At 68.3% G+C, this 57,385-nt stretch carries 52 protein-coding genes (2 of these 52 running past the window's edge); 22 read left to right on the top strand and 30 right to left on the bottom strand.

Translation table 11 applies throughout. From position 1 onward, the window contains the following. Positions 1 to 509, top strand: partial view of a TetR/AcrR family transcriptional regulator gene (locus ACWGCN_RS08945; protein WP_378988079.1) — the 3' portion only. Its footprint begins 127 nt before the window's first position; 509 of the gene's 636 nt are visible here — the last part of the coding sequence; its start codon lies beyond the left edge, outside the window; it ends in the stop codon at positions 507 to 509. Between the two features lie 93 nt (positions 510 to 602). On the opposite strand, the gene pafA is transcribed toward ACWGCN_RS08945, so the two are convergent. The 5 genes from pafA to dop form a co-directional block, all read right to left on the bottom strand. Beyond that, on the bottom strand, positions 603 to 1,961 hold the full coding sequence (pafA, locus tag ACWGCN_RS08940) for a Pup--protein ligase (protein WP_194824832.1): 1,359 nt from the start codon (positions 1,959 to 1,961) through the stop codon (positions 603 to 605). 165 nt (positions 1,962 to 2,126) lie between these two features. Next, complete coding sequence (gene prcA / locus ACWGCN_RS08935) at positions 2,127 to 2,900, bottom strand: proteasome subunit alpha (protein ID WP_301901013.1); 774 nt, start codon at positions 2,898 to 2,900, stop codon at positions 2,127 to 2,129. After that, positions 2,897 to 3,742, bottom strand: a complete 846-nt coding sequence (gene prcB, locus ACWGCN_RS08930) for a proteasome subunit beta (RefSeq protein WP_378988084.1) — start codon at positions 3,740 to 3,742, stop codon at positions 2,897 to 2,899. Before prcB ends, prcA begins: the two co-directional genes overlap by 4 nt. Beyond that, positions 3,739 to 3,933: a ubiquitin-like protein Pup gene (locus tag ACWGCN_RS08925; RefSeq protein ID WP_019047503.1), complete on the bottom strand. Its 195-nt coding sequence runs from the start codon at positions 3,931 to 3,933 to the stop codon at positions 3,739 to 3,741. The genes prcB and ACWGCN_RS08925 overlap by 4 nt, the downstream gene beginning before the upstream one ends. Before the next feature lie 119 nt (positions 3,934 to 4,052). Continuing rightward, complete coding sequence (gene dop, locus ACWGCN_RS08920; protein ID WP_378988087.1) at positions 4,053 to 5,552, bottom strand: depupylase/deamidase Dop; 1,500 nt, start codon at positions 5,550 to 5,552, stop codon at positions 4,053 to 4,055. A 148-nt stretch (positions 5,553 to 5,700) separates the two neighbouring features. Here dop and ACWGCN_RS08915 point away from each other — a divergent pair, with 148 nt between their 5' ends. Beyond that, positions 5,701 to 6,882 carry a DUF418 domain-containing protein gene (locus ACWGCN_RS08915; protein ID WP_452457577.1) on the top strand — a complete coding sequence of 394 codons (1,182 nt, stop codon included), beginning with the start codon at positions 5,701 to 5,703 and terminating at the stop codon, positions 6,880 to 6,882. Between the two features lies 1 nt (position 6,883). Here ACWGCN_RS08915 and ACWGCN_RS08910 read toward each other — a convergent pair whose 3' ends face one another. Then, positions 6,884 to 7,609, bottom strand: a complete 726-nt coding sequence (locus ACWGCN_RS08910) for a TetR/AcrR family transcriptional regulator (RefSeq protein ID WP_378988093.1) — start codon at positions 7,607 to 7,609, stop codon at positions 6,884 to 6,886. Positions 7,610 to 7,719: 110 nt separating this feature from the next. Between ACWGCN_RS08910 and ACWGCN_RS08905 the strand changes: the two genes are divergently transcribed. From ACWGCN_RS08905 to ACWGCN_RS08885, 5 genes are all read left to right on the top strand, one after another. Continuing rightward, positions 7,720 to 8,613, top strand: coding sequence for an AurF N-oxygenase family protein (locus tag ACWGCN_RS08905; RefSeq protein WP_452457576.1), 894 nt, complete (start codon positions 7,720 to 7,722; stop codon positions 8,611 to 8,613). Continuing rightward, on the top strand, positions 8,610 to 9,623 hold the full coding sequence (locus ACWGCN_RS08900) for a DUF4873 domain-containing protein (RefSeq protein ID WP_452457575.1): 1,014 nt from the start codon (positions 8,610 to 8,612) through the stop codon (positions 9,621 to 9,623). Before ACWGCN_RS08905 ends, ACWGCN_RS08900 begins: the two co-directional genes overlap by 4 nt. Before the next feature lie 121 nt (positions 9,624 to 9,744). Further along, positions 9,745 to 10,044, top strand: a complete 300-nt coding sequence (locus ACWGCN_RS08895; RefSeq protein WP_379315386.1) for a DUF6412 domain-containing protein — start codon at positions 9,745 to 9,747, stop codon at positions 10,042 to 10,044. A 94-nt stretch (positions 10,045 to 10,138) separates the two neighbouring features. Then, positions 10,139 to 11,023 (top strand): membrane protein insertase YidC, encoded by an 885-nt coding sequence (gene yidC, locus ACWGCN_RS08890; RefSeq protein ID WP_449965488.1) that lies wholly within the window; start codon positions 10,139 to 10,141, stop codon positions 11,021 to 11,023. Between the two features lie 91 nt (positions 11,024 to 11,114). After that, a complete protein-coding gene (locus ACWGCN_RS08885; RefSeq protein ID WP_378988108.1) occupies positions 11,115 to 11,666 on the top strand; it encodes an NUDIX hydrolase in 552 nt (183 codons plus the stop codon). 1 nt (position 11,667) lies between these two features. On the opposite strand, the gene ACWGCN_RS08880 is transcribed toward ACWGCN_RS08885, so the two are convergent. Then, the gene (locus tag ACWGCN_RS08880) at positions 11,668 to 12,036 is read right to left on the bottom strand and encodes an arsenate reductase family protein (RefSeq protein ID WP_387443295.1); all 369 of its coding nucleotides are present in this window, start codon (positions 12,034 to 12,036) and stop codon (positions 11,668 to 11,670) included. Between the two features lie 58 nt (positions 12,037 to 12,094). Here ACWGCN_RS08880 and ACWGCN_RS08875 point away from each other — a divergent pair, with 58 nt between their 5' ends. After that, on the top strand, positions 12,095 to 12,598 hold the full coding sequence (locus tag ACWGCN_RS08875) for a nitroreductase/quinone reductase family protein (RefSeq protein WP_378988114.1): 504 nt from the start codon (positions 12,095 to 12,097) through the stop codon (positions 12,596 to 12,598). 52 nt (positions 12,599 to 12,650) lie between these two features. Here ACWGCN_RS08875 and ACWGCN_RS08870 read toward each other — a convergent pair whose 3' ends face one another. Genes ACWGCN_RS08870 through ACWGCN_RS08840 form a run of 7 tightly spaced genes read right to left on the bottom strand, consistent with a single transcriptional unit; the run spans position 12,651 to position 19,760 of the window. After that, the gene (locus tag ACWGCN_RS08870; RefSeq protein ID WP_452457573.1) at positions 12,651 to 13,793 is read right to left on the bottom strand and encodes an ABC transporter substrate-binding protein; all 1,143 of its coding nucleotides are present in this window, start codon (positions 13,791 to 13,793) and stop codon (positions 12,651 to 12,653) included. A 13-nt stretch (positions 13,794 to 13,806) separates the two neighbouring features. Continuing rightward, the gene (locus tag ACWGCN_RS08865) at positions 13,807 to 14,571 is read right to left on the bottom strand and encodes an ABC transporter permease (protein ID WP_378988120.1); all 765 of its coding nucleotides are present in this window, start codon (positions 14,569 to 14,571) and stop codon (positions 13,807 to 13,809) included. Continuing rightward, complete coding sequence (locus tag ACWGCN_RS08860; protein WP_452457572.1) at positions 14,568 to 15,407, bottom strand: ABC transporter ATP-binding protein; 840 nt, start codon at positions 15,405 to 15,407, stop codon at positions 14,568 to 14,570. The genes ACWGCN_RS08865 and ACWGCN_RS08860 overlap by 4 nt, the downstream gene beginning before the upstream one ends. A 50-nt stretch (positions 15,408 to 15,457) precedes the next feature. Beyond that, on the bottom strand, positions 15,458 to 16,399 hold the full coding sequence (locus ACWGCN_RS08855; RefSeq protein WP_452457571.1) for an ABC transporter permease: 942 nt from the start codon (positions 16,397 to 16,399) through the stop codon (positions 15,458 to 15,460). Between the two features lie 31 nt (positions 16,400 to 16,430). Further along, on the bottom strand, positions 16,431 to 17,474 hold the full coding sequence (locus tag ACWGCN_RS08850; protein ID WP_452457570.1) for a TIGR03842 family LLM class F420-dependent oxidoreductase: 1,044 nt from the start codon (positions 17,472 to 17,474) through the stop codon (positions 16,431 to 16,433). 28 nt (positions 17,475 to 17,502) lie between these two features. Then, positions 17,503 to 18,921: a dihydropyrimidinase gene (gene hydA, locus ACWGCN_RS08845; protein ID WP_387443285.1), complete on the bottom strand. Its 1,419-nt coding sequence runs from the start codon at positions 18,919 to 18,921 to the stop codon at positions 17,503 to 17,505. Beyond that, positions 18,921 to 19,760 (bottom strand): nitrilase-related carbon-nitrogen hydrolase, encoded by an 840-nt coding sequence (locus ACWGCN_RS08840; protein ID WP_378988135.1) that lies wholly within the window; start codon positions 19,758 to 19,760, stop codon positions 18,921 to 18,923. Before ACWGCN_RS08840 ends, hydA begins: the two co-directional genes overlap by 1 nt. 122 nt (positions 19,761 to 19,882) lie before the next feature. Between ACWGCN_RS08840 and ACWGCN_RS08835 the strand changes: the two genes are divergently transcribed. Further along, positions 19,883 to 21,277 carry an aminotransferase-like domain-containing protein gene (locus ACWGCN_RS08835; RefSeq protein WP_449965513.1) on the top strand — a complete coding sequence of 465 codons (1,395 nt, stop codon included), beginning with the start codon at positions 19,883 to 19,885 and terminating at the stop codon, positions 21,275 to 21,277. A gap of 123 nt (positions 21,278 to 21,400) precedes the next feature. Here the strand turns inward: ACWGCN_RS08835 and ACWGCN_RS08830 are convergent, their stop codons facing one another. Beyond that, the gene (locus tag ACWGCN_RS08830; RefSeq protein ID WP_452457569.1) at positions 21,401 to 22,906 is read right to left on the bottom strand and encodes an ArnT family glycosyltransferase; all 1,506 of its coding nucleotides are present in this window, start codon (positions 22,904 to 22,906) and stop codon (positions 21,401 to 21,403) included. Next, entirely contained in the window at positions 22,903 to 23,538 is a 636-nt protein-coding gene (locus ACWGCN_RS08825) for a TetR/AcrR family transcriptional regulator (RefSeq protein ID WP_452457568.1), read from the bottom strand. Before ACWGCN_RS08825 ends, ACWGCN_RS08830 begins: the two co-directional genes overlap by 4 nt. 228 nt (positions 23,539 to 23,766) lie before the next feature. Between ACWGCN_RS08825 and ACWGCN_RS08820 the strand changes: the two genes are divergently transcribed. Then, positions 23,767 to 24,888, top strand: a complete 1,122-nt coding sequence (locus tag ACWGCN_RS08820) for a methyltransferase (RefSeq protein WP_452457567.1) — start codon at positions 23,767 to 23,769, stop codon at positions 24,886 to 24,888. Between the two features lie 136 nt (positions 24,889 to 25,024). After that, a complete protein-coding gene (locus ACWGCN_RS08815) occupies positions 25,025 to 25,705 on the top strand; it encodes a peptidylprolyl isomerase (RefSeq protein WP_387443273.1) in 681 nt (226 codons plus the stop codon). 297 nt (positions 25,706 to 26,002) lie between these two features. Here ACWGCN_RS08815 and arc read toward each other — a convergent pair whose 3' ends face one another. Continuing rightward, complete coding sequence (gene arc, locus ACWGCN_RS08810) at positions 26,003 to 27,763, bottom strand: proteasome ATPase (RefSeq protein WP_056809924.1); 1,761 nt, start codon at positions 27,761 to 27,763, stop codon at positions 26,003 to 26,005. Positions 27,764 to 27,950: 187 nt separating this feature from the next. Here arc and ACWGCN_RS08805 point away from each other — a divergent pair, with 187 nt between their 5' ends. Both ACWGCN_RS08805 and ACWGCN_RS08800 read left to right on the top strand, forming a co-directional pair. Next, positions 27,951 to 28,481, top strand: a complete 531-nt coding sequence (locus ACWGCN_RS08805) for a hypothetical protein (protein WP_378627413.1) — start codon at positions 27,951 to 27,953, stop codon at positions 28,479 to 28,481. A 194-nt stretch (positions 28,482 to 28,675) separates the two neighbouring features. Continuing rightward, a complete protein-coding gene (locus tag ACWGCN_RS08800; protein ID WP_452457566.1) occupies positions 28,676 to 29,956 on the top strand; it encodes an acyltransferase family protein in 1,281 nt (426 codons plus the stop codon). Here ACWGCN_RS08800 and ACWGCN_RS08795 read toward each other — a convergent pair whose 3' ends face one another. Continuing rightward, positions 29,957 to 30,790, bottom strand: a complete 834-nt coding sequence (locus ACWGCN_RS08795) for a tRNA (adenine-N1)-methyltransferase (RefSeq protein WP_358121145.1) — start codon at positions 30,788 to 30,790, stop codon at positions 29,957 to 29,959. A gap of 123 nt (positions 30,791 to 30,913) precedes the next feature. Here ACWGCN_RS08795 and ACWGCN_RS08790 point away from each other — a divergent pair, with 123 nt between their 5' ends. Beyond that, a complete protein-coding gene (locus tag ACWGCN_RS08790) occupies positions 30,914 to 31,813 on the top strand; it encodes a RecB family exonuclease (protein WP_452457565.1) in 900 nt (299 codons plus the stop codon). 69 nt (positions 31,814 to 31,882) lie between these two features. Then, positions 31,883 to 32,284: a nuclear transport factor 2 family protein gene (locus ACWGCN_RS08785; RefSeq protein WP_452457564.1), complete on the top strand. Its 402-nt coding sequence runs from the start codon at positions 31,883 to 31,885 to the stop codon at positions 32,282 to 32,284. A 19-nt stretch (positions 32,285 to 32,303) separates the two neighbouring features. On the opposite strand, the gene ACWGCN_RS08780 is transcribed toward ACWGCN_RS08785, so the two are convergent. The 3 genes from ACWGCN_RS08780 to ACWGCN_RS08770 form a co-directional block, all read right to left on the bottom strand. Beyond that, the gene (locus tag ACWGCN_RS08780; RefSeq protein WP_452457563.1) at positions 32,304 to 33,431 is read right to left on the bottom strand and encodes a YeiH family protein; all 1,128 of its coding nucleotides are present in this window, start codon (positions 33,429 to 33,431) and stop codon (positions 32,304 to 32,306) included. Continuing rightward, positions 33,431 to 33,565: a hypothetical protein gene (locus ACWGCN_RS08775; protein WP_266290015.1), complete on the bottom strand. Its 135-nt coding sequence runs from the start codon at positions 33,563 to 33,565 to the stop codon at positions 33,431 to 33,433. The genes ACWGCN_RS08780 and ACWGCN_RS08775 overlap by 1 nt, the downstream gene beginning before the upstream one ends. 134 nt (positions 33,566 to 33,699) lie before the next feature. Further along, on the bottom strand, positions 33,700 to 33,834 hold the full coding sequence (locus ACWGCN_RS08770; RefSeq protein WP_378988163.1) for a hypothetical protein: 135 nt from the start codon (positions 33,832 to 33,834) through the stop codon (positions 33,700 to 33,702). Positions 33,835 to 33,982: 148 nt separating this feature from the next. On the opposite strand from ACWGCN_RS08770, the gene ACWGCN_RS08765 reads away from it, so the two are divergent. Further along, positions 33,983 to 34,186, top strand: coding sequence for a hypothetical protein (locus tag ACWGCN_RS08765; protein ID WP_452457562.1), 204 nt, complete (start codon positions 33,983 to 33,985; stop codon positions 34,184 to 34,186). A gap of 76 nt (positions 34,187 to 34,262) precedes the next feature. On the opposite strand, the gene hisG is transcribed toward ACWGCN_RS08765, so the two are convergent. The 8 genes from hisG to metH form a co-directional block, all read right to left on the bottom strand. Further along, complete coding sequence (gene hisG, locus ACWGCN_RS08760) at positions 34,263 to 35,114, bottom strand: ATP phosphoribosyltransferase (RefSeq protein WP_378627402.1); 852 nt, start codon at positions 35,112 to 35,114, stop codon at positions 34,263 to 34,265. Between the two features lie 56 nt (positions 35,115 to 35,170). After that, the gene (locus ACWGCN_RS08755; RefSeq protein WP_266290031.1) at positions 35,171 to 35,452 is read right to left on the bottom strand and encodes a phosphoribosyl-ATP diphosphatase; all 282 of its coding nucleotides are present in this window, start codon (positions 35,450 to 35,452) and stop codon (positions 35,171 to 35,173) included. A 55-nt stretch (positions 35,453 to 35,507) separates the two neighbouring features. Next, entirely contained in the window at positions 35,508 to 37,328 is a 1,821-nt protein-coding gene (locus ACWGCN_RS08750; RefSeq protein WP_378988170.1) for a choline/carnitine O-acyltransferase, read from the bottom strand. 9 nt (positions 37,329 to 37,337) lie between these two features. After that, positions 37,338 to 38,153 (bottom strand): class I SAM-dependent methyltransferase, encoded by an 816-nt coding sequence (locus ACWGCN_RS08745; RefSeq protein WP_378988173.1) that lies wholly within the window; start codon positions 38,151 to 38,153, stop codon positions 37,338 to 37,340. A 12-nt stretch (positions 38,154 to 38,165) separates the two neighbouring features. Beyond that, positions 38,166 to 39,029 (bottom strand): HalD/BesD family halogenase, encoded by an 864-nt coding sequence (locus ACWGCN_RS08740; RefSeq protein WP_387443262.1) that lies wholly within the window; start codon positions 39,027 to 39,029, stop codon positions 38,166 to 38,168. 180 nt (positions 39,030 to 39,209) lie between these two features. Further along, complete coding sequence (locus ACWGCN_RS08735) at positions 39,210 to 39,881, bottom strand: HAD family hydrolase (RefSeq protein WP_387443260.1); 672 nt, start codon at positions 39,879 to 39,881, stop codon at positions 39,210 to 39,212. A gap of 80 nt (positions 39,882 to 39,961) precedes the next feature. Then, positions 39,962 to 41,920, bottom strand: coding sequence for a serine/threonine-protein kinase (locus ACWGCN_RS08730; RefSeq protein WP_452457561.1), 1,959 nt, complete (start codon positions 41,918 to 41,920; stop codon positions 39,962 to 39,964). 231 nt (positions 41,921 to 42,151) lie between these two features. Next, positions 42,152 to 45,748: a methionine synthase gene (gene metH / locus ACWGCN_RS08725; RefSeq protein WP_378988185.1), complete on the bottom strand. Its 3,597-nt coding sequence runs from the start codon at positions 45,746 to 45,748 to the stop codon at positions 42,152 to 42,154. Between the two features lie 192 nt (positions 45,749 to 45,940). On the opposite strand from metH, the gene ACWGCN_RS08720 reads away from it, so the two are divergent. Both ACWGCN_RS08720 and ACWGCN_RS08715 read left to right on the top strand, forming a co-directional pair. Continuing rightward, the gene (locus ACWGCN_RS08720) at positions 45,941 to 46,771 is read left to right on the top strand and encodes a PAC2 family protein (protein ID WP_235569430.1); all 831 of its coding nucleotides are present in this window, start codon (positions 45,941 to 45,943) and stop codon (positions 46,769 to 46,771) included. 72 nt (positions 46,772 to 46,843) lie between these two features. After that, complete coding sequence (locus tag ACWGCN_RS08715; protein ID WP_452457560.1) at positions 46,844 to 49,417, top strand: AMP-binding protein; 2,574 nt, start codon at positions 46,844 to 46,846, stop codon at positions 49,415 to 49,417. Here ACWGCN_RS08715 and ACWGCN_RS08710 read toward each other — a convergent pair. After that, the gene (locus ACWGCN_RS08710; protein WP_301901081.1) at positions 49,319 to 49,624 is read right to left on the bottom strand and encodes a hypothetical protein; all 306 of its coding nucleotides are present in this window, start codon (positions 49,622 to 49,624) and stop codon (positions 49,319 to 49,321) included. The genes ACWGCN_RS08715 and ACWGCN_RS08710 overlap by 99 nt on opposite strands. 348 nt (positions 49,625 to 49,972) lie before the next feature. On the opposite strand from ACWGCN_RS08710, the gene ACWGCN_RS08705 reads away from it, so the two are divergent. From ACWGCN_RS08705 to ACWGCN_RS08690, 4 genes are all read left to right on the top strand, one after another. Then, entirely contained in the window at positions 49,973 to 51,112 is a 1,140-nt protein-coding gene (locus ACWGCN_RS08705; RefSeq protein ID WP_378988192.1) for an XRE family transcriptional regulator, read from the top strand. Positions 51,113 to 51,187: 75 nt separating this feature from the next. Next, positions 51,188 to 52,747 carry a TIGR02677 family protein gene (locus ACWGCN_RS08700; RefSeq protein ID WP_449965553.1) on the top strand — a complete coding sequence of 520 codons (1,560 nt, stop codon included), beginning with the start codon at positions 51,188 to 51,190 and terminating at the stop codon, positions 52,745 to 52,747. Positions 52,748 to 52,820: 73 nt separating this feature from the next. Continuing rightward, complete coding sequence (locus ACWGCN_RS08695; protein ID WP_452457559.1) at positions 52,821 to 54,191, top strand: TIGR02678 family protein; 1,371 nt, start codon at positions 52,821 to 52,823, stop codon at positions 54,189 to 54,191. Positions 54,192 to 54,193: 2 nt separating this feature from the next. Next, positions 54,194 to 57,385, top strand: the 5' portion of a protein-coding gene (locus ACWGCN_RS08690) for an SbcC/MukB-like Walker B domain-containing protein (protein ID WP_452457558.1). Its footprint extends 1,215 nt past the window's final position; only the first 3,192 of its 4,407 coding nucleotides appear in the window; the start codon lies at positions 54,194 to 54,196; its stop codon lies beyond the right edge, outside the window.

Here is a 57,385-nt window from a genome sequence, read left to right as displayed (position 1 = left end):
CCGCCTCGCTCTACGGCCACTACCCGAACAAGGACGACCTGTTCGACGACATCGCCACCGGCATCATGAGCCACGTCGACACCTCGGCCTTCGACTCCATGAGCTGGGATCGCGCACTCGCGGACTGGGCGCGCAGCTATCGCGGCGCGCTGGCCACCCACCCGAACTTCGTGCCGTACCTGGCCACCGGCCCGGGCCGCCGAGCCGAGAACCTGCGCGCCGCCGACGCCGTACACGGCGGTCTGGTCGGTGCGGGCTGGCCACCGCGCTACGCCACCATGATCGGCGCGGCCACCCGCTACCTGGTCATGGGTTCGACGGTGGGCTCGTTCGCCGGCGGCTTCGCCGACGACGTGCAGGTCTACCGCGACCGCTACCCGCACCTGAATCAGGCACACCTGCTGCGGGCGATCGCCGACGAAATCGATGACGACAGCTTCGAATTGGCGCTCACCGCGTTCATCGCCGGCCTCACCGCCACCTACGCGACCGTCGTCACCGCGGACTGAGCCTGCCCACACACAACAAAACCGGTGGCGCCTACGCGATCGCTCCCATGCGCCACCGGTTCTGTTGTCGGTCCCCCCGTCTGAGGGGTTCGCCTACATCGAGGCGATCAGCCGGTCGACGCGTTCGTCGACCGATCGGAACGGATCCTTGCACAGCACCGTGCGCTGCGCCTGATCGTTCAGCTTGAGGTGCACCCAGTCGACGGTGAAGTCGCGGCCGGCTTCCTGCGCGGCGGTGATGAAGTCACCACGCAGCTTGGCTCGCGTCGTCTGCGGCGGGGTGTCCACGGCGGCATCGACGGCGTCGTCCTCGGTGATCCGCTTGGCCAGACCCTTGCGCTGGAGCAGGTCGAAGACCCCGCGACCACGCTTGATGTCGTGGTAGGCCAGATCCAGCTGGGCGATCTTGGGATCCGACATCTCCATGCTGTAGCGGTCCTGGTAGCGCTGGAACAGCTTGCGCTTGATCACCCAGTCGATCTCGGTGTCGACCTTGGCGAAGTCCTGCGCCTCGACCGCGTCGAGCGTGCGACCCCACAGATCCACCACCGCGTCGACCTGCGGATCGCGATCGCGGTTGCGCAGGTGCTCGACGGCGCGGGCGTAGTACTCGCGCTGGATCTCCAGGGCACTGGCCTGGCGCCCGCCGGCCAGGCGCACGGGACGGCGACCGGTGAGATCGTGGCTGACCTCGCGAATGGCCCGTATCGGGTTGTCGAGCGCGAAATCGCGGAACGACACCCCTGCCTCGATCATCTCCAGCACCAGCGAGGCGGTACCGACCTTGAGCATGGTGGTCGGTTCGGCCATGTTGGAGTCACCGACGATCACGTGCAGGCGCCGGTACTTCTCGGCGTCGGCGTGCGGCTCGTCGCGGGTGTTGATGATCGGGCGCGAGCGAGTGGTCGCCGAGGAGACGCCCTCCCAGATGTGCTCGGCGCGCTGTGACAGGCAGAACGTGGCCGCCTTCGGCGTCTGCAGCACCTTGCCCGCGCCACAGATGAGCTGGCGGGTGACCAGGAACGGGAGCAGCACATCCGAGATCCGGGAGAACTCGCCCGCCCGGACCACGAGGAAGTTCTCGTGGCAGCCGTAGGAGTTGCCCGCGGAGTCGGTGTTGTTCTTGAACAGGTAGATGTCGCCGCCGATGCCTTCTTCGGCGAGGCGCTGTTCGGCGTCTATGAGCAGGTCCTCCAGCACCCGCTCGCCGGCCCGGTCGTGGGTGACCAACTGGACCAGGCTGTCGCATTCGGCGGTGGCGTACTCGGGATGCGATCCGACGTCGAGGTACAACCTGGCACCGTTGCGAAGGAAGACATTGGAGCTACGGCCCCAGGACACCACCCGGCGGAACAAGTACCGGGCTACCTCGTCGGGGGACAGCCGACGGTGACCGTGGAAGGTGCATGTCACACCGAACTCGGTCTCGATCCCCATGATTCGTCGCTGCACACTATCGACAGTACAGCCATGACCAGTGCCCGCGCGGCGCTCCTGACATCCCATTCGCATACGTGTTCACAACGATTCGGACAGCGAACGACCTCCGCGCACACGACGAGATCGGGCCTGCGAACCGGTGCGATTCGCAGGCCCGATCATGATCGTGACGGTGGGTTATTTCCCCGCGTCGTCGTCGGGTTCTGGCAGCTTCGCCTCTTTGACCGGCTTGGGCTTGGACTTCGACGCGGCCAGCGCCGACTCCAGGGCGGGGCCCTGCAGCCTGCGGAACGCCCGGCGCGGCCGCTGCTGCTCGAGCGTGGCCACCTCGAGGGAGGCCTCACCGAGCGAACGCTTGTCCTTGTCGGCTTCGGGCTGACCGGCCAGCAGTGCGCCGATCGCCACCTTCAACGCGTCGTCCAGGGACAGACCCGGCTTGTAGGTGGCTTTGAGCTGGGTCAGGATCGGCTCGGTGGTGCCGCCCATGACGACGTACTCGCGTTCGTCGACGATGGACCCGTCGAAGGTGATCCGGTACAGCACCGAGGTCGGTGACTGTTCGGGATAACCCACCTCGGCGACGCAGATCTCCACCTCGTAGGGCTTGAGCTGATCGGTGAAGATCGACCCGAGGGTCTGCGCGTACAGGTTGGCCAGTCCACGCCCGGTGACATCGCGCCGGTCGTACTGGTAACCCTTGAGGTCGGCCTGCAAGATGCCGCCGCGGCGCAGTGCCTCGAACTCGTTGTACTTGCCGACCGCGGAGAATCCGACGCGGTCGTAGAGCTCGCTGACCTTGTGCAACGTCGCCGAGGGGTTCTCGGCGACGAACAGCACGCCGTCGGCGTAGACCAGCACGATCACGCTGCGACCGCGACCGATGCCCTTACGGGCGAGCTCGGTCTTGTCGCGCATGATCTGCTCGGCCGAGGCGTAATACGGCAGCGTCATAGGACGGCGCCCCCTTCTTCCGCGGCTTCCCGATCGGCGATCACACCGCGGGCGATCTCGGCGAGACGATCCTCACCGATCTCGTCCGCACCGTCGGCGTCGATCACCACCGCTGTCGGGTAGATCCCGCGCAGCATGTCGGGACCACCGGTGGCGGTGTCGTCGTCGGCGGCGTCGAACAGTGATTCCACCGCGATCCGCAGCGCCCGGTCCTGGTCGATGCCGCGCTGGTAGAGCTTCTTCAGCGACGACTTCGCGAACGTCGAACCGGAGCCGACGGCGGTGTAGCCGAACCGCTCCTCGCTACGCCCGCCGACCACGTCGTAGGACACGATGCGGCCGGACCGGTCGGGGTCGAGGATCTGGTCGTCGAAACCGACCAGCAGCGGGATCGCTGCCAGGCCCTGCATGGCGGCAGGCAGGTTGTCGCGAACCATTTTCGACAGCTTGTTGGCTTTACCGTCGAAGGTGAGCGGCACGCCTTCGATCTTCTCGTAGTACTCCAGCTCCACGGCGAACAGCCGCACCATCTCGATCGCGATGCCCGCGGTACCGGCGATACCCGCGGCCGAGAAGGTGTCGGTGATGTACACCTTCTCGGTGTCGCGGCTGGCGAGCAGGTTGCCCATGGTGGCCCTGCGGTCGCCCGCGATCAGCACGCCGCCACGGTAGGTGACCGCGACGATGGTGGTGCCGTGCGGCGCCAGATCCTTCGTCGCGGTCAGATCCGAGATCGGGAACCTGTTGGCGGGCAACAGGTCCGGAGCGTGCATGCGGAGATGTTCGGTGAACGAGGAGAGAGCCCGCCCCGCGTGGAGGCGCAAGGGGTCACCTGGGGTCACTGGCCGCCCTTCTGCACATATGCCCGCACGAAGTCTTCGGCGTTCTCTTCGAGCACGTCATCGATCTCATCGAGCAAGTCGTCGGTTTCCTCCGCCAGCTTCTCGCGGCGTTCCTGCCCTGCCGCGTCTACGCCCTCGGGGCCCTCGTCCTCGTCGCCACCCCCGGCGCGCTTGGTCTGCTCTTGTGCCATGGCAGCCGACCTCCTCTTCCTCATCACGATGATCGTGTGTGTCCCACAACCCTACCGAGCGGATCCGACAAGGTGGTCGATAGCGATCGGATTGTCGCGCAGTCGACCCCTCGATCGCGTCAGTGGGTGAGCTGCTCGACCAGCTCCGCGGCCGTGCGCGAGGCATCGAGCAGCCTGCCGACGTGCGCTTTCGTGCCCCGGCGCGGTTCCAGCGTCGGAATCCGGACCAGCGAATCACCACCGAGATCGAAGATCACCGAATCCCAACTGGCGGCGGCGATATCGGCGCCGAAGCGTCGCAGGCACTCACCGCGGAAGTAGGCGCGGGTGTCGGTGGGCGGGTTGGTCATCGCGTCGAGCACCTGCTGTTCGCTGACGAGCCGCTGCATCGACCCGCGGGCGACCAGGCGGTTGTAGAGCCCCTTGTCCAGGCGAACGTCGGAGTACTGCAGGTCCATCAGGTGCAGTTTGGGCGCGGCCCAGCCCAGGCCTTCCCTGGTGCGCATGCCCTCGAGCAGTCGCAGTTTGGCCGGCCAGTCGAGCAGGTGCGCGGCGTCCATCGGATCGCGCTCGAGCAGGTCAAGGACCATCGCCCACTTGTCGATGATGTCGAGCACGCGCGGGTCTTCGTTGGCTTCGCGCTGGACGAACTTGGCCACGCGCTCGTGGTAGAGCCGTTGCAGCGCAAGGCCGGTCAGCTCGCGCCCGTCGGCCAGCGCGACGGTGGCGCGCAGCGTCGGGTCGTGGCTGATCTGGTGCACGGCGGTGACCGGGCGGGCCAGCTGGAACTCCGAGAGGTCCTCGCCCGCCTCGATCATGTCGAGCACCAGCGCGGTGGTGCCGACCTTGAGGTAGGTCGACATCTCGGCGAGGTTGGCGTCACCGATGATCACGTGCAGCCGCCGGTACTTGTCGGCGTCGGCGTGTGGCTCGTCGCGGGTGTTGATGATGCCGCGCTTGAGCGTGGTCTCCAGGCCGACCTCGACCTCGATGTAGTCGGCACGCTGGGACAGCTGGAAACCGGCGTGGTCACCCGATTGCCCGATGCCGACCCGGCCCGCGCCACAGATCACCTGACGGGAGACGAAGAACGGGGTCAGTCCGGCGATGATGTGGCTGAAGGGGGTGTCGCGGCTCATCAGGTAGTTCTCGTGGGTGCCGTAGGACGCGCCCTTGCCGTCGACATTGTTCTTGTACAGCTGCAGCCGGGGCGCCCCCGGCACGCTGGAGGCGTGCCGGGCGGCCGCCTCCATCACCCGCTCGCCCGCTTTGTCCCAGATCACCGCGTCGAGCGGGTCGACGACCTCGGGGGCGGAGTACTCCGGGTGCGCGTGGTCGACGTAGAGCCGGGCGCCGTTGGTGAGGATCATGTTGGCCGCGCCGACCTCGTCGGCGTCAATGACCGGGGCGGGCCCGCTCATCCGGCTGAGGTCGAAACCACGCGCGTCACGCAGCGGGGATTCGACCTCGTAGTCCCAGCGGGTGCGCTTGGCTCGCGGCACTCCCGCGGCGGCGGCATAGGCGAGAACGGCCTGCGTGGAGGTGAGGATCGGGTTGGCCGTCGGCTCCGTAGGGGTCGAGATGCCGTATTCGACCTCGATTCCGATGATGCGCTGCATACCGTCGAGCCTAGGCGACGTGCTGTACCCGCACCCGCATCTCGGCCCAGCGGGGCTGCTGGAGGCCGGCAACCTCCCCCAAGAGGGGGACCCCGGAATCGTTCTCGTGAGCGATCCGCCGGGCCGCTCACGCGCCGATACTCGGTGCATGACCGATGCCGTCGCACCCCCCACCGAAGCGCCCGTCGCGCCCCGGCCCGCTCGCCTGATCGCGCTGGATGTGCTGCGCGGCATCGCGATCCTGGGCACCCTCGGCACCAATATCTGGATCTTCACCAATTCGGCAGGCATGGTCGGCTACTTGGACGAGCTCGCCGCGGCCCCCGAGAACGCCTGGATGTGGTCCGAGCGGGTGCTGCAGCAACTCGCCCAGGGCAAGTTCCTGGGCCTGCTGACGGTGATGTTCGGGATCGGCCTGGCCATCCAGCAGGGTTCGGCCCAGCGGGCGGGTCGGCCGTGGCCCGGCAGATATCCCTACCGCGCGGGGCTGCTGTTCCTCGACGGCCTGCTGAACTTTCTGCTCGTCGCGGAGTTCGACGTCCTGATGGGTTACGCGATGACCGGCCTCGTCGTCGCCTACATCCTCGCGACAACCGAACGAGCGCAACGCCGTTGGCTGATCATCGCCGCCTCGGTCCACGTGACGATGTTGACGTCGATAGCCGCCGCGTTGGCCTTCGCGCCACAGCAGGACAGCACCGAGTCGGCACCGCTGGATCCCAATCCCTACGCGGACGGCTCCTTCTGGGATCTGGTGCTGTTCCGCCTCGACCACGCGCTGATCTTCCGGCTCGAGGCGATCTTCGTGTTCCCGATGTCGATCGCACTGTTCCTGCTCGGCGCGCGACTGTTCCGGGCGGGCGTCTTCCGGCCCGAGGGCGCACGCATTCGACGGCGGCTCATGGTGGTCGGGTTCGCGATCGCCGCCCCGCTGGATCTGACACTCGGCCTCGCGGGCGGCGGCGACTTCATCTTCGTCGCGCGGTACGCGACGGCACCGTTCGTCGCCCTCGGAATCTTGGCCGCGGTCGCCGAGTTCTACCTGCGCAAACCACGCCTCGGGTTCGCGGGCACCCGGCTGAGCGAAGTCGGCCGCACCGCGCTCAGCTGCTACATCCTGCAGAACCTGATCGCCGGTTTCCTCTGCTACGGCTGGGGTCTCGGGCTGGCGGCGCGGGTACCGGATTCGGCCAAGGTGCCGTTCACGGTGGCGATCTACCTGGTCGTGGCCGTCGCGATCATCCTCTTCGCGCACCTGTGGTTGCGTCGTTTCGAGCGCGGTCCCGTGGAGTGGCTGTGGAATCGAACCTATCGCGCGCTGGCCGGTTGAGTCAGCGCAGCCGCTCGTCGGGCGGCGGGGCCGCGTCCGGCGCGATGAGCAGGTCGGCGATCAGCGAATCCCGTTGCAGCGGAACTCCGAGACTGCGGGCATTGCCCTCGAACAGCGACAGCACCGACTCGGTCAGAATGCCCTGCACCTGCTCGGTGGTGAGCACCGGCTCCGGGTCCGCACGCCAACTCGCCACCACACCGTCGACGAGGCCGACCATGCCGAACGCCATCGGCCGCCCGCGCGCCGGGTCGATGCCGAAGCGGGCCAGGGTGGCCGCGAAGATGTCGGCGAGCTGTCCACCCACCGCACGGCCCGCGCCGCTGAGACTCGGCGCGCCCTGCGGTGCCGCATCGCCGAGAAAGCGATGCAGATTCGGATGGCGCTCGATCCAGCCGAGATAGGTGCCGATGGCGCCGCGCACGGCGTCTTTGAGTGCGCCGTCGGACTGCAGCGCGGGTAGCAACTCCGCGAGCAGCAACTCCAGGATCCGCTGCCGCGCGAGTGCGTCGAGTTCGGCCCGGCCACCGACATGGCGGTAGACCACCGGTCGTGGCAGCGCCAGATGCTCGGCGATCAGCTGCACCGAGATCTCGAGACCGTGTTGCTCGATCACCTCGATGGCGGCGTCGATCATCTCCGCGCGACGGCGCTCTTTGTGCCCGTGCCAGCGGGTGGCGCGACCGTCGGCGGCGGTCTGATCGGCGTGCGCGGATGGGGCAGTCACAGTGCTAACGATACCCGTGCCGACGTTGACCGTGACACCGCGTTCCACTAACCTTGGTGATACACGCTGTAACACCAAGCGTGGCACGTTCCGCCGAGAGTGAGCCCGCGATGCGCAACGTTACCGCCTCCCCGCGCGATTCCTTCGCCCAGCGCCTGCTGATCGGCTCGCTGCGAAGAACCTACGACCCGGTGGTGGACATCGCCTGGGAGCAACCCCTCGACCCGGCGAAGCTGTTCCTGCCACCGCGCGTCATCTCGCTCTACGGGACCGACCTGTGGGCGGCGATGACGTTCGACCAGCAGCGGGAACTCTCGCGCCAGGAACTGGCCAATGTGCTCTCGGTCGGCATCTGGTTCGAGAACCTGCTCAACCGGCTGCTGCTGCGTGAGCTGCTGCGCGGCGATCCCACGTCCGCGACCTCGCACTACACGCTCACCGAGATGGCCGACGAGTGCAGGCACATGATGATGTTCGGCAAACTCATCGAGCGCATCGAGGCCCGCCCCTACTGGCCGCGTCCGGCGGCGCGGCTCGCGATCACCGCGCTACCCGCCGTGCTGCGCGGCCCGATGGTGTGGGTGGCGGCGCTGGTCGGTGAGGAGATCTTCGACGCCCTGCAGCGACGAATGCTCGACGATCCGCAGTTGCAGCCGATCGTCGCGCGCGCCATGCGCATCCACGTCACCGAGGAGGCACGCCACATCGGCTTCGCCAGGGACGCGCTGGCCCGGCGCGTGCCCGCGATGTCGGCGGGCGAGCGGGCCTATATCCGCCTGTGTGTGGCAGTGGCCGGACCGCTGTTCGTGTCACTGATCACCAACCGGCACATCTACATTCGCGCCGGACTCGACGGTCGACAGGCACGTGGTGCGGCACTTCGCAATCCGGTCGCGCGGGAATCCAGGGCGACCGGAGCGGCGGAACTGGTGACGTTCCTGGGTCAGCACGGACTGATCGGATCGGCCGGACGCAGGCGGTGGCGGGCGGCGGGCCTGCTGTGAGCGTCGCTGTCATCGGGACCGGATCCCGGACGATCGTGCGGCGGCTGCGAGCGGCCGGAATCGTCGAAGTAAGTGTCTACGAACCGGTTTCAGCAGGCGAGGCGTCCCGATCTCCGGTCGGCAGACAGCGCCGGACACCATGGACGGCATCGCGCAGATGGCTGTCTCGCGATGATCGGCCGGTCCCCCGGCGGCTGGTCGATATCAGCGAACTCGTTTTCGACGAGAAGGGGGACCACTGGCTGATCCACTCGGCCGGGAACGAGCCCGCCCAGGCGAGGGTGGTGATTCTGGCCGCCGACACCACCCGGCGCCTCCGGGCCGGCGCCGCATCGGAATCCGCACACCGTCCCGTCGGCGCCCTGCCCGAGACACCGTCCGGCGTCCGACTACCGGTCACGGGACGTGCGGCCCGCACGCTCGACGCGGCATGGTCGCACGCTCCGGTCACCTTTCGCGGGATCGCGACCCATGGCTTCCCGAACCTGTTCTTCGTCGGCAGTACCGAACCCGCCGTCGAGGAACCGCGGGTCGCCCAGTCGGCCCGAGTCGATCTGATCGCCACCTGGGTCCGCGCTCTGCAGCGGCAATCAGGCACCCGGATCGAAGTGCGCGCCAGCACCCAGCACGAATACCACCGTCGGCTCGATCCGACCCCGAGCCCGCGTCGCCCGGGCCGCCCGAAACCCCACCATTTCGACATCACCGTCGCCGCCGACCGGCACTCGGATCACGACTACGCCGGGCCTGCCGTCCTGGATCTACCCGGCGCCGAATATCCCGTCATCGCCACCCTCACCGGCCACATCGACCCGATCGACGGCCGCTACCACTGGTACGGCCGCCTCGACCCCGCCGAGTCCACCGCGCTCCCCGAACCGACGCGAGCCTCCGCCCTGCTCGTCGTGCCCGGTCGCGCACCCGCGGCAGCGAACCTCACCGAACGCGACCCGTGGGGCAATCTCCGCGTTACCGGCATCGGCACCCCGCCCTTCGCGCTCGAGGCATAGCCGCGACCCTCATCCGTCGAGACAGCCACCGACCTCGACCCGGTGTGCATTGCCGGGCGGTGAACGGCCCCCACTCGGCGTGCGGGCACCGCCGCCCTACACCGTCGGTATGCTCGGTGACATGCAGGCACGGGCGATGGTGATGGCGTACGCGGTTCTCGCGTGCGTGCTGCCCGCCTTCGTGCTCATCTCCACACCGGGCGGCGAGGCCACCCGCATGCTCGCGTTCGGTGCGGTCGCCGCCGCGATGGTGTGTGCGCTGGTCGCGGTCACCGGTCGCAGTCATCTGCCGGTCCGGGTCGCGAGTGTGGGTCCGCCGCGGTCGGCACAGCGCCGCCTGCGCGGTTCCTTTCTGCGACAGAGCAATCCGGATTCCGCCGGTCGTCCACGTCCACGAGCTCCGGGGATCGATCACCTCTGACAGGTGCCGCGCCATCGGCGCCGCCTGTCGGATCTCGTGATCCCACTCCCCCTTTCGTGCGTTCGCGCACGCTGCACGGACAGGTCGTCCCGTCATGCTCGATTTCGTCTATTTCCCCGTGTCCGCGGTCCTGTGGTGCTGGCACCAGCTCTTCGCCATCCCGCTCGGCGCGGCCAGTGGTCTCGCCTGGCTTCTCGCCGTCGTCGCGCTGGTCGTCACCGTCCGCGCGTTGCTCGTGCGCACCGCGCTCCGGCAAGCCCGCTCCCAGCAAGTTCTGCGTTCGCTGCAACCGCAGATGGACGCCATTCGCCGCACCCACCGCGACGATCCGCGCGCCCAGGCCGAGAAGATCCGGCTGCTCCAGCGCGAGCACAACGTCAGCATGTTCGCCGGGTTCGTACCGCTGATCGCGCAGGGGCTGGTCTTCCTCGGCCTGTTCCACGTGTTGCGCTCGTTCGACCGGACCGGCGCCTACGCGGTCGGCCCGTTCACCTCGACCGACAGCCCGCTGTCGGTCGAGGTGAACAACGCCACCGCCAACTACCTGTTCGGCGCGCCCGAGGTCCGTGCGTTCCTCGACGCCAGATTGTTCGGCGCACCGCTGTCGGCGACCCTGTCCGGCGCGGGTGAGGTTGTCGTCGCGGTCGCGGCGCTCGCCATCCCGCTGGTGCTGATCGCCGCTCTCGCCACGCACTTCACGGCCCGGCTCACCCCGGCGGTCGCGGACAACAGCACGGCCGCGATCATGCGCACCTTGTCGCTGTGGGTGTTCCCGGCGGGTGCGCTCATCAGCGGCGCCGTCCTGCCTGTCGTCGTGCTCACCTATTTCGCCACCAACGCGCTGTGGACCTGCGGCCAGCAGTATCTGATCCGGCGCACTCTCGCCGCCGAGGAATCCGCGAAGAAGGCGCTGGTCGCCACGGCGGCCCGAGCCGCTGCTCCGCGACCGGGGGTGAAGCCCCAGCGCCGGAAACGATGAATCACGGGCCGAGATGCGGGGATGTAACTCCCCGCACTCGCGGCCGATCGACCGCGCGCCGGTCAGCGCTTCCGGCGGTTACCCTCGGGCGGTGTCAGCGAATCCGGAAGACGAACTGCTCGCCGTCTACGACGCCGAGGGGCTGGTGATCGGCGAGGCCGATCGAGGCACCGTCTACCGCGACGGCCTGTGGCACGCGAGCGCGGGCGTTCTCGTGCGATCGTCCGACGGAACCCGCGTGTACGTCCACCGGCGCACCGACACCAAACTCGTCTTCGCGGGCATGCACGACTGCCTCGCGGGCGGGGTGGTCGACGCCGGTGAGAACCCGTCCGACACCGCGATCCGCGAACTTCGCGAGGAGCTGGGCATCGCCGTCCCCGCCGGCACGGTACTTCCGTTGCGCGCCACCGCGTCCTGGGACGGCGACTGGGCGGGTCGCGCGCTGCGTTGCCACCTGTTCGGTTACGAGTACCGCTGCGACGGTCCGTTCGTCCACCAGCCGTCCGAGATCGCGGACGGCTGGTGGTGGACCGATGCCGAACTGCGTGCGCACCTGCGTGATCCGGCGTGGCCGTTCGTTCCCGACACGCGAGCGGTCCTGGACGGTCTGCTCATCGGAGACGACGGCGCGCGGCCCTGACTCAGTCGAGCGCGCGCAGCGATTCCTCGTCGCGCGCCACCACCGCGCCGCCGTCGGCGGTGAGCACGATGGGCCGCTGGATCAGTTTCGGATGCTGTGCCAACGCGTTCAGCCACCGGTCCCGGTCGGCCTCGGTGCGCCCCCATTCCGCCATTCCGAGATCCTTGGCGATCTGCTCGCCGGTGCGGGTGATATCCCAGGGCTGCGCACCCAGCCGCGTGAGCACCGCCCGCAGTTCCTCGACGGTCGGGGGATCATCGAGGTAGCGGCGCACGGTGTATTCCACGCCGGCCGCGTCGAGGTGCGCGGTGGCGTTGCGGCTCTTCGTGCAGCGCGGGTTGTGCCAGATCTCGGTCTGCCCAGATGTCATCTTCGCAGCGTAGGTCACCTGTACTGCGGGCACGCTCGCACGTGGCGATACTGGGACCATGAGCGATTCCGCGTCTCCCGAAAACCCTTACGGCACACCGACGACCACCGGCCCCGAGCCGATCCGCTCCTTTCAGTCCCAGCTCAATACCCTCATCCGCGGCCTGCTGAAGGTGCCGGTGCTGTCCGGCATCGTCGGCAAACGGCTGGCCACCCTGCATGTGGTCGGCCGCAGATCCGGCACTGTCTACGACGTCCCGGTGGCCTACACCGTGCACGGCGGCGACTTGCTGATCGGCACGGCTCTGCGGCCGTGGGTGAAGAATCTCCAGGGCGGCGCGCAGGTGCGCCTGTCGCGTGGCGGGGCACCCGAAACCTTCACCGCCACCGTGTACACCGACGAACAGCACGTTCTGGAGCTGTTCGCGGTGATCGCGCGCGACAACGAGCAGAACGCGAAGTTCAACGGCATCGGCTACCTCCCCGACGGCGAACCGTCCAAGGCCGACATCTACCAGACCTGGCAGCAGGGCGGTGTGGTCATCGGCCTGACTCCGCGCTGAACGCACGGCGACGGTCCATCGGCCGTGCGATGGACCGTCGCGCGCGGGTGAACTACTTACCGCCCTCGGTCGGGGTGACCTGCGCGGGCTGGTAGCTCGCGCCCGTCACGTCCACCCCCGCGGCCTTCAATCGGTCCAGCGCCTTGGTGACGTACTCGGTGGTGTAGGCGTCGGCATCGGGGTTCTTGGTGAGAACCGTTGCGCCCTCGGCGTTCTTGGTGTTCCTGGCGATCGAGACCGTGCGATCCCATGCGGTCTTGTCGAGGGTGCCGATGCCCGCGGGTGAGGGCCAGATCAGCTTGTTCACCTCGTTGATCTGCCACTGCTGGTGCCCGGCGCCGAGCGTGGCGCCCGCGGCGACGGTGATGTCGCGGCACTTGTCGAGGTTGTCGCGGCAGAACGCCCAGCCCTGGAGCGAGGCGGTCAGGAACTTCACTGTCTGATCCTGGTACTTGCTGTCCTTCAGCTTCTCGGTGTTGGCCCACAGCGCGTCCTGCAGCATGGCCACACCTTCGTCGTTCCAGTCGATGGTGGTGAAATCGTCTGCGGTGTAGAGCTTTCCGGTGGCCGGATTCTTGGTTTCGAGCAGCTGGGCGTACTCGTTGTAGGACATGGCCTGAGCGGCGGCGATGTCCTTGGCGAGAAAGGCGTTCATGTCGAACTGCTGCTGGACCAGTTTCACGTCCTTGGCCGGGTCGATGCCCGCCTTGGTCATCCCGGCGAAGAGCTCGAATTCGTTGCCGTAGCCCCAGTTTCCGACGGTCTTGCCCCGCAGTGCGGCGGGCCCGGCGATGTTCTCGGACTTGAACGAGACCTGCTTGGTGCCCGATTTCTGGAAGATCTGAGCGATCTCGGTGATCCCGGCGCCCGCCTCCCGCGACGCGAGGGCCTTGGGTACCCAGGCCACCGCGTAGTCGGCCTGGCCCTGGGCGAGCACCGTCTGGGGGACGATGTCGGTGCCGCCGTCGAGGATCTCCACCGACAGGCCCTGTTCCCTGTAGAAGCCCTGGTCCACCGCGGCCAGGTAGCCCGCGAACTGCCCCTGTTTGAACCATTGCAGCTGCAGGGTCACCTTGGTGAGGCCGTCGGCGGTGGTCTCGGAGCCACTGTCGGTGGTACTACAGCCGGTCAGCGCGGCGGCGGCCACGGCGACCAGCGCCAGCGCGGTGCGCAACCGGAGTGCGGTCTCGGTCATGGATTGATCTCCCTCATCGGATCGTGGACAGCAGTGGGGTTCGGGGTCGACGGGTGAGTTGTTCGAGCAGCAGGACGGCGGCCAGGAACACCAGGCCCACGCACATCGCACCGACGACGTAGGCCCAGGCCCGCGGATAGGCGGTGTTGGCCGCGGCGGAGGTGATCCGGCTGCCGAGTCCGTTCTGCAGGCCGCCGAAGTATTCGGCGATGATGGCCGCGATGACCGCGCCGGGGGCCGCGATCCGCAGTCCGGTGAACAGGTGCGGCAGCGCGGCGGGCAGGCGCACGGTGCGGGTGATCTGCCATCCCGACGCGGCGTAGGAGGTCATCAGGTCGGCTTGCACCTTCGGCACCTGCCGCAGTCCGCGAGCGGTGCTGACGAACACCGGGAAGAACACGACGATGGTGACCACGAGCCGTCGCGGCGTCTCGGTGGTGGTGGAGTACATCGAGTTCAGCAGTGGTGCCAGCGCCACGATCGGCACCGTGGCAGCGGCGGCGGCCAGCGGCGTCAGCAGCCCGTCGATCACGCCGAATCGCACCGCGAGAACGGCGGCGGCCAGGCCGAGCACCGTCCCGGCGACGAACCCGATCAGCGCGTTCGTGCCGGTGGCGAGCGAGGCGTCCAGGATCCGGCCCGCGTTCTCGACGAACTGAGCGGCGATAGCGCTGGGCGCGGGAAGCAGGAACGAGGGCACGCCCGCCACCACGGTGAGCACCTGCCACAGCGCGAGGACGACGATGCCGACCAGGACCGGCGGCAACCAAGTCCTCATCGCAGATCCCGTCCGGCCACGGCGGTGTCGTCGTGCTCGCCGCGCAGGGCCGCGCGCACCGCGGCGACGGCGGCGAAGAACTGCGCGGACGCCCGGACATCGGTGCCCGCCTCGCGATCCCAGCCGCCGGTCGCCACGATGTCACTGATCCGGCCCGGTCGTGCGGACAGCACCACCACCCGGTCCGACAGGTACACCGCCTCGGGAATCGAGTGGGTGACGAACACGACGGCGGCGCCGGTCTCCCCCGCGATGCGCAGCAACTCGCCCTGCATGCGTTCCCTGGTCATCTCGTCGAGCGCACCGAACGGTTCGTCCATCAGCAGCAGCGACGGTGTGCGGGCCAGCGCGCGGGCGATCGCGACGCGCTGTTGCATGCCGCCGGACAGTTCGGCCGGATACCGGTCGGCGAACTCGCTGAGCCCGGCCATGGCGAGCAGTTCGGCACTGCGCGCCTTGCGCTGCGCCTTCGGCACCTTGTGCAATTCCAGCGGCAGTTCGACATTGGCCGCGACCGTGCGCCAGTCGAGCAGACCGGCCTGCTGGAACGCGATGCCGTAGTCCTGATCGATCCGTGCCTGCCGCGCCGGCTTGCCGTGCACGGTGACACTGCCGCTGCTGGGCGTCTCGAGATCGGCGACGATCCGCAGCAGGGTGGACTTGCCGCAGCCGGAAGGTCCGATGAGCGAGACGAATTCGCCCGCCGCGACGGTGAGCGAGACATCGGACAGTGCCGTCACCGCACCGGCGGCGAAGGTCTTGCCGAGATGGCTCAGCTCGACCGCGGCCGAGACCGGTGACCCCGGGCTGCCGGGTTCGGCGACTGAGGTGGTCATGGGTACTTCTTCCTGAAACGTTGTCGTGGAGAGTGTTTCGGCGGCGCTCATCAGCCCTCGCTCACCGTGTCGGTGCCCGGCGGGTGGCTGTAGCGGCGTAGCGCCAGCTCCACCAGACCGACCAGCGCGGTGAGGACGACGCCGAGCAACGCGGCGGCGAGCACGGCGGCGTACAGCCGGGCCGCATCGCCGGTGGCCTGTTGGGAGAACACGATGATCTGGCGCCCGATCCCGCCCGCGGTGCCGGTGGAGATCTCGGCGACGACCGCGCCGATCACCGCGGCCGCCGCGGCCAGGCGCAGCGCCGGAATCAACGAGGGAACAGCGGCGGGAAACCGCAAGCGCGTCAACGTCGCCCACCACCCGGCCGAACAGCTCCGCATCAATTCGACCGAGGCCGCCGACGGCGCCTGCAGCCCGCGCAGCATCCCGATGGCGATCGGGAAGAAGGCGAGATAGGCCGCGATCACCACGATGCTCATCCACGGCCGCCACGGCTCACCACCGATGGACAGTTTGCCGCCCCAGGCCGCCACCAGCGGCGCGAGCGCGATCAGCGGAACCGTCTGTGACAGCACCACATACGGCAGCAGGCCGCGTTCGAGCCAGCCGAACCGTTGCATCGCGACCGCCAGCGCCACGCCGACCACCGCGCCCAGCAACAACGCGAGCAACGACAGACCCAACGTGAACATCGCCGTGCGCAGCAGTGTCGCGCCGACGGTGCCTTGACCGTCCGCGTCGCCGAGCACGGTGAACACCGCCCAGACGTGCGGGAGCGCGCCGTCGCTGGTGCGAGGGAGTACTCGGGTGCCCGCGATGCTCACGCCGTCGGCGGGCACCAGCACCTTCACCAGCTCCCAGATCACCGCCACGAGCACGAACGCGCTCACCCCGTAGACCGCGCGCAGCAACCGGGTCCGACCGGGCGTGGAGGCTCGGACCTTCTGCGGCACCACAGCTGTCGCCGGATCGATGGTCCCGGTGGTCACCGGCGCACTCCCACCGGCAATTGCCCGGCGATCATGACAGACCGGCCGCTCGGATCGCGGTGACCTGCCGATTCAGCCGCGGCAGCACCTGCTCGCCATAGGCCTCGAGCGTGGCCGTCTTGGCATCGTGCTGCAGATATACCGCGAACTGGCCGACGCCGAGCTGCTCGAGCTCCCACAGCCGGGCGAGCTGCTCGTCGGGGGTCCCGATCAGGCAGAACCGGTCCACGATCTCGTCGGGCACGAAATCGGCATGCGTGTTGCCCGCCCGCCCGTGCTGGTTGTAGTCGTAGCCCTGCCTGCCGGCGATGTAGTCGGTCAGCGCCGCTGGAACATCGCCGCCCGTACCGTATTTCGCGACGATGTCGGCGACGTGGTTGCCGACCATGCCGCCGAACCAGCGACACTGGTCACGGGCGTGTTCCAGGGCGGCCTGCGATCCGTCGGTGACGTAGGCGGGCGCGGCGACACAGATCTTCACCGACAGCGGATCTCGGCCTGCCGCCGCTGCCGCCGCACGCACCTTGCCGATGGTCCATGCGGTGATGTCGGGGTCGGCGAGTTGCAGGATGAACCCGTCGGCGACCTGCCCGGTGAGCTCGAGGGCCTTGGGCCCGTATCCGGCCACCCACACCTCGAGCCGCGAATCGGCGGCCCACGGGAATCGCACCTCGACGTCACCGACGCGGGCGCTGCGACCGTTGCCCAGTTCCCTGATCACCTCCACCGATTCGCGCAGGGTGGCCAACGTCGTCGGCTTGTTCCCGACGGTGCGGACCGCCGAGTCACCACGCCCGATGCCGCAGATCGTGCGGTTACCGAACATCTCGTTGAGCGTGGCGAACACGGACGCGGTCACCGTCTGGTCCCGGGTGGCCGGGTTGGTGACCATGGGCCCCACGGTCACCTTCCGGGTGGCGGCCAGGATCTGGCTGTAGATCACATAGGGCTCCTGCCAGAGCAGGTGCGAGTCGAAGGTCCACACGTGCGAGAACCCGTGGGTTTCGGCCACTCTGGCCAGTTCGATCACCCGCGACGAGGGTGGTGTGCACTGCAGGACGACTCCGATGTCCATCGGCACTCTCCGTTTCGGCAGTTGGTTTCTACAGCAGGTTCTGTGACAGGCCGCGCCGGAGGAACCGGCCGTGCCCGGCGCGGCCGTGGTAGGCGCCGCCGTCGACGATCACCCGGCCGCGCGACAGCACCGTGTCGACATGACCGTCGATCTCGAAGCCCTCCCACGCCGAGTGGTCCATGTTCATGTGGTGGGTCTTGCCGAGGCCGATGCTGGTGTGCCCGTTGGGGTCGTAGATCACGACATCGGCGTCGGCACCCGGGCTGATCACACCCTTGCGCGGGTACATGCCGAACATCCGGGCCGGGGTGGTGCAGCAGACCTCCACCCACCGTTCGAGCGAGATCCGCCCGTCCTTGACGCCCTGGAACAGCAGATCCATCCGGTGCTCGACCCCGCCGATCCCGTTCGGGATCTTGCTGAAATCGCCCACACCGAGCTCTTTCTGGTCCTTCATGCAGAACGGGCAGTGGTCGGTGCTCACCGCGGTGACGTCGCCGGTGCGGATGAACCGCCACAGCTCGTCCTGATGCCCCTCGGCGCGCGAGCGCAGCGGTGTCGAGCAGACCCACTTGGCACCCTCGAAACCCGGTGCGCCCAGCTGTTCTTCGAGTGAGAGGTACAGGTACTGCGGACAGGTCTCGGCGAACACGTTCTGCCCGTTGTCACGCGCGGTCACGATCTGCTGCATCGCCTGTTTCGCCGAGACGTGCACCACATACAGCGGGGCACCGGTCAACTGCGCCAGCATGATCGCGCGATGGGTTGCTTCTTCTTCCATCTGCCACGGACGGCTGGTGCCGTGGAAGTAGGGCGAGGTGTCGCCGCGCGCGAGGGCCTGTTCGACGAGAACGTCGATGGCGATGCCGTTCTCCGCGTGCATCATCATCAGCGCACCGAGGTCGCCCGCGGACTGCATGGCGCGCAGGATCTGGCCGTCGTCGGAGTAGAAGACCCCCGGATAGGCCATGAACAGCTTGAAGCTGGTGACGCCTTCGCTGACGAGTTCGCTCATCCCCTTGAGGGATTCGTCGTTGACGTCGCCGATGATCTGATGGAATCCGTAGTCGATCGCGCACTGCCCCGCGGCCTTGCCGTGCCATTCCGCGAGGGTGTCCTGCACCCGCTGGCCCGGTTTCTGCACCGCGAAGTCGACGATCGTGGTGGTGCCGCCCCAGGCCGCTGCCCTGGTCCCGGTTTCGAAGGTGTCGCTGGCCTCGGTGCCGCCGAACGGCAGCTGCATGTGCGTGTGCCCGTCGACACCGCCGGGGATCACGTACTTGCCGGTCGCGTCGATCACCGTGTCCGCGTCGGCCGCGAGATCAGCGCCGAGCGCGGTCGAACCCGGTTGCAGGACAGCGACAATCGTCTCGTCGTCGATCAGCACGTCGAGGAGCTGGGAACCGGTGGCGCTCACCACCGTCCCGCCGTGGATGAAGGTGCGCATCAGGGGTTCACCAACGGTCCGTAGGCCTCCGGGCGACGGTCGCGATAGAACGCCCATCTCTCGCGCACGATCTTGATCAGATCCATATCGAGATCACGGACAACCAATTCCGGCGAAGTATCGGAGGCGACCTCACCGACGAACTGCCCCTCGGGGTCGACGAAATAGCTCGTGCCGTAGAAGTCGTCATCGCCGTATTCGCTCTCGATGCCGACCCGGTTGATCGCACCGACGTAATACTCGTTGGCCACCGCCGAGGCCGGCTGCTCGAGTTTCCACAAATAGCTGGAAAGCCCCCTCGACGTCGCCGAGGGATTGAACACGATTTCGGCGCCAGCGAGGCCGAGCGCTCGCCAGCCCTCGGGGAAATGGCGGTCGTAACAGATATAGACACCTACTCTGCCGACCGCGGTATCGAATACCGGCCAGCCGAGATTGCCCGGCCGGAAGTAGAACTTCTCCCAGAATCCGGTCACCTGCGGGATGTGGTGCTTACGGTATTTGCCGAGGTAGGAGCCGTCGGCGTCGATCACAGCCGCCGTGTTGTAGAGCAGCCCGTCCATCTCGCGCTCGTACACCGGCAACACCATCACCATGTTCAGCTCGGCGGCCAGAGCCGCGAACCGTTCGGTCGTCGGGCCCGGTACCGATTCGGCGTACTCGTAGAACTTGGTGTCCTGCAGCTGGCAGAAATACGGGCCGTAGAACAACTCCTGGAAGCAGATCACCTGCGCACCCTGCGCCGCCGCCTCCCGTGCGTAGTCCTCGTGCGCCGTGGTCATTGATTCTTTGTCACCGGTCCAGGTGGTCTGGACGAGCGCCGCTCTGACGATTCCCATGCTTTGTTATACTGCACCTACAACTGATTCTGTTGTGTTACAAGAGCGCGGAAACAGTTTCGGTGCCGTAAACGTTGGCGTGCACCACGGATCGGCCGCGCACTACCCCGCAGAATGAGTCCATGACCGAAGCCTCGCCGACCGCACTGCCCGCGGACTTCGCCGGGGACCTCGACGAACGAACCGCCGCCGGGATCGCCGCCGCGATCGGTCGCCGCATCCGCTCGGGCGCACTCGCTCCCGGTACCCGGCTGCCCACCGTGCGCGAGGTGGCCCGCGAACTCCGGGTGTCCCCCGCCACCGTCAGCCAGGCCTGGCGCGCGCTGGCCGCGACCGGCGCGATCACCGCGCGCGGGCGGGCGGGCACGTTCGTCGGCGAGAGACTGCAGACGCCGATCGGACGGTATCAGCGCCTGCACTCGCACTCCGACAACGCCTTTCGCGTCGACCTGTCGCACGGCACCCCCGATCCGGCGCTGCTGCCCGACCTGGCCGCCGCCCTGCACGCGCTCTCGCGCGATACCGCGCCGGGCGATCTCTCGGCGCACTATCTCGGCGAGGCGGTGCTGCCCGCACTCGCCGAGGCGCTGCGTGCCGACTGGCCGTGGCCGTGCGAACGGCTGACCGTCCTCGACGGCGCCCTCGACGCGGTGGACCGGCTCCTCGCCGCGCACGTGCGCTTCGGTGACCCGGTGATCGTCGAGGATCCGTGCTTCCCGCCGTTTCTCGATTTGCTCGCCCGCCTCGGCGCGCGCCCGATCGCCGTCCGCCTCGACGAATCCGGCTTCCGGCCCGAGGAATTCGCGCGCGCGTTCGACGGACCGGCGCCGCGCGCGGTGATCCTGCAACCGCGCGCCCACAACCCGACCGGCGCCTCCCTCGGCGCCGCCAGAGTCCGCGAACTGGCGGCGATACTGCGCTCGTACCCCGCGCTGATCATCGAGGACGACCACTCCGCGGGCATCGCGACCACCCCGCTGCGCTCCCTGGCCGCGCGATTCCCCGATCGCGGGGTCTACATCCGCTCCTATTCCAAGTCCCACGGCGCCGATCTGCGGCTGGCCGTCGCGGGTGGTCCCGCGGCACTGCTGGATCCGGTGGTCGAACGCCGGATGCTCGGGCCCGGGTGGTCCAGCCGGCTACTACAGCGCGTGCTGTTGACGATGCTCCACGATGCCGGGGCGCGCGCTGCCGTCGCGGGCGCGCGCCTCGAATACCGCAGGCGCGCCACCGTTCTGCGCCGCGCGCTGGCCCGCCACGATGTCGTCGTGGCCGCGGGCGACGGCATCAATGTCTGGCTCCCGGTCTCCGACGAGAACGCCGCGATGATCAGCCTCGCCGCCGCGGGCATCAAGGCCGCGCCGGGCGGCCCGTTCGAAGCGGGCGAGCAGCCTGCCGGCGACCATCTGCGCCTGACGCTGGGCGCACTCGGCGACACCGACATCGCCTGGCTCGCCGCCGAGCTCGCCACCGCGGCGACCGCCACCCCGACCTACCGCCGCATCCGCAGATCCTGAACGCTGATCACGCCTGGCGCGGCGACGGCCTGGTGGGGCGGGGCTGGGCCCGCCGCACCCCGGCCGCCGGCCCACTCCGTCCACCGCTTCCGACGGGCGGCCGTGCGCGGTCACGTTGTGGCGCTACATCTCACGCAGGTCGGTCCACAGTTGCGACCACGGTCGCACCGGCAGTTCGCAGCGCCAGATCGTCACATCACGGGTGGCACCCGCGTAGCCGAGCCGGGCGTCGGCCCGGCCGATCGGCGTCACCGATCCGAAGTGCGCGCGCAACTCCTCGTGCTGCGCGCCGACATAGACCACCGTGGACGCCGAATCCGGTGGAGTGCCGAGATAGCCGTACCCACGACTCGGGCTGTACACCGCGGGCCAGCCGTACTGCTGCCGATAGGTCTCGAGTGCCCCTGCTTGCCAATAGGATTCGGCGACGATCACCGTGTGCGCGCGCTCGGCCGGTGACAATGTCCGGTACGCGAGGTCGGTGGACGCGGCCAGGTCGGACCAGCCGAACTTGCCGTGCAGCAGCAGGTCCGCGCCACCGGTGCTCGGCGGGATCGAGGACTCCGGCTGCCAGGGCAGCGACCACGCGGCGAGCGCGACCGAGAGCCCGATCACCGGAACCGCGGCGATCCGCTGCCACGTGGCCCTCGCCTCGACCAGCCCGACCGCCCCGGCCGCCATCGCGATCGGATAGATGCCGACGGCGTAGTAGGGCCGCCCGCCGGTCGCCACGAACGCGACCACGAGCAGCACGACCACCAGCCCGAAGAACCGGTAGGGGCGAAGCGATTCCGCACGGAACAACCGGATCGTGCCGTAGACCAGCAGGATCGCGCCGAGCAGTCCGGCCGCGAGCAGTGCGACCGGCACGAAGATCAACCGCCCGCCGATCATCTCCTGCTCGGCGCTGACCACGCCGCCCATGGCGAGCTGTGGCCATCCGTTCGCCGCCTGCCACAGCAGGCTGGGCACCATCGCGACCGCGGTGATCGCGGCGCCGATCCACAGCGCGGGCCTGCGCACCAGCTCACGGGGCCCGTAGACGAGCACGCTGACTCCGACGCAGATCCAGAAGAACGGGATGAGCCATTTGACCTGCATGTCGATCGCGGTGACGATGCCGGCCCAGATCAGCAACGCATCGGCGCGAGTCCGCACCCAGCGCACGAGCAGCCAGGTGATGAGCACCCACAGCGGCCCGTCGATCGCGTTGGTCGAGAGCTGGCTGCCCTGCACGAGCAGGAACGGTGACGTCGCGTAGGCGGCCGCGCTGATCAGCTGCGCGCCCCGCCCGCCCCCGAGCTCCCGTGCGATCGCCGCGGCGAGCACGATGCCCGCCACCGTGACCACCAGAGCCGGAAGTCGCAGTGCCACCAGCGAACCCGGTGCGAGCCAATCCATCGACCGGGCGATCAGCGGCAGCAGCGGGCCCTGGTCGGCGTAGCTGACCGCCAGGTGATGGCCGCCCGCCGCGAGGAAGTACAACTCGTCGCCGAAGAATCCGTACTGCCCGAGCACCGCGAACAAACCGATCGAGGCCACCAGTGCGATCGCACCGACGCCGAGCGTGGCGAACGACGGAACCTCCCGCGCCACACCGGGTTCCGTGGATACCGCAGTAGTCGTCATCGGTCGTCCTTCCTGGTCACCGCGTCGTATATCCGGATGAGGTGCGTGCGATACCGGCGCACATCGAAATCGGGATCTCGCACCGCCCGGACGGCGACGCCGTCGATCGAATCGCGGATCAGCCGCGCGAGCACGGTCGGATCGAAGTCACCGAACTCACCGGTGCGCTGCCCCTCGGCCAGCGCCGCGGCCAGCGGGGCGATGATCTCCCGCTCACCGTCGGCGGTGTCGAATCGCAGCGTGCCGTCCGGGCCGCGCACGTTGAGCACGATATCGCCGACGGCGGCCACGTAACTCTTGTTGTCGTCGATGAATTGCAGATTCGACGACAGGTAGGCGTGCAGGGCCGCCCGGTAGCCGTCGGCGATCGCCGCGGTGAGAATCGGCGCCATGAACTCCGATCCCGAGACGTAGAGCTGGGTGACGACTTGCGACATCAGCTCGTCTTTGCCGTCGAAATGGTAGGAGATCACCCCCTTCGAGATCCCGGCACGCTCGGCGATCCGGGCCAGAGAGGCGTTGGCGTACCCGAGTTCCGATACGACCTCGACGGTGGCGGCGATGATCTGCCGCCGTCGCGCCTCCTCGATGAACGAGCGCTGTTGCCCATCCGGCTTGTTTTCTGGCCGCATGGTCAGAATTTAGCACGAACGACCTGAAAATGCGCCCTAGATGACGTCAGCCTGGGCCGATGCGGCAGAATGAGGAATCCCTCCCGCGGAAAGGCAGCAGTGGTGACGCTCGACACGGCCCTCGACGACGCAATCGGTCGCATCCCGGCGCGCTAGTGACCGACCTCGGCGTCGGGCATCGCGTCGATGCATCCGAGTCACCAGCACCGTCGATCACCGGGAGAGCCCGTGTCCACCATCGCATGGACCGAAGAGCACAGTCAGCACACCGCCGTCTGGCATTCGGAGAACGGCGCGCCCGCGCCGCGCACCGTCACCACCGCCGACGACCGGCTCTCGGCCGATCACGCGTATCGCCGCATCAGGGCCGGTGAGGCACTGCTGTGGCAGGGCGATTACAACAATGGTCGCCAACTGTTACAAGCGCTGGGCCGGCGCGCCGATCGCAAGCCGGCGAGGAAGCCCGCAGGCGGTGATCTCGGCGCGCTCTACGAACACGAGCGAATCCGAAGGCGCACCCGGGCGGGCATTCTCGGCAGTCTCCTGATCCGGCTGGGCAAGGGCTACGAGCTCGATCTGCGCCGGGCTCCCGACGTGGCGGCGGCGTGCGAGGCGGCGTACGGTCCGGCGGACGCCGAACGCGTGGTCACCTTCACCGAACTCCTCGGTGTGGTGAGCGCCTACCGGTGGCAGCAGCAGGGTGTCGAAGTCCCCGCGCTCGGAGCGCGGGTGTACCCCGGATACGGCGTGTTCTCGCCCACCCGAAGCGAATACGTCGATCTCGTCGCCGACGCGCCACTGGATCCCGAAATCCGCACCGCGTTCGATCTCGGTACCGGCACGGGCGTACTGGCCGCGCTGCTCGCCACCCGCGGCGTCCCCGAGATCGTCGCCACCGACATCAACCCGCGGGCGTTGCGGTGCGCGAAGGACAACGCCGAACGGCTCGGCTTCGGCCGGACGATCGCCGTGACCGGACCCGCCCTGTACCCGCCCGGCCGCGCCGATCTCGTGGTGTGCAATCCGCCCTGGCTGCCCGGCGTACCGACGTCGGACCTGGAACGCGGTGTCTACGACCAGGATCAGTCGATGCTCACCGAATTCGCCCGCGACCTGCGCGTGCACCTCACCCCCCACGGCGAGGGCTGGCTGGTGCTGTCCGACCTCGCCGAACTGCTCGGCCTGCGCCCGCCCGACCACATCCCCCGCCTGCTCGACGACGCGGGCCTGTCCGTGCTCGGCAAGCTCACCACGCGGCCGCGCCATCCCCGCGCGACCGATCGCGACGACCCCCTCGCCGCGGCCCGCACCGCCGAGACGACCACACTGTGGCGGTTGCGGACTCGCTAGCGAAAACACAGGATTCTGTGTCGATCACACGACGAGCGGACCGGATCCGGTGGTCTGTCCCCACGCGAGCCGCTGCGACTGGCAGGATGCGCGGTACATCGTCCGGCAGCACCGCTCTCGAGGAGATCCCGCCAAGGTGACCAGCATTTCGCAGGACCGACCCTTCATTCGCGCGCTCGTCGGCGTCGGCATCGCCGCGGCCGCCCTGGTGGCACTCGCCCCCGCTGCGCAGACCGCACCGATGCGGCAGGCAGTGATCCCCGGCTGCGCACCCGCCGCGGCGGGTCAGCCCAACGGCAAGCAGTGGCCCACCGAACCGGCACTCACCATCGACACCGCGGCAAGCCACACCGCCACCCTCGACACCACCTGCGGCGCAGTCACGATCGCGCTCGATGCCGCCGCTGCCCCGCGCACGGTGAACTCGTTCGCCTTCCTCGCGAGCGAGGGCTACTTCGACCACACCCGCTGCCACCGGCTCACCACCCAGGGCATCTTCGTGCTCCAGTGCGGCGATCCCACTGCCACCGGCATGGGCGGCCCCGGCTACAAGTTCACCGACGAGAACCTCGCGGGCGCGGTCTACCCGGCGGGCACCGTCGCGATGGCCAACGCGGGCCCCGGTACCAACGGCAGCCAGTTCTTCCTGGTCTACCGCGACACCCAGCTGCCGCCGAACTACACCCCCTTCGGCACCATCACCGAGGGCCTGGACGCGCTGACCAACGTCGCCAACGCCGGTGTCGCGGGTGGCGGCGCCGACGGCACCCCGGTGGCCGATGTGGTCTTCAACGCCGTGACCACCACACAGGGCTGAGCAACGACTAGGGCCGCGCCTCCCGTTCGGGGAGACGCGGCCCTCGTCGCAGCAGGCTGGTTCGATCAGCCGGCGCTGATCGAACTGAACAGGTTCTGGATGGTCTGCAGGATGATCTCGGTCAGCAATTCAGCGGCGGAACCGGCCATGACAACGCTCCTCGTAAGTCCTCATCAGGTGAAACGAACAAGTGAAGCGTGCCCTATTCACTTGCCGCCGCGCAGCGTTTCGGTGAAAAAAAGTGCACAGAAACGCGAAGGCCGCGCCCCACCGGGACGCGGCCTTCGCGGTTCGTGACTACAGGTACTGACCGGTGTTGGACTCGGTGTCGATCGCCCGGCTGGCCGAGGCGTTCTTGCCCGTGACAAGCGTGCGGATGTAGACGATCCGCTCACCCTTCTTGCCCGAGATCCGGGCCCAGTCATCGGGATTGGTGGTGTTGGGCAGGTCCTCGTTCTCGGCGAACTCGTCGACGATCGAGTCGAACAGGTGCTGGATCCGCAGACCCGGGTTACCCGTGTCGAGCACCGACTTGATCGCGTACTTCTTCGCCCGGTCGACGATGTTCTGGATCATCGCGCCGGAGTTGAAGTCCTTGAAGTACAGGACCTCCTTGTCACCGTTGGCGTAGGTGACCTCCAGGAACCGGTTGTCGTCGCTCTCGGCGTACATCCGCTCGACGACCTTCTCGATCATCGCCTCGACGCACGCCTGCTTGTCGCCGTCGAACTCGCGCAGATCGCTCTCGTGCAGCGGCAGCGTCTCGGTGAGGTACTTCGAGAAGATGTCCTGCGCCGATTCCGCATCGGGGCGCTCGATCTTGATCTTCACATCGAGACGGCCCGGCCGCAGGATCGCGGGGTCGATCATGTCCTCGCGGTTGGACGCGCCGATCACGATGACGTTCTCGAGACCCTCCACACCGTCGATCTCCGAAAGCAGCTGCGGCACAACGGTGGTCTCCACATCGGAGGAGACACCGGAACCGCGGGTGCGGAAGATCGAGTCCATCTCGTCGAAGAACACGATCACCGGAGTGCCCTCGGAGGCCTTCTCGCGTGCTCGCTGGAAGATGATGCGGATGTGGCGCTCGGTCTCGCCGACGAACTTGTTGAGCAGCTCGGGGCCCTTGATGTTGAGGAAGAACGACTTGGCTTCCTTGGCATCCTGACCACGCGATTCGGCGATCTTCTTGGCGAGGGAGTTGGCCACCGCCTTGGCGATCAGCGTCTTACCGCAGCCGGGCGGACCGTAGAGCAGCACACCCTTGGGCGGGCGAAGCGCGTACTCGCGGAACAGATCCTTGTGCAGGAACGGCAGTTCCACCGCGTCGCGGATCTGCTCGATCTGACGGCCCAGGCCACCGATGTCGGTGTAGTCGACGTCGGGAACCTCTTCCAGCACAAGGTCTTCGACCTCGGCCTTGGGAACGCGCTCGAACGCGAAGCCCGCCTTGGTGTCGACCAGCAGCGAATCACCCGGGCGCAGTTTGCGAATCGGCGAATCGGGGTCTGCCATGTCGTCGTATTCGGCGATCTTGGACAGCGGACCCGACAGCCACACCACCCGCTCTTCGTCGGCGTGGCCGACCACGAGGGCGCGCCTGCCGTCGTCGAGAATCTCACGCAGCGTGCCGATTTCGCCGATGGCGTCGAAATTTCCGGCCTCGACGACGGTGAGTGCCTCGTTGAGGCGCACGGTCTGGCCGTATTCCAGTGCGTCGGCGTCGATGTTGGGCGAGCAGGTGAGGCGCATCTTGCGCCCGGAGGTGAAGACGTCGACCGTCTGATCCTCGTAGGCGTGGATGACGATGCCGTATCCGCTCGGCGGCTGGCCGAGACGATCGACTTCCTCGCGCAACGCGATCAGCTGCTGGCGCGCTTCTTTGAGCGTGTCCATCAACTTGCCGTTGCGGATGGTCAGCGAATCGATCCTGGCTTCCAATTCGCGTGCGCGATCCGGCGAATCGGCGAGTTGCCTGCGAAGAGCAGCCGACTCGGCGCGTACCGCCTCGAGCTCTCGCCAGGCCGCCGAATCCGAATTCTCGTTGGGGCTCATGATGCTGCTCCTCCCAGTCCCGGTCTATCAACGCTACCGGGCGCGGTCCGTTCTCGCTTTCCGACATGGTTTCGTCGTGATCACATCTTGTACGGTCGGTACGACATCAACCACACATTTGCACCTGTTAGGCTCCCCTAACACCCCGTACGGGGCACTCGCCCAACGAGTCGAAAGGTTGCTGTCCATGCTCCTTCCTCCCCGCACGATCCGTGTCACCGTCGCCGCCGCCGCTGCGGCGCTCGCCGTCACCGTCGGACTGACCGGTTGCGGCGATTCCGACGATTCCTCGACGAATGCCACCACGAGCAGTACCAGTATCGCGGCCGCTCCGTCCAGCGTTTCGGCAACTCCGGCACCTTCGGGTGACAACGCCGCGGCACCCACCGCCGATTCCCTGAAGGCGACGCTGATCAAGTTCGCCGATCCCGGAGTATCCACCGACGACAAGGCGAAACTGATCGTCAACGGCGACGCGCACAAGTCCAACATCGATCAGATGAACGGCATGCTCGCCGGCTACACCCTGACCTTCGCCGTCGACAACGTCGCGACCAGTGGTGACACTGCCACCGCCGATGTGACGATCACCTCTCCGCACGGCACGGCGCCCGCGTTCCCGGTCACCTGGCAGCAGGAGGGCGGCACGTGGAAGCTCTCCGACGCCAGCGGCTGCCTGCTGCTCGGCTTCGCCCAGGCTCCCTGCACGCCCGCCTGACCGATCGGCACGGCCCGGACGGCCCGCGGGTACCGTCCCGGCCGTACCGTCGCTGTGCACCGCACGCAGGCCGCAAGATCACCCGGGCTGGATCGATCGCCACCGACCAGCGGTCCACGCCCGCGTAGTTCCACTCAGCGACCGGGGTAGTTCCGCGCTGTGTCCGTGGCGCGAATTCTGCGATGGTCTCTGGCATGAGCGTTGTTCCCAGTGTCGCGGTGGTGGCCGCGAACACCCCGGCCGATCGGGACCGGTTCCTGGATCTGCTGCGGATCTCGTCGCTGGTGGTGGTCGTCGCCGGTCACTGCCTGATGCTGACCGTGACGGTGTCGGGCACCGAGGTGCGTTTCGGCAATGTGCTCGCCGATCTGCCGATGCTGCGCCCGCTCACCTGGGTTCTGCAGGTGCTTCCGCTGTTCTTCTTCGCGGGCGTGGCCGCGGGTGCGCGCGGCATCGGGCCGGGGACATCATGGGGCGCTTGGCTTTTCCGGCGCACCCAGCGGCTGGTCCGGCCGCTCGGCTACTTCGTGGCCGCCTCGGTGGCGCTGCTGGTGGTGGCCGATCTGGTGCTCACGCCGGGGTGGCATCGTCCGCTCGCGGTGACGAGCGTGCAGCTGCTGTGGTTTCTCGGCACGTACCTGGCGGTGCTGGCGTTCGTGCCGTTGCTCGCCGCGCGGATCACCAGCGGTGGCCGGATGTTCGCCGCGGTCGCGGTGATCGTGACAGGCACGGCGATCGTCGACGCGGTGCGGCTCACCGGCGGGCAGAGCGAGCTCGGCTACCTCAACATGGTCGTCTGGCTGGTGCCCGCGGTGCTCGGGATCGGGTATCTGCGTGGCCTGCTGCGCCGGCGGACCGCAGCGGTGCTGGCCGCGGCGGTTCTGGTCGTCGACGTGCTCTTGGTCCTGGTCGGCCCGTACGAGGTGAGCATGGTCACCGTGCCGGGCCAACGGCTGTCGAATCTGGCGCCGCCCTCGCTGCTGCTGGCCGGGCACGCGGTGATGCTGTGCTGCGCCGCCGTCGCCGTGGCGCCCTGGCTGCGCCGTCTCGCCGCCCGCCCGCGCGTCTGGTGGTCGACCGTCATCGGCAACACCGGGGCCATGACGCTGTACCTGTGGCACATGCCCGCCCTGCTCATCGTGCTCGTACTCAGCCACCTGGCGGGCGCCGACCGCGCCGCACCCACCGAATCCGGATTCTGGCTGCTCACGGCGGTGCAGCTCACCGCGACCGCCGCACTCACCGGCGCGCTGTTCCTCGGCCTGCGTGGCCTAGAGAACACACCGCTGCGCTGGTGGGACGGGCCGGTCGCGGCAGTGCGGGGCGTCCGCTCGGCCGCCACCGTGCTGACCGTGATCGCCGCCGGGATCGCGATCCTGCAAGCCACCCGATGGGGCCTCACCAGCGACGGTGGGCTCTGGTTCGCAGGCGCGGCGGCCGCGTTGCTCGCCGCCCGCCTGCTCACCCGCGCGTGATCAGCCCTTGGACGGGCGCCGCTGCGGCTTGGGCGTGACAGTGCCCTCGGCCAGCCGCCGCGCGCTCACCAGGAACGCGGTATGGCCCTGCATGCGATGCTCCGGGCGCACGGCCAGGCCGACGACGTGCCAGCCACGCACCATCGACTCCCACGAGCGAGGTTCGGTCCAGCATTCCTGCTCACGCAGCGCCTCGACCACCTTCGACAGCTGGGTGACGGTGGCGACGTACACCACCAGCACGCCACCGGGAACCAGCGCCTTCGACACCGCGGGCAACGCGTCCCACGGCGCCAGCATGTCGAGCACGACGCGATCGACCTGCGGGCCCTCGTACTGCGCCACGTCGGCGATCGTGATCGACCAGTTCGCCGGCCGCTCGCCGAAGAAGGTCTCCACGTTGCGGACGGCGTGCTCGGCGTGGTCGTCGCGGATCTCGTAGGAGATCACCTCACCCTCGGGACCGACCGCGCGCAGCAGCGAGCAGGTCAGCGCACCCGAACCGGCGCCGGCTTCCAGCACCCGCGCGCCCGGGAACACATCGCCCTCGTGCACGATCTGGGCCGCGTCCTTGGGGTAGATCACCGCGGCGCCACGCGGCATCGACAGCACGTAGTCGGTGAGCAGCGGGCGAAGGGCCAGATACGGGGTGCCGTTGACCGACTTCACCACGGTGCCCTCGTCGTTGCCGATGAGGTCGTCGTGCTTGATGCCGCCGCGATGGGTATGGAATTCCTTACCCTCCTCGAGCACCACGGTGAAGAGGCGTCCCTTACCGTCGGTCAGCTGCACGCGGTCCCCGATAGCGAATGGACCGGTTCGTCTGGCCGTCATTGATCTCCCGTTCTTCGAATGGACCTGTCAGCCTGCCAGGCGCCGCGGTTTGCGCGATCGACGGGTCAGCTATTTCGCGGCGGACGCGCGATCGTGTCGGTGTGTGCGGTTAACCTGCGAAACATGTCAGCGCCCTTGTCCGTGCCCCTGACCGACGACACCGCCGACGCGCCGGTGCATCGGTCGCGTCCGGCGTTGTCGCCTTCGCGGGCAAGCGATTTCAAGCAGTGTCCGCTGAAGTACCGGTTGCGGGCGATCGATCGGGTGCCGGAACCGCCGTCGCGAGCGGCAGTGCGCGGGACCGTGGTGCACGCGGTGCTGGAAGATCTGTTCGGGTTGCCCGCGGCCGAGCGTCAGCCGGCACGAGCCGCCGAGTTGGTGCCGGGGGCGTGGGAGCGTGTGCGCGCGGAGCGCGACGGGGTGGACGAGCTCGTCGCCGAGGGTGGTCCGCAGGCGCTGTTCGACGAAGTGCGCACACTGGTCGCGAGCTATTACGAGCTCGAGGACCCGCGCCGATTCGAGCCGCACGCGCTCGAGGAACGGGTCGAGGTCGACCTCGACGGTGATATTCCGCTGCGCGGTTTCGTCGACCGCATCGACGTGGCGCCCAACGGCCTGCTGCGCGTTGTCGACTACAAGACCGGTCGCTCCCCCGGCCCCCTGCACGAAGCGCGAGCGCTGTTCCAGCTCAAGTTCTACGCGCTGATGATCCTGCGCACCCGCGACATCGTCCCGGCCCAGCTGCGCCTGATCTATCTGGCCGACAAGAACATTCTCACCTACACACCCGAGCGCGAGGAACTGGACCGCTTCCAGCGCATCCTCACCGCGCTGTGGCAAGCCATCATCGACGCGGGCCGAACCGGGGACTTCCCGCCCACTCGCAACTCGATGTGCAAGTTCTGTGACTTCAAGCCCCTGTGCCCCGAGTACGGCGGCACGCCACCGCCCTACCCGGGCTGGCCGGTCCTGGCCCCGGCCCCTGCCGACCTGGTGACAGAACGTCTCCCCGAAGACGTATGACCGCACCCACTGTCCGGGTTAAGCTGCGCACACCCTATGCAACTCGTTGAATATGAGGTGAGCTGACAGATGCATCCTTTCCGCACGGCGGTCGAAGCACGAGACGAAGCGGCCATCGAGGCATTGCTGGCCGAGAACGTGGTCTTCACCAGCCCCGTCGCCTTCCAGCCCTATCCCGGCAAGGCCATCACCGCGGCCATCTTGCGCGCGGTGATCCGCGTCTTCGAAGACTTCCGCTACGTGCGTGAGATCGGCGAAGGGCGCGATCACGCCCTGGTGTTCGAGGCCACCGTGGACGGCAAGCACCTCACCGGGTGCGATTTCGTCCACCTCGACGAGGACGGCAAGATCGATGAGCTGATGGTGATGGTCCGTCCGTTGTCGGCCGCGACCGCACTGGCCGCGCGGATGGGCGCGCAGTTCGAACAGATCAAGGCCGAGGCGACCGCGAGCAGCCGGGCTGATTCCTGAGGCTGCCCGCGGCGGGCACTCAGACCGCGAAGTCGCGGAACAGCAGCACCGAAAGACCCAGGCCGACAGCGAGATTCACGACCGCCGCCGATCCGAAGACCACGATCGGCCGCCACCCGGCTTCGCGCAGCCCGCGCAGCGAGAACTCCAGACCGATGGAGACGAAGGCCAGGATCAGGAACCAGGTGCGCAGGTCGTTGATGACGGCGATGTGCGCGGCGCCGGTCTTCTTGTCGACCGACTGCAGATACAGCGTGCCGATGATCGAGGCGGCGATGAACCCGAGCACGAATTTCGGGAACCTGGCCCAGAATTCGCCGAGGCTCGGACGAGCGGCGCCCTCGGTACGATCCACGCGGAACGCGAACCAGGCGGTGAGCGCGATCGCCACGAGACCGATGAGTGCGTTCTGCGTGGTTTTGACGATCGTCGCGATCTGCAACGACTGCTCACCCGCCAGCGCACCCGCGGCAGCCACCGCGGCCGTGGTGTCGATATTGCCACCGATCCACGCGCCTGCCACCGCATCGGAAAGCCCGAAAACATCAGCGAGCCAAGGCAACAGGAAGATCGACGGCAGCGCGAAGATGATCACCAGCGACGCCGCGTAGGCGATCTGCTCGCGTCGTGCCTGCACCGCACCCGCCGCCGCGATGGCCGCGCTCACCCCGCAGATCGACACCGCCGACGACAGCAGCGCCCGCAACTTGTCGTCGAGACCGAGCACCCCGCCCAGCCACCAGGTGAACCCGAAGACAATGGTGATCAACGCCAGCGCCTGCACGATCGACGGAGCGGCCGCCGTCACCAGGATCTTCAGATTGATCGAAGCGCCGAGCAGGACCACCCCGGTCTTGATGAAGAACTCGGTCCGGAAACCGGCCGAAAGCCGGTCCCGCAGGCCGATCTTGCTCAGCACCACATTGCCGATCAACCCGATCGCGATCGCGTACACCGGATACTCGACCGTCTTCGCGACCCGCTTGAAGGGTGTATCCGCGGCCCACTGCGGAACATGGGTGTCGAAGAACCGCGTCAACGCGCCCAGCGCCAGCACCAGCACGATCCCGGCCACGATGTCGCGCACCACAGGCCGCGCATTCGCCTGCAACGCCGCGGTTTCCGACGTCGTCCCGGTCTCCCCCATCACGGCACCAGCCAGTCGGGGATCGCGCCGACCAGTACCAGACCGATCAGGACGAGCCCGACGACAGTAGCCAACCAGTCTTCGTTCCAGCTGAATGCGCTGCCCGGCCGAGGCTCGGGCTGTGTCTGCGACACGGTGACTCCTTGCTGTTCCTCATCGAGAAAACGCAAGGTAGCAACGGAATCGCGAGGGCACACCGATTGCGTTCAGCCTGAGCGGATCTCGCCGCTGACCGAATGATCGGTGACATGATGTACGAGGGGCAGGCCTACTGCAGGCGACGATCCTCTTCTTCTTGCAGGCGGCGGCGTTCCTCTTCGCGCTCGACCTGCTCCTTCTCGATCTTCTCTTCGTGCTCGTTCTTGTTCGACATGTTCGCCCCGATCACTGATTGTCCGGACAAATCTGCGATTCCAGCCTACTCGCGGCGAGGTATCCATCGCGGGGTCGAAGCGACCACGACTACCCTCGGTCCGTAGGGGAATCCCCTCGGTAGCGACCTGTCGGTGCACCGCCGTAGCGGGTTGTCATCCATCGAGCTGAGGAGACAGATGAATCGCACCATGTCCAGAACCATGGCCGTCGCGGCTGTCGCGGTGTCGATCGGGATCTACCCGACCGTGGCATCGGCCGAGACGTCAGCGGGGCCGCGGATTGCGCAACCGGTGATCGGCGGTTACCCGACGGCGCCGTTCGACCCGATCTGCCCGTTGTGCTTCATTCGTGAGGCGCTCGAGAGTCTGTCGGCGAAGTAGGAACGCCGAAAGCTCCACCTGCACGAAAGCCCCCCACCTGGATGAACACAGGTGAGGGGCCTCCGGTCGTCAGGGCTCAGAAAGCCCGGCAGGAGCGGATGTCGGTGGCGAGGATGGCCTTGGCGCCGAGGTCGGCGAGGCGGTCCATCAGTTCGTTGCCCTGCTTGCGGGGAACGAGGGCGCGCACGGCGACCCACTCGGGATCGGTCAGCGGCGAGACCGTCGGTGACTCCAGCCCGGGGGTGATCGCGACGGCCTGGTCGAACAGCGACTTGGGGCAGTCGTAGTCGAGCATCAGGTACTGCTGGGCGAAGACGACGCCCTGGATGCGGTTGATGAGCTGGTTGCGGGCGCGGTCGTCGCGGTCGGACCCGGTGCGTTCGATGAGGACGCCTTCGGAATCGCACAGGGACTCGCCGAACGCGACCAGGTTGTGCTGACGCAGGGTGCGCCCGGATCCGACGACGTCGGCGATGGCGTCGGCGACACCGAGCTGGATCGAGATCTCGACCGCGCCGTCGAGGCGGATCACCTCGGCGTCGATGCCGAAGCGGGCGAGGTCGGCGCGGACCAGGTTCGGGTAGGAGGTGGCGATGCGCTTGCCCGCCAGATCCTCGACCTTCCAGTCCTCGCCGGCGGGGGCCGCGTAGCGGAAGCTGGAGCGGCCGAAACCGAGCGAGAGCCGCTCGCTCACCGGGGACCCGGAGTCCAGCGCCAGATCGCGGCCGGTGATGCCGAGGTCGAGCTCACCGGAGCCGACGTAGATGGCGATGTCCTTGGGACGCAGGAAGAAGAATTCGACCTGGTTCGCGGGATCGAGAACGGTGAGATCGCGGGAATCGGTCCGCTTGCGGTATCCGGCCTCGCTCAGGATGGAGGTGGCGGCTTCCGACAGCGAACCCTTGTTGGGAACTGCGACGCGCAACATGGGAATGGGGTCCTTTCGGGGAAGTGAGAAACGTGTCGATCGGGACGGATCAGCCGTCACAGATGTCGGTACACGTCCTCGAGCTTCAGCCCGCGACCCAGCATCATCACCTGGAGCCAGTACAGCAGCTGGGAGATCTCCTCGGCGAGCGCTTCATCGCTCTCGTGCTCGGCGGCCAGCCAGATCTCGCCGGCCTCCTCCAGGACCTTCTTGCCCTGGAAATGAACGCCTGCGTCCAGCGCGGCCACGGTGCCAGAGCCCTCGGGACGGGTCTGGGCACGCTCGGTCAGCTCGGCGAACAGGGATTCGAAGTTCTTCACGAGTAGAGATTGTTTCATACCCGACCCAGCGGTTTTCCCGGCGCACCGCGCGGTGCGGCACGCCGGGAAACGATCACGCCGGTTGAGCGAGCAGTTCGCGCAGGTCGGCTACGGCGGTGCGCAGGTGATCGGCGAAGGCGTACATCTGGTCGGACACCGATTTGGGGGTGGCCAGGTAGATGTTCCACCGATCCGGCAGCAGCACGTAGGCGATGCCGATGCAGCGCGGGCTGGTCGAGCCGAAGCCGAAGTAGCGGATGTACTTCGACGGGGCCGAGCTGGTCGAGAGGTAGTCGTCGCGCATGATCGTCCAGCCGGGGCTGTCGAAGAGCGCGATCCGCTCCTCGGCGACGCCGAGCTGTTCGCCGCGGCGGCGCTGGATCCACTCCAGTTCCCACAGGTGCTGCTCGGGTGCCTGCCCGGCTTGGCATTCCTTGGCCCGCGCGACGTGGGCGGACGCGGCGGTGCGCGCCGCGGCCAGCTTGGTCGCGGGGTCGGCGTCGCCGGACACCATCGCGTCGACGAACGCCACCATCTCCGGGGTCACCACGCGCATGGCCTCGGTGCGGCCGTTGCGGAACTGCCGGGTGGCGATGGATTCGTAGGTGGCGCCGGTGAGCCCCTTGCTGCGCCGGTGGGCGAGCTGGTAGCTGAGCTGAGCGAAGGCATCGGGTGAGATGCCCAGCTTCTTGGCCTCGCCGGTGCCGAAGTCGTCGAACGACACCAGCGAGGTGGCCGTGTCGGCGGCGAAGCGGGCGAAGTCGGCGCCCGCCGCGGCGATGTCGGCGCGGGCGGCGGAGTCGAGCACGAACTCGATCGGCTCCACCGAGGGCAGCCCCTGCGATTGCGCGCCGCTGGTCGCCGCGTGGTCCTGGGCGGTCCGCTCGAGCAGCGCGTCGACGAACGACAGCACGGTGGTGCCGTCGAGTCCGCAGTGCTCGATGTTGATGCCGGACTGACCGTCGGCGAAGACGATGAACGTCACCGACTTGTCGAAGTAGCGATTGCCGCTGTCGCCGTGGAGCAGCTGATCGCAAGCGTGCAGTTCGTCGCGCGGGGCGAAGTCTTCCAGGCACACCGAGAACAGCGCCGTCTCCACCGCGTCGAAGGCCTCGACATTGGCGGGCTCGGTGCGCAGCACTTCCCGGCTGCGCGCCCATGCCGCACGGGCTTTCGTGGTGAGATGGCCGACCGAGGTGTCGGTCGCGGCGGGTTTGGTACCGCCCTTGATCACCGCGCGCAGCCCGTCGACCACGTCGTCGAACGCGTACGGCGCGCCGTCGGGTCCGATGACATCCATCCGGAAGATGTTGCCGCGGTAGAAGACCGCGATGTGCCGGGCATCCGAGGGGCCGGGCCATTCCGGGCTGTAGGGCTTGCGGACGCTGTCCTGGATCTCGCCGGGAATCCGGGTCTCGGAGAACAGGTACTTGTTCTGCCACATCGACAGTGCCTGCCCACGCTGGGTCACCGGCGCGATCTTCTCCGCGTCCAGTGCCAGCTTGTAATCGACGGCCGCCCCGATGATGGCGGCTGCCCGCTCGGTCTGCCCGGCGAGGGTCGACGCCGCCAGGGGGGTGTCGTCGCGGAACAGGAACACGAAGTTGGCGTTGATCGCGATCCGGTCGCGGCGGCCCAGATACCGGGACGGCCAGAATTCGTCGAGCCAGCTGCCGACGCCGGGGGTGGCGTCGTAGTCGGCCAGGGCGGCGTGCAGCGCGCGCCCCGCCCCACCGGGGCGCAGCAGCTCGGCTACCGCGCCCTCGGTGGTGGCGTAATCTTCGGCGCCGAGCAGGGGCTGACACCACTGCAGGAACCGCGCGCAACTGTCGTCCAGACTCGGCAGCGGTACCCGGGGCAGCGTGTCTTCGGCGGCGAACGTGGGTTGGTTCAATCCAAGTCCTCAGGTCTCGATGGGATGCGGGCGGGACAGGAACAGGTTGGCGTAGAGCCAGCCTTCGGCTTCGTGGTCGGTGGTGTCGATTCCCTTGGCCGCCAACGCATCCAGCACTTGTTCACGTTCCTGCGACGAGGCGAACCTCCGCTGCTGGAACATACCGGGACGTTGCTCGCTGCGATAGCCGAGCGCGGCCAATTCCTCGGCGATGGGACCGAAATCGAACATCCGCAACACGAAATGCGCCATCCACGGTCGCTTGCGCGGATCTGCTTGGGCGACCCTGGACAGGGTTTTCTCGGTGATGTAGCCGACGCATCCGGTGGAGATCACCAGATCGGCGGAGGCGAGCACACGGCGCTGTGCCTCGGTGGGCTCGGTGGCCTCGAGGTCGGCGTGCACGTAGTCGTGCAGGAGTCCGGCGGCGTGGGCGTAGGTCAGCGCCGGGCGTGCGGCGTCCATCCCGATGAAGCGTACGTCGGGCATCAGGTCGCCGCGCAACCGCTCCCGGTCGGCGGCGATCAACCCGATCTTGTCGGTGTCGACGTGATCGCGGTAGTGCCCGGCCAATTCGTCGACGGTGGTGCCGGTGCGCAGCAGTGCCGCGTTCACCCCGTAGGAGCACCCGAGGTCGAGCACCGTCGGGATCCGGCCCGGCCGAGCGGCCCGCAGCTGGCGCAACTGCTCGGCGAAGTGCGGCTTCGCCAGTTCCGGGATCCGGTAGTCCAGCTCGTTCATCCGCGCGAAGTACGCACGCGGATCCGGACTTTCGTAGATGTCGTCGAAGGATGCTTTACCGGTGGTGTGCAACGGAACGGACATGGGCGGTTCCTCTCAGTCGAGCAGTCGGTCACCTCGGACGGCGTCGGCCGCGGCGGCCACGTGGTCGGGCAGGACACGGCCGAACAACTGCCTGGTGCGTTCGACCGTGCCGATCACCCCTGGACGGTCCGTGTAGGCGAAAATCGCCGAATGTCGTTGGCTCGCACCGGCCACCTCGGTGACGCGGTGCAGGGAGAAGCGGCCCTTGAACAGCTGCAGATCGCCGGGGCGCAGTTCCAGCGCGCGAATGAACCGGGTGCCGTCACCGGTGAGCACGGCGCGCACGTCGTCGAGGTGCTCGGCGTGCGGGTCGCGGATGTTGGGGCAGTACTCGAACACGCCGCCGGCGTCGGGCTTGCGCGTGAGCATGCTGACGGTGAATTCGTTGGTGTCGAAATGCCACGGATGCGACATCCCCGGCTCGACCACGTTCAGGCACAAACCTGCCAGTGGGTCGGCGAATTCGTGCAGATCCTCGAGTTCGAAACAATCGGCGACGAAGCGCTGGAACACCGGGTCGGTGTAGAGGCGCTGGATCAGCGCCTCGGCGGGGATCCGGTCGCGGGCCACGAACGCGTTTCCGCGGTCGAGCACGATCCGCGCCGGATGGCCTGCGGGCAGGTCGGCATCGAGGGGAATGTTGTAGGCGTTGACCCGCTCCACCTTGTAGTGGGCGTGCGGCGCGATCGCCTCCCCCTCGGCGCGCAGTGTGTCGAGCAGCTGCGGGCGGATGAACTCGCGCAGCACCGTACAACCGTCCTCGGCCAGCTCGGCGCGGGCGGCGTCGATAGCCGCCTGCCTGCCCGAACCACCGAGATCGGTGAGTGGATACCGTGCGATGTCGACGATTTCGTCAAGCCCCCGCGTGCCCGTCATGTACCCAGTTTGCGGGAATATTCGGGCGAGCGCCCGCGGTTTCGACAAATCGGGCATATCCCGGGAAGATCACAATCGGGCGAAATCAACTGTGCGGCAACAGTTTTCGTAGATTCAACCTGGGTTTCGGTACTATCACGGTAGGCTATTACGCCCTATCACGCGCCGCTGTCGAAAGATTCACACGCGTGCGTCGAGTGCGACTCGCAGATCGTCGACCGACAAACCGATCAGCGACTCCCGGAATACCCGCCCCGGCGCCTCGGGAACCGCGATCTCGCACGGAATCACCAGCAGACCGCAGCCCGCGCCCTGTGCCGCGAGCGAACCGGTCGGCGAGTCCTCGATCGCGACACAATCACCCGGGTCGACCCCGAGCAGTTCCGCGGCGCGGCGGTAGATGGCCGGATCGGGCTTGCCGTGCGCCACCTCGTCACCGCAGACGGAGGTGTCGAAGAAGTCGCGGCCGAGGGTATCGAGGCCGTATTCGGTGAGCGAGCGCTTGGTGTTGGTCACCAGTGCGGACTTCATGCCCGCCTCGCGCACCATCGCCAGCGCGTCCTTGGCGCCGGGACGCCACGGGATCGGGCCGAGCATCAGCTCGGTGACCCGGCGCTCCAGGAACTCCCCCGCCTCGACGATCGTCTGCGGCGACGGGTCGAGGCCGATACCGTCGAAGAGCATGCGCAGCGCGTTGGGGCCGGAGGCGCCGATCAGGGCGTGGCGGACCTCGTCGGTCAGCTCGCGACCGTGTTCGCGGGCCAGTTCACGAACCGCGATGTCCCACAGCTTCTCCGAATCGAGCAGCGTGCCGTCCATGTCCCACAGCACCGCGGCCGGTCGCGCGCTCACCTGTTACTCGCCTCGTTCTCGTCACACATCGCCGAAGTGCCCGGCGCTCGCCGGACCCCGTTCAGGGTAACGGGTCCGCCTCAGACGCCCGATCCGGCGATCTGCAGGTTGCCCGCGTCGCCGGAGACCTGGATCCACCGGTTCTCCGAGGTCACGGTGCCATTGGCGAGCTGATAGGTGAGCGTGACGACCGCGCGGTTCGGCCCGCTGGGGGTGATCGAGCCGACAGTCACCGACCGCACCGACGACCAGAACGACGAGTACTGCCCGAACCCGCCGGTCTGCGCCTGGTAGCCGGGAGCGAGCTGCGCCCACGCCCCGCCGATATTGCCGGGCAGCATGCCGTAGTACCCGGCGATGAACTGGTTGATCCGGTCCGGGGTGGGCGGACCGAACGGCGTGGTGGTGATGGTCGTGCTGGTCGGTTTCGCGGTGGTGGGGGTCGGCTTGGCGGATGTGCTCGTCGGGGTCGCACCGGCGCTCGTCGCACCGCTCGGCAGGGCTTCGGGCGGGGCAGACACGGTGATCGTTTCCTGCTCGGGCACGATGACGACCGTGCTCACCTTGCCGTCGACCACGGTCGTGACGGTGACCGGCGATGCCGGGACCTGCGCCTGCCGATCGGAGTCACCGCCCCGGTCACGGGTGACCACCAGCACCACCAGCATCACCGTGAAGGCGGCGACGGCCGCGGCCAGCAGCAGCACGGCGCGGCTGTTGTTCGCGCGGTCGGTGCGCGACGGCGGGACGGGGAACGCCGGATGCAGGCCGGAGCCGTCCGTCGGCCCGGCCGCGGCCTCGGCGCGCAGCTGCGCCTGGGCACCGGCGCGTTCGACACCGTCCGCGGCCGAGGACGCGGCGTCGCGCGGCCGGACGAGGCCGGGATCGCCTGCCGCCGCCTGCCGCACCGCGCCTGCCTGCCCGGCCCCGCCTGCCGCCGCTCGGCCGATTGCCCCGTCCGCTCGGCTCGCCGCGTTGCCGCCCGCGCCCGACGCCGCACTCCCGCTCACGTCCGACGCATGCGGTGCGCCGGTCGAATTTCGGCCCGAGATGGCCGAGCGGGCAGCCTTGGCCTTCGCGAGACCACTGCCGAACAACGCTGCCGCGCCCGACTTCGCCGTCGCGCCCCCGTTCGCGGGTGCGCCGGCCGGCGGAATCAGCGACGTGGCCGCCTCGCTCATCGGCAGAATCTTCGTGGCCGAGGCGGGCAGTGCCGGAACACGGCCCGCCGCAACGTCTTCCAGCGCGACCCGGGCCTGCGCCATCGTCGGCCGGTCGTCGGCGGACGCGGTCAGCAGCCACATCAGGACCGGAACGAGCGGGCCCGCGTTCTTCGGCTCGGGCACCACACCGCGGGCGACGGCGTGCAGCACAGCCAGAGGGTTGTCGCCCTCACCGAACGGCGGAGCGCCTTCGGAGGCGGCGTACAGCGTGGACCCGAGAGCGAACACGTCGGCGGCGGGTTTCGGGTTGTCGCCGCGGGCGATCTCGGGCGCCAGATAGGCGGGGGTGCCCGCCAGGAAGCCGGTGGCGGTGACGGTGACGTCGCCGGTCGCGTGCGAGATGCCGAAGTCGGTGAGTTTGACCGTGCCGTCGTCGCCGACGAGCAGGTTGGCCGGTTTCACATCACGGTGCATGATCCCGGCGTCGTGCGCGGCCGACAGCGCGGCGGCGGCCTGGGCGCCGATCCCCGCCACCTCGATCGGCGGCAACGTCACCCCGCCCGCCAGCTTCACCGCGAGGCTCGGCGCGTTCATGTATTCCATGACCAGCCACGGCTGGCCGTCCTCTTCGGCGACATCGAAGACGGTGATGGCGTTGGGATGGTGCAGACGGGCCGCGATCCGGCCCTCCCGCATCGCACGCAGTTTTCCTTCGAGTGCTTGCGTACCGGTGAGACCGGGTGCGAGCAGCACTTGCTTCACCGCGACAGTGCGCCGCAGCCGGACATCGGTGGCGCGCCACACGACCCCCATCGCGCCCGTGCCGATCGGGTCGGTGAGTCGATAGCGTCCCGCGATCAACCGATCCGATGTCATATCGTGTGCCCCTCCTGCTTACCGCTGAGTCGTCTCGCCCTCCGCGCCACAGCGGGATGAAACTTTCGAAAATCCTACGTGCTGAACTGCTTCGATCCTGTTGCGGGACAGCCCGGTCCATGGACCCAGCGCCGCATCGTGACCAGACTCACATGCGTCGCAACGACAATCGGACCGGTCCGCGGGACCGGTCCGATCTGCCGACGCGTGTATCTCTGTGCCTGCAGTCTCTCAGGCGTTGAAGTATTTCGCCTCCGGATGCAGCAGCACGAACGCGTCCGTCGACTGTTCGGGGTGCAACTGCAGTTCCTCCGACAGCGTCACCCCGACCCGGCCGGCGTCGAGCAGGTCGACCAGTTTGGCACGATCTTCCAGGTCGGGGCAGGCACCGTAGCCGAAGGAGTAGCGAGCGCCCCGGTAGCCGAGCTTGAAGTAGTCCTGGATGTCGGCGGGATCGTCGGCGGCGACGGACTTGCCGTCGACGGTCAGTTCCTCGCGCACCCGGCGATGCCAGTACTCGGCCAGCGCCTCGGTGAGCTGCACACCGATGCCGTGCACCTCGAGGTAGTCGCGGTAGTTGTCGGCGGCGAACAACGCGTTCGCGAAGTCGGCGATCGGCTGCCCCATCGTCACCAGCTGGAACGGCAACACGTCGACCTGTCCGGTCGCACGAGCCTGCTCGCGCGAGCGGATGAAGTCGGCGATGCACAGGAACCTGTCGCGCTGCTGACGCGGGAAGGTGAACCGATACCGTTCCGGCGCATCCGGATTCGGCTCGGTCAACACGATGACCTCGTCGCCCTCCGACACCGCCGGGAAGTACCCGTAGACCAGAGCCGCGTGCTGGAGCACACCCTCGGTGGCGAGCCGGTCGAGCCAGGCGCGCAACCGCGGCCGGCCCTCGGTCTCCACCAGGTCCTCATAGGTCGGCCCGTCCCCGGCCCGCTGACCGCGCAGACCCCACTGGCCGAGGAACAATGCCCGCTCGTCGAGCAGACCCGAATACTCCGCCAGCGGCAGACCCTTGATCACCCGGGTGCCCCAGAACGGCGGCGTCGGCACGGGCAGATCCGCGGCCACATCGGAGCGTTCGGGCACCACGATCGGCACCTCGGCGGCCTTACGCTCGGCCGCGATCCGCTTGGACCGCTCATGACGCGCCTTGCGCTCGGCGGCCTTGTCCTTGGCGGCGATCGCCGCCGGGCTGTCCGGGTCGAGCCCGCCGCCACGCTTGACGGTCATGATCTCGTCCATCAACCGCAGGCCCTCGAAGGCGTCACGGGCGTAGTACACGTCGCCGTCGTAGACCGCGGTGAGGTCGTTCTCCACGTAGGAACGAGTCAGCGCGGCGCCGCCGAGCAGCACCGGGAACTGTTCGGCGACACCCTTGGAGTTGAGTTCACCGAGGTTCTCCTTCATCACCACGGTCGACTTCACCAGCAGCCCGGACATGCCGATCACATCGGCCTTCTTGTCCTGCGCGGCGTCGAGAATGGTGGCGATGGGCTGCTTGATACCGAGGTTCACCACCTCGTAGCCGTTGTTGGACAAGATGATGTCGACCAGGTTCTTGCCGATGTCGTGGACATCGCCCTTCACCGTGGCCAGCACGATCCGGCCCTTACCCGCGTCGTCGGTGGCTTCCATGTGCGGTTCCAGGTGCGCGACAGCGGTTTTCATCACCTCGGCCGACTGCAACACGAACGGCAGCTGCATCTGGCCCGAACCGAACAGCTCACCGACGGTCTTCATGCCCGAGAGCAGGGTCTCGTTGATGATCTGCAGCGGCGGCACGGTCTGCATCGCCTCGTCGAGATCGTCACCGAGACCGTTGCGTTCACCGTCGACGATGCGCCGCTCGAGACGCTCGAACAAGGGCAGCAGCGCCATTTCCTCGGCGCGCGAGGCCTTCGACGAGGCCGTCGAGACACCCTCGAACAACGCCATCAGCTTCTGCAGCGGGTCGTAGTCCTCGGTGCGGCGGTCATAGATCAGATCGAGGGCCACCTGCTGGTGCTCGTCGGGGATCCGGCTCATCGGCAGGATCTTCGACGCGTGCACGATCGCCGAATCCAGTCCCGCTTCGACACATTCGTGCATGAACACCGAGTTCAGCACCTGCCGGGCGGCCGGGTTCAGACCGAAGGAGATATTCGACAGGCCCAGGGTGGTCTGCACCTGCGGGCGGCGGCGCTTGAGCTCGCGGATGGCCTTGATCGTCTCCTCGCCGTCCTTGCGCGACTCCTCCTGCCCGGTGCCCAGGGTGAACGTCAGGGTGTCGATGATGATGTCGGACTCGGCCAGGCCCCAGTTGCCGGTGATGTCGTCGATCAGCCGCTCGGCGATCGCGACCTTGTGATCGGCCGTGCGAGCCTGACCCTCTTCGTCGATGGTCAGCGCGACGACGGCGGCACCGTGCTCGGAGACCAGCCGCATGATCTGCTGGAACCGCGAATCCGGGCCTGCGCCGTCCTCGTAGTTCACCGAGTTCACCGCACACCGGCCACCCAGATGCTGCAGACCCGCCTGCAAGACCGGCACCTCGGTGGAGTCGAGCATGATCGGCAGCGTCGAGGCGGTGGCCAGCCGTGAGGCCAGCTCGTTCATGTCGTCGGCACCGTCGCGGCCCACGTAGTCGACGCAGAGGTCGAGCATGTGCGCGCCGTCGCGGGTCTGGTCCTTGGCGATCTCGAGGCACCGCTGCCAGTCGGCGGCCAGCATCGCGTCACGGAAAGCCTTGGAGCCGTTGGCATTGGTGCGCTCGCCGATCATCATGATCGACGCGTCCTGCTCGAACGGCACCGCGGTGTACATGCTCGAGACGGCAGGCTCGTGCTCGGGGTGGCGACGATCCTCGATCGCGGGCAGCGTCTTCTCGACCTCACGCACCGCCTCGGCGACCTGGCGAATGTGCTCCGGGGTGGTGCCACAGCAGCCACCGACCAGCGAGAGCCCGAACTCGGACACGAACCCGCTCATCGCGACAGCGAGCTCTTCGGGGGTGAGCGGGTACTCGGCGCCGTTGGCACCGAGCACCGGCAAACCGGCGTTCGGCATCACCGACACCGGGATGGTGGCGTGGCGCGACAGGTGCCGCAGGTGCTCACTCATCTCCGCGGGCCCGGTCGCGCAGTTCAGCCCGATCATGTCGATGCCGAGCGGTTCCAGCGCGGTGAGCGCCGCGCCGATCTCACTGCCGACCAGCATGGTGCCGGTGGTCTCCACCGTGACGTGGGTGATGATCGGGATCCGGCGGCCCGCCGCGATCATCGCCCGGCGACTGCCGGTGATCGCGGCCTTGACCTGCAGCAGGTCCTGGCAGGTCTCGATGAGGATGGCATCGGCACCGCCGTCGAGCATGCCGAGCGCGGCTTCGGTGTAGGCGTCGCGCAGCGCGACGAACGGCGCGTGGCCCAGGGTCGGCAGCTTCGTGCCGGGGCCCATCGAGCCGAGGACATAGCGCGGGGTGCCGTCGGCGGACGGACCCATCTCGTCGGCGACATCGCGGGCGATGCGGGTGCCGCGCTCGGACAGATCGCGGATCCGGTCGGAGATGTCGTAGTCGGCGAGGTTGGGCAGGTTGCAGCCGAAGGTGTTGGTCTCCACCGCATCCGCGCCCGCCGCGAAGTAGGCGCGGTGAATCTCGGCGAGCACATCCGGGCGGGTGTCGTTGAGGATCTCGTTGCATCCCTCGAGGCCGCGGAAGTCGTCGAGCGACAGATCCGCGGCCTGCAACATCGTGCCCATCGCGCCGTCGCCGATGACGACACGCCGCCGCAGCGTGTCGAGGAGCGTGGTATCGAACCCGGTGGGCAAGGACGCAGACATGATTCAAGACTAGAGGGCGCCCCCGACGAACGAGACCACTGTGGGTGAATCGAGTGGCCTGCGCCACTGTTCCCGGTGGAAACACGCAACACCGTCGGTCACCGCAAAACAATTCGCACAAGACACTAGGCTGACCGGGTGGATGCCAGTGAGACCCCCGGGACGGAACTGCCGACGTTGCGCAATCCCGTCATGGTTGCCGCCTTCGAGGGCTGGAACGACGCCGGCGATGCCGCCAGTGGCGCCATCGAACATCTGGAGTTGATCTGGGATGCCGAGCCGCTGGCCGAACTCGATTCCGAGGACTACTACGACTACCAGGTGAACCGGCCGACAGTCCGTCAGGTCGACGGGGTGACCAGGGAGATCCAGTGGCCCTCGACGATGCTGTCGGTGTGTTCCCCGCCCGGAAGCGACCGCGACGTGGTGTTGCTGCGTGGCATCGAACCGAACATGAAATGGCGCAGTTTCTGCGACGACCTGCTCGAGTTCATCGAGCAACTCGGCGTGGAGACGGTCGTGATCCTCGGCGCGCTGCTGGCCGATACCCCCCACACCCGGCCGGTGCCGGTGACCGGCTCGGCCTACAGCCCCGAGGCCGCCGAGCGATTCAGCCTGGAACAGACCCGGTACGAGGGCCCGACCGGAATCACCGGCGTGCTGCAGGACCAGTGTGTGAAGGCCGGGGTGCCCGCGGTGTCGTTCTGGGCCGCCGTCCCGCACTATGTGTCGCAGCCGCCGAACCCGAAGGCGACGATCGCGCTGCTGCACCGGGTCGAAGACGTCCTCGATATCGAGGTTCCGCTCGGTGAGCTGCCGAAACAGGCCGAGGAGTGGGAAGCCGCGGTCAACGAGATGACCCTCGGCGACGAGGAGATCAGCGAGTACGTGCGCTCGCTCGAGGAGCGCGGCGACGCGGCGATCGACCTCAACGAGACCATGTCCAAGATCGACGGCGACGCCATCGCGGCCGAGTTCGAGAAGTACCTGCGCAGACGCGGGCCCGGCAGCTTCGGCCTCTAGTTCTCGTTCACCGGGAGTTCGCCGCACAGGCGCCTCCCGGCCGCCCTCGGCACGACACCTAGACTTTTTCGCGTGCCGACCCTGCCGATCCTCGCCCATCTGCGTGGTTTCGACGACCGCGTCGCGGTGCTGCACCCGGTGGGGCCCGCGTCCGCCGCCACCGTCACCTCGGTGACCTACGCCCAGCTCGCCGACCGCGTCGCGGAGTTCTCGGCCGAACTGGGACCGGTTCGCCGGCTCGTCGCGCTCACCGCGGGCAACGATCTGGACTCCCTCGTCGCCTACCTCGGCGCACTCGACGCGGGGTGCGCGGTCCTGCTCACCGGCGAGCTCACCGGCGAACTGGCCGCAACCTACGACCCGGATGTGATCATCGACCGCGGTCGGGTCATCGCGAACCGCGCGCGGTCGGCGCACCGGCTGCATCCGGAGCTGGCGCTGTTGCTCAGCACCTCCGGGTCCACCGGGTCGCCGAAGCTGGTGCGGCTGTCGGCGCGCAATCTCGGCGCCAACGCCGAATCCATCGCCGAGTACCTCGGCATCGGCCCGGACGACGTCGCGGCGACCACCTTGCCGCTGTTCTACTGCTACGGCCTGTCGGTGGTCCACAGTCATCTGCTGCGCGGCGCGAGCCTGTTGCTCACCGAGCGCTCCGTGCTCGAGCCCGAGTTCTGGGACGAGTTCCGCGAGCACCGGGCCACCTCGTTCGCCGCGGTGCCCTACACCGTCGATCTCCTCGACCGGATCGGCTTCGCCCGGATGTCGCTGCCCGCTCTGCGGTATGTGACCCAGGCGGGCGGCAGACTCGAGCCGGCCAGGGTCCGGACCTACGCGCGGCTCGGCGCGGCCGCGGGCTGGCGGTTCTTCGTGATGTACGGCCAGACCGAGGCCACCGCCCGAATGGCCTATCTCCCACCGGAATCGGCGGACGAGCACCCCGATTGCATCGGGATCCCCGTCCCGGGCGGGCATTTCACCTTGGCACCGGTCGACGACGGCGCCGCGGAGGAACTCGTCTACCACGGCCCGAACGTGATGCTCGGCTACGCCCGCCACTCGGCCGACCTGGCACTGGGCCGCACGGTCGACGCGCTGCGGACCGGCGATCTGGCCCGGCGCACGCCCGACGGGCTGTACCAGGTCGTCGGCAGGCGCAGCCGCTTCGCCAAGCTGTTCGGTCTGCGCATCGATCTGGGCCGCGTCGAATCGGAGCTGGCCACAGCCGGTTTCGTCGCCGCCTGCACCGACGACGGCAGCCGGGTGATCGCGGCGATACTCCCCCGCCCGGCCGCGTCGGCGACCTCGCGCCGAGCGCACGGGGTGGCGGCCGCGCGACTGATCGCCCAGGTGTCGGGCCTGCCCGCCACCGCGATCAGCGTGACCGTCGTCGACGAGCTGCCCCGGCTGGCCACCGGCAAAATCGACTATCCGGCGGTGCGCGCGCTCGCCACCACACCGGCGAGCCCGGGCGACGATGTCGGCGCGATCTACGCCGACGCCCTCGGCCTGCCGATCGAGACGATCTCGCCCGCACACAGTTTCGCGGACCTGGGTGGCAGTTCGCTGAGTTACGTCACCGTGGCGGCACGCCTCGAGCGGGTGCTCGGTACCCTGCCCACCGACTGGCCACAGCGTTCGATCGCCGACCTGGGGCGAGCTCCCCGTACCCGCGCCCGCTTCGGCCGGGCCCTCGACTCCTCGACGGCTCTGCGCGCGATCGGGATCGTGCTGATTCTCGGCTCGCACATCCAGCTGTTCGAACTCTGGGGCGCCGCGCACGTGCTGCTCGCCGTGGCGGGCTACAACTTCGCCCGGTTCGCGGTGAGTTCGGCCCCACCCGCCCGGCGACTGCGACTCACCGGGCGGGCCGTGGCGATGATCGCGGTGCCGACCGCGCTCTGGGTCCTGATCACGATGGTCTGGCAACCCGGCTATTACGGCTGGCAGAATGTGTTGCTGCTCAACAAGATCCTCGGTCCCCGCAATGACACGGCGGGACACCTGTGGTTCCTGGAAGTGCTCGTGTACTGCACCGTGGCCTGCGCGCTACTGATCCGGGTCCCCCGGATCGACGGGTGGGAGCGGCGGGCGCCGTTCTGGTTCGCCCTCGGCCTGCTCGGCCTCACCCTGGTCTTGCGCTGGCATTCGTTCGGGCTCTATCCCGAACGCGATATCGCGTTGTCACCGCTGGCCTGTTGGTACTTCGTTCTCGGCTGGGCCGGAGCGAAGGCGACGGCGGTCTGGCAGCGGCTGATCGTCAGCGCCGTGCTGCTGGCTTGTGTGCCCGGATATTTCGGCGTCACCGAGCGGGAACGCCTTGTCATGGCGGGCATTCTGATCTTGATCTGGCTGCCCGCGCTGCGCGTGCCCGCCGTCGTCGCCGTGGTGGCGGTGGCGGTGGCCGACAGCTCGTTGTTCGCGTACCTGCTGCACTGGCAGGTGTACCCGGCGTTCGGCGACCAGCGATTGCTCGCACTGGTGGCCTGCCTGGCCGCCGGAGCGGCCGCTACCGAGATGGTGGATCGGTGCAGGCATCGGATCCCATGGCTAACGCTCCAGGGTCAGCACTTGAGCGGCCGCCTCGTGCGCCAGCTTCGCGATCAGCAGGTCACGCGGAATCGTCTGGCCGGTAAGGTGATCGAGTGACGGCACCACCACGTGGTGCGCATCGGCCCGCTTCAATTCCTGGGTGAGTTCGGCGAACGCCGCACCGTCACCCGCGGGTGCTTCGTGGAACGTCGCGGCGAAACACATGCCCGCGGTCCGCGCGAGGCTGCGTAGCGCATCCTCCAATTGGTCGCTCTGACCATCAGCCAGATCGTCCCGCAAGTATCCATAGATCAACGCTTCCACCCGAACCTCCGTTGGATTGGGATCGCTGTTCTGTTGTCGGACCTGTCGTGTACCGATCCCCCCGCGTCGCGCGGCACGCCACGCGGGGGTACTTCGTTGCCCTGCAAGCTCTCCTGCAAAGCAGGCATCCGGTTGTCGAGCCGAGTACCTGCTTACATCATGAACAATCATGGCCCCCGGCAGCAGATGTCAATCCGATGACATCTACATGCCCTATCCGGGACGCCGAACGTTAACTGGTGGAATACTACCGCCGTGACCGCAACTGATGATCGACCCGTCTGGGCTGTTCGGATGCGCTCGGAACGTGACGCGAGGGGGTGGTCACAAGCCGATGCCGTTCGCGCTATGCGTGCCAAGTCCTCCCACAACCTGCCGACGGACAGTACCCTGCTGCGCAACTGGCGCCGATGGGAATCCGGGGAATCGCGACCTGACGAGTTCTACGCGCCGATCATCGCGGCCGCGTTCGACACCGTCCCCGCCGCGTTCTTCCCGAAGTCCCGTCCCAACCGTGATGACGAGCTGTTATCGGCAACCGGTATGGACACTCTGGAGTTCATCGGACGACTCAGAATGTCCGACGTCAACAGCGCCACCCTGGACGCGGTGCGGATCACCGCCGAAAGGCTGTGCTGCGAATACGCCTACGCCGACCCCTACGCACTGCACACCGAGGGGACCGCGTGGCTGCGCCGGATCACCTCCCTGCTCGACGGCAGACTGACGCTGAGCCAGCATCGCGAAATCCTCGTCCTGGCAGGCTGGGTCGCGTTGCTGGTCGGTTGCGTCGATTACGATCTGGGCCGCCGGGGTGGCGCCGAGGCCACCCGCCGAGCCGCCGATTCGCTGGGCCGCGAGGCAGGCAATGCCGAGATCGTCGGGTGGGCCGCGGAGATGTCGGCGTGGTTCGCGTTGACCCAGGGCAACTTCCGTGGCGCGATCGATGTCTCGGAGAAGGCCATGACGGGTACCACGTCGTCGAGTGTGGGGGTGCAGTTGGCGGCGCAGCGCGCCAAGGGCTGGGCCCGGCTCGGTGATCGCCGCAATGTGCAGACCGCCCTCGACGAGGGCAGGGCGATCCTGTCGCGGATGGGTCATCCGGCCGATCTGGACAACCACTTCGTCGTCGACGCCACGAAATTCGACTTCTACGCGATGGACTGCTGCCGGGTGGCGGGCCAGGATCGACTGGCCGAGCGCTACGCCCAGCAGGTGATCAGCGATTCGACCCGACCGGACGGTTCGGTCCGCAATCCCATGCGGGTCTCCGAGGCGCGGCTCACCCTGGCCGTCGTGGCCGTGCGCGATCGCGATCTCGAGCGCGCGGTCGAGGAGGGTGTCGCGGCGTTCTCCGCGGGGCGCAAGTCGCTGCCGTCGCTGGCGTGGATCGCGGGCGAGGCGGCCAGGGAGATCATCGAACGATACCCAGGAGATCACCGCACCCAAACCTTCCTCGAGCAGCTGCGATCGCTCAATGTCGGCTGAGCTCGCGCGGCGATGCCACGCCGATCGGGGACGGGTCCGGCGGAGCACGCGAAGGCCACCACTAACCTGTCTACGGTGACCGACTCCGCCGACGGCCTGCCCAGCGCCGTACCCGCCCTGTGGGACGAGCGTCTGCGGTTGTTCTCGTTCGCGACCGCCGAGAAACGCGCCGACTACCTGCGGGTGCTGCGCGCCTTCGACAGCGCTCGTGCTGCCTACGTGGTGTTGTTGCACGCCGACGACGTCGCCGAGTGGATAGCCAGAGCCGAGGCGGGCGGTCGAGCCGAGGCGGCCGCGGGTGTCCCACTGCCCGCGGTCGAGATCGGTCCCCTGCTCGAGCAGCTGCATCGCTGGGGTGTGCTCGAACGCAGCTACGACGGCACCCGCGCGGCCACCCTGGCCGAGTACCGCAACCGGCACTACGTCTACCAGTTCGCGCAGGCCGGGTTCCAGGCCTACCGGGCGGTGGCCGGGGTGCTCGCGGCCCGGATGGAGGACGCGTCGCTGTCGCGGCTGGTGCTGCCCGAGCTGCTCGCCGACCTGCGCACCCTCTCCGCCGCCAACCGCGACGGCGACGCCGAGCGGGTCTACACCACGTTGCGCAGGCTCGACACCGCGCTCACCGACATGGCCGCGCGCGCCGCGCACTTCTACCTGTCTCTGGGCGACCTGGTGCGCACCACCGAGATCACGCCGGAATCCTTCCTCGCGCACAAGGACGCGCTGCTGGCACACATGCGGGAGTTCAGCATGGATCTGGCCCGGTTCGCCCCGCGGCTGGCGGCGGCGATCGGCGAAGTCGAGGAGACCGGCGTCGAGCAGCTGATCGGCCGCGCGGCCGGGTGCGACGAGCGGGTGCTGCTGAGTCTCGCCGAGCGCGAAGCGGATTGGCGTTCCCGCTGGGACGGGCTGCGCACCTGGTTCGTCGCCGCGGGCACCGAGTCGTCGGAAACCTGCGAGGCCGATCGGCTCCGCGAGGCGACGATGAGCGCGATCGCGGCGGTGCTGTCGCTGTTGCGCCGGGTCACCGAGACCCGCCGAGGTGGCGTCAGCCGGGAATCGGCGTTGCGCCACCTGGCCGAATGGTTCGTCGCCACCCCCAGCGCGGGCAGTGCGCACGCGCTCTACGACGCGGTGTTCGGGCTGGGCAAGCCGCGCCACCTCTCGCTCGAACATCCCGACGCGGAGCTGATCCCCACCAGCCGATCCTGGTGGGAAGCACCGCCGTTGGAGATCTCCCGCACGCTCGCCGAAACCGGTCGCGCACCCACGGCGGGCGCCCCGGCCCGGATCGCGCGCAACGACGCGGGCGTGCGGCGGCTGCGGGAGGCCCAACTGGCGGCACAGCGTGAACGCGCCGCGGCCGCCGCCTCGCTGTCCCAGGGCAATGTGCACGACCGAGTGCTGGATCAGCGTGAGACCGAGGTGCTGTTGCGCCTGATCGACGCCGCCTCCACCGCATGGGTTCCGGTCAGCGGAAAGGTCGACGGCACAACAGGTTCCGACAACGGCGTCACGTTGACAGTGCGCCCCTGCGATGGGTCGACGGTCATCCGGACCGCGGCGGGGCTGCTCCATCTGAACAACCGTCGCCTCGAAGTACGCGAGTCGAGCCGCCGCGGGGTCGCGCGATGAGACTGCGCATCGACTCGCCCGATTTCGGCGTCCATCGCTCGGTGCGACCGACGTCGGCACGAGGGGCAAGACTGTGAAGCGACAACGGATCGATGCGCTCGCTCTCGACAGTTATCAGCGGGCGGCGCGAGTGATGCTCGCCAATCATCTGGTCACCCGGGTCTATCCCGACCGGATCGCGCTGCCGTTGATTCGGCGGTGGGCGACGGAACTGCGCGAGGATCTGGCCGAATTGTTCGGTTACCGCTTGGAGGTCACCGAGACCACGGCCCGGCTCTACCCGGTGCACGATCGGCTCGATGACGCCCGGCCCGCCCGCAGCGTCAACGATCGGGTCTTCGACCGCCGCCGCTACGCCTATCTGTCGCTGGCGCTGGCCGCACTCGGCCGGGCGGGCGACCAGATCACCCTGTCCGAATTGGCCGAGCACGTCGCCGATTACGCGAGCCGGATCGAGGGACTCGACCTGTCGACCGAGCGAGCCGCCGATCGCGACGCCTTCGTCGATGCCGTCGGCTGGCTGGGCGCGCGGGGTGCGTTGACGTTGGCCGACGGCGACGCGGGCGGTTGGGCCAGCGACCCGGAGGCGGGCGAGGCGCTCTACGACATCGACCGCCCGGTGGTGTTCGCGCTGTTCCGGCCCCCACGGGCACTGCAGCATCTACACAGTGTGCGCGGGTTGCTGGCCGAGGACACCGACCAGGCTGATCAGGCTCGCCGGGTGCGCCGGGCGCTCGTCGAGCGCCCCGTCGTCTATCTCGACGAACTGTCGGCAGCCGAGGGTGCGCTGCTCGGCCAGGACCGACTGGTCGGCGAGGTCGAACACTGCACCGGCTTGCGCGCCGAACGCCGGGCCGAAGGTGTGGCGCTGATCGACAACTCGGGACGACTGTCCGATACCCGCTTCCCCGGCACCGGAACCCTGGCACAGGTGGCGCTGTTGTTGATCGGCGAGATCGCCGACACGGTCCTCGACATCGACAACCCGATCCGCCGGCGCCCCGGCGCGCTCACCCCCGACGACACCCTACTCGAGCACCTCGATGCGTCCATCCCCACTGCGGGTGTGTTCGCCCCGCTCGCCGAGGACCTCGAAACCAGCACGCCGGCCCCGGATTTCACCGACGACATCGACGACATCGAACCCGTCACCTATCCGTTCCTCGACGACGCCTGGGTGCGCACGACCGTCACCGCGCTCACCGACCGCTACGGCGCGACCTTCGCCGCCCAGTGGCAGGCCGATGTCGGCGGGCTCACCACCGAGGTCCTCGCGCTGCTCACCAAGCTGCGGCTGATCCGGCCGGTCGAGGACGGGCTGCTCGTATTGCCCGCGCTGGCCAGATATCGCGGCGCGGTGGTCACCGTGCGTGTGCGCAAGGCCGAGGAATTGTTCGTCACCGCCGCCGATACCGACGGCAGCACCGGAGAGGGAGGGGTCTGAGCATGTCACTCATTCACGGCGGAGTGCGGTTCGTCCCGACCCGTGCCGGCATCGTCAACCTGTGGGACTACCGCGACCAGGAGTTCAGTTTCGCCGACGGGCGCCTGGTGCTGCGCGGTCCCAACGGCTCCGGCAAGACCAAGGCCCTGGAAGTGTTGTTCCCGTTCGTGCTGGACGGACGGATCGAACCACGCAGGCTGAACCCGTTCGCCGGTGAAGAACGCACCATGAAGTCGAATCTGCTCTATCGCAAGCAGGACTCGGCCTACTCGTATGTGTGGATGGAGTTCGCGCGCGGCAGCTGGGACGACCCGGAGACTGTCACCGTCGGCATCGGCATGCGCGCCACCCGCTCGTCGGACAAGGTGACCCGCTGGTACTTCGTCGCCGACGGCCGCGCCGGGGTCGACTTCTCGCTCATCGGTCCCGACGACCGCCCGCTCACCCGCAAGCAGTTGGCCGAGCAGATCGGCAGCGACGCCATCGTGGACCGGCCCGTCGAGTACCGGGCGGCGATCGACGCGCGCATGTTCGGGCTCGGCGTGCAGCGCTACGACCAGCTGATCAATCTGATCCTCACCCTGCGCAGGCCCCAGCTCGCCAAGAATCTCGACCCGCGCGGCCTCTCCCAGGCACTCACCGACGGCCTTCGGCCCCTCGACGAGCAGTTGATCCTCGACGCCGCACGCTCGTTCAGCGATATGGAGGAGGTCGGCCGCACCCTCGACGGGCTCGTCCAAGCCGATACCGCCACTCGCCGATTCGTCGATGTGTACCGCAAATACCTTGCGGTACAGGCGAAAACGGACGTCGACCAGCTCCGCGCCCGCCTCGATGCCGTGACCAACGCCGCCACCGCGCTCTTCGCCGCGACCGCCCTGCGTACCCGCCGCGACACCGACCGCACCGAAGCCGAGACCAGGGCCGAGAACGCCGACCAGGCCTATGAGCAGGCCATCGCCGACCGCGAGAATCTCCAGCGCTCCAGCGCGTACGAGGGCAAACAGCAACTCGACGACCTGGCCGACGCCGTCCGCCGCCTCGAAACCTCCGCCGCGGCCCACCGCGACAAGGCCGCCGAAGCCTCGCACACGCTGCAACGCCGCGCCGAGGAAGCCTCTCGCGCCACCGAAGCGGTCCGCACAGCGGCCGCCGCCCTCGCCCGCGGCGAGGAGGCGGTCCGTGCCGCCGCCGAAGAGGCGGGCATCGAATGGACCCCGCCGAGCGCCGAGGGCCGCGGCGACCAGTTCACCGCGGCGGTGCGCGGCCACGCGGAGGAACGTGACGCCGACGTGCGTGCGGTGCGACAAGCAGTGGGCAAGTGGGACACCGCCGCCGCCGACCGCACCCGCTCCGAGCGCCTGGCCGAACGCGCCGTCGAACTGCGCGACTCGGCCGCCGCCGAAGTCGCCCATGCCGAAGCCGCGGTCGCCTTGGCCCGCAGCGAATCCGCCGCCGCCCTGCGCACCTGGTGGAACGCGCACAGCGAGATCTTCGGGGCCGTTGCCGAACCAGGGGCGCACGACGGCCGCTCGGACACGAATCCCGACGGACAGGACGGAAAAGGTGAACGTCGCCGAAAGGTGACGTCCGACACCACCGCCGGCTTGTTCGCAGCGCTCGACACCGCCATGGCCGGTGCGGGCGTGGAGGACATTCCCTCCGCCACCGAGGTCTTGTCCGAGTGGTGCGAGCCGCTGCGCGAGCAGATCCGCACCCGCCGTGAGCAGGCGCGCTCCCGTGCCACCGCCGCTGCCGTGCGCCACGATGCCCTGGTCGCCGAACGCACACAGATCGCCGCCCAGCGCGACGACGCTCCCCCGGCCCATCCCGCCAGAACCGGTGTCCGCGAAGGACTTCCGGGTGCGCCGCTCTGGCAGCTGGTGCGGTTCGCCGACTCGGTGTCCCCGCGGGATGCGGCCGGTATCGAGGCGGCACTGCAGTCCAGCGGTCTCCTCGACAGCTGGATCTGCGGCCCGAGTCTGCCCGCCGGCATCGACTCCGAGCACTTCCTGCTCCCCTTGCCGATCGATCAGCGCCCGTCCGGCCGTACTCTCGCCGATGTCCTTGTCGTCGAGGACGATTCGGCCGATCTCACCGTGCCTACCGAGACCGTTGCCGCGGTGCTGGCCTCCATCGCCCTCCACGACACGTCCGCACAGCCGGGTACGACGACCGATGACACACCGGACGCAGAACCATCCGTGTCCGGCGATGCCAACCGTGAGGTCACCGGCGCCACCCTCACCGCGCTGACCACCGCCGCCGCGCCGCAAGTCGTGGTCGGCCTCGCCGGAACTTTCCGGCAGGGCGTTCTCGTCGGACACCACCACAAGCCCGAAGCCGAGTTCATCGGGACCACCGCGCGAGCGCGCAGGCGTGAGTCCCGGCTCGCCGAGATCGAGGCGGCGATCAAGGCCGCTGCCGCCGAGCATCAGGCGGCAAGGGACGAAGATAGTTGCGCCACTGCCGAATTGGCCGCGCTGTCGGCCGGCGCCAAGGCACTGCCGCGCCCGTCGGCGGTGACGTCTGCCCTGCGTGCCGTGTCCGAGGCCGCCGGCCTGATGCGATCGAGGGTGGAGGCCGCCACCCAGTCCGAGCGCGAACTCGACCAGGCCGTCGCCGAAGTCGCGGCCCTGGACAAGAAGGTGCGCGCCGCCGCCCAAGCGCATCGAACCCCGCGCGAGGCACGCGAACTCGACGCGCTGGCCGCCGCAATCCGCCATTTCGAGAACACCGGTACGGGACTGCTCCGCCTACGCGCCGAACACGATCGGGAGCGCGAACGCGAACGCGAGGGCGCCGACCGGCACGACGAGGCGCGGGCACTGGCCGAGGCGTTCGCCGAAGAGGCCGAGGCTGCCCGACTGGGCTACACCGAGCAGCAGCGCAAACTCGAAACGCTGCGCGAAGCGCTGGGCGCCAGTGCCGCCGACATCGACCGCGATCTCGACCTGGCCCGCGGTGCCATCGAGGCGGCCAAGGCCGAGCAGCGGGCCGCGCGCAAGGCCGCCAATGCCGCCATCGAAGCGGTCGGCGATGCCGAGGCGGCCTCTCGCACCGCCAACGAAGCGCTCGCCACCGCACTCACCGAAGTGCTCGCCGAGGTGCGTTCACTGGCCCCGTACGCCCGACCCGACCTGTTGAGCCTGCTCGGCGCCTCGGTCGAACACCGCTGGCCCAGTAGCGATGCC

The sequence above is a fragment of the Nocardia sp. NPDC055050 genome (assembly GCF_053608345.1).
The sequence above is the reverse complement of the archived record's forward strand: the minus strand, read 5'-3'. Positions and strand labels throughout refer to the sequence as shown.

Excerpts from the sequence above, each read along its gene's own strand:
- hydA (WP_387443285.1), bottom strand. The coding sequence starts at position 18,921 with ATGCGCACCTTCATCCACGGCGGGACGGTGGTGAGCGCCACCGGTTCC.
- ACWGCN_RS08875 (WP_378988114.1), top strand. The coding sequence starts at position 12,095 with ATGAGCGATTCCGCGTCTCCCGAAAACCCTTACGGCACACCGACGACC.
- ACWGCN_RS08705 (WP_378988192.1), top strand. The coding sequence starts at position 49,973 with ATGCGTGCCAAGTCCTCCCACAACCTGCCGACGGACAGTACCCTGCTG.
- ACWGCN_RS08825 (WP_452457568.1), bottom strand. The coding sequence starts at position 23,538 with ATGCGGCCAGAAAACAAGCCGGATGGGCAACAGCGCTCGTTCATCGAG.
- ACWGCN_RS08755 (WP_266290031.1), bottom strand. The coding sequence starts at position 35,452 with ATGAAACAATCTCTACTCGTGAAGAACTTCGAATCCCTGTTCGCCGAG.
- ACWGCN_RS08895 (WP_379315386.1), top strand. The coding sequence starts at position 9,745 with ATGCAGGCACGGGCGATGGTGATGGCGTACGCGGTTCTCGCGTGCGTG.
- ACWGCN_RS08915 (WP_452457577.1), top strand. The coding sequence starts at position 5,701 with ATGACCGATGCCGTCGCACCCCCCACCGAAGCGCCCGTCGCGCCCCGG.
- ACWGCN_RS08830 (WP_452457569.1), bottom strand. The coding sequence starts at position 22,906 with ATGACGACTACTGCGGTATCCACGGAACCCGGTGTGGCGCGGGAGGTT.
- ACWGCN_RS08840 (WP_378988135.1), bottom strand. The coding sequence starts at position 19,760 with ATGGGAATCGTCAGAGCGGCGCTCGTCCAGACCACCTGGACCGGTGAC.
- ACWGCN_RS08800 (WP_452457566.1), top strand. The coding sequence starts at position 28,676 with ATGAGCGTTGTTCCCAGTGTCGCGGTGGTGGCCGCGAACACCCCGGCC.
- ACWGCN_RS08765 (WP_452457562.1), top strand. The coding sequence starts at position 33,983 with ATGAATCGCACCATGTCCAGAACCATGGCCGTCGCGGCTGTCGCGGTG.
- arc (WP_056809924.1), bottom strand. The coding sequence starts at position 27,763 with ATGAGCCCCAACGAGAATTCGGATTCGGCGGCCTGGCGAGAGCTCGAG.
- ACWGCN_RS08805 (WP_378627413.1), top strand. The coding sequence starts at position 27,951 with ATGCTCCTTCCTCCCCGCACGATCCGTGTCACCGTCGCCGCCGCCGCT.
- ACWGCN_RS08835 (WP_449965513.1), top strand. The coding sequence starts at position 19,883 with ATGACCGAAGCCTCGCCGACCGCACTGCCCGCGGACTTCGCCGGGGAC.
- ACWGCN_RS08905 (WP_452457576.1), top strand. The coding sequence starts at position 7,720 with ATGCGCAACGTTACCGCCTCCCCGCGCGATTCCTTCGCCCAGCGCCTG.
- ACWGCN_RS08780 (WP_452457563.1), bottom strand. The coding sequence starts at position 33,431 with ATGGGGGAGACCGGGACGACGTCGGAAACCGCGGCGTTGCAGGCGAAT.
- yidC (WP_449965488.1), top strand. The coding sequence starts at position 10,139 with ATGCTCGATTTCGTCTATTTCCCCGTGTCCGCGGTCCTGTGGTGCTGG.
- ACWGCN_RS08865 (WP_378988120.1), bottom strand. The coding sequence starts at position 14,571 with ATGAGGACTTGGTTGCCGCCGGTCCTGGTCGGCATCGTCGTCCTCGCG.
- hisG (WP_378627402.1), bottom strand. The coding sequence starts at position 35,114 with ATGTTGCGCGTCGCAGTTCCCAACAAGGGTTCGCTGTCGGAAGCCGCC.
- ACWGCN_RS08730 (WP_452457561.1), bottom strand. The coding sequence starts at position 41,920 with ATGACATCGGATCGGTTGATCGCGGGACGCTATCGACTCACCGACCCG.
- ACWGCN_RS08880 (WP_387443295.1), bottom strand. The coding sequence starts at position 12,036 with ATGACATCTGGGCAGACCGAGATCTGGCACAACCCGCGCTGCACGAAG.
- dop (WP_378988087.1), bottom strand. The coding sequence starts at position 5,552 with ATGCAGCGCATCATCGGAATCGAGGTCGAATACGGCATCTCGACCCCT.
- ACWGCN_RS08745 (WP_378988173.1), bottom strand. The coding sequence starts at position 38,153 with ATGTCCGTTCCGTTGCACACCACCGGTAAAGCATCCTTCGACGACATC.
- ACWGCN_RS08720 (WP_235569430.1), top strand. The coding sequence starts at position 45,941 with ATGGTTGCCGCCTTCGAGGGCTGGAACGACGCCGGCGATGCCGCCAGT.
- ACWGCN_RS08740 (WP_387443262.1), bottom strand. The coding sequence starts at position 39,029 with ATGACGGGCACGCGGGGGCTTGACGAAATCGTCGACATCGCACGGTAT.
- ACWGCN_RS08785 (WP_452457564.1), top strand. The coding sequence starts at position 31,883 with ATGCATCCTTTCCGCACGGCGGTCGAAGCACGAGACGAAGCGGCCATC.
- ACWGCN_RS08795 (WP_358121145.1), bottom strand. The coding sequence starts at position 30,790 with ATGACGGCCAGACGAACCGGTCCATTCGCTATCGGGGACCGCGTGCAG.
- ACWGCN_RS08860 (WP_452457572.1), bottom strand. The coding sequence starts at position 15,407 with ATGACCACCTCAGTCGCCGAACCCGGCAGCCCGGGGTCACCGGTCTCG.
- ACWGCN_RS08850 (WP_452457570.1), bottom strand. The coding sequence starts at position 17,474 with ATGGACATCGGAGTCGTCCTGCAGTGCACACCACCCTCGTCGCGGGTG.
- ACWGCN_RS08870 (WP_452457573.1), bottom strand. The coding sequence starts at position 13,793 with ATGACCGAGACCGCACTCCGGTTGCGCACCGCGCTGGCGCTGGTCGCC.
- prcA (WP_301901013.1), bottom strand. The coding sequence starts at position 2,900 with ATGACGCTGCCGTATTACGCCTCGGCCGAGCAGATCATGCGCGACAAG.
- ACWGCN_RS08790 (WP_452457565.1), top strand. The coding sequence starts at position 30,914 with ATGTCAGCGCCCTTGTCCGTGCCCCTGACCGACGACACCGCCGACGCG.
- ACWGCN_RS08925 (WP_019047503.1), bottom strand. The coding sequence starts at position 3,933 with ATGGCACAAGAGCAGACCAAGCGCGCCGGGGGTGGCGACGAGGACGAG.
- metH (WP_378988185.1), bottom strand. The coding sequence starts at position 45,748 with ATGTCTGCGTCCTTGCCCACCGGGTTCGATACCACGCTCCTCGACACG.